This window comes from Megasphaera micronuciformis F0359 (assembly GCF_000165735.1).
Classification (GTDB): Bacteria; Bacillota; Negativicutes; order Veillonellales; family Megasphaeraceae; genus Megasphaera; species Megasphaera micronuciformis.
Genome location: NZ_GL538212.1, coordinates 27234 through 81335, shown reverse-complemented (window position 1 = coordinate 81335; position 54102 = coordinate 27234). Strand labels below are relative to the sequence as shown.

Here is a 54102-nt window from a genome sequence, read left to right as displayed (position 1 = left end):
ATTCACCTTCTCTTGTCAACCTCTTTTTATCTAAAAAAAGAAAAGCTCAAAAAAAGTATTTTCACGGTCATTGACGGGTCTCCCCAATCGGCTTCTAAAGCATATCATTCTGCTGTACCTATGTCAACGTTTCTCTTATACCTTAGTATCATTATTTGACATTGTGCTATGAGCTAATTTTATATTCTACCGTAAGTAGTAGACCTTATACATATTATATACGATACATCGAAAATCTCTAATATGAGCAAAGAGGGAAGCCCGCAGGCTTCCCTCTTTACATTCTATATAAATTCCGTTAACGGAATCTTATTTACCGAAATAACGTGCCAATAATCCGTCAAATGCACGGCCATGACGAGCTTCGTCTTTAGCCATTTCATGAACTGTATCATGAATAGCATCGAGATTTAATTGCTTAGCCAACGTAGCCAATTCTTTCTTACCTGCGCAAGCGCCTTGTTCTGCGGCAGCACGCATTTCCAGATTCTTTTTCGTATCGTCTGTCAAAACTTCACCGAGAAGTTCTGCAAACTTTGCAGCATGTTCAGCTTCTTCGAATGCATAGCGCTTGTAAGCTTCTGCAATTTCGGGATAGCCCTGGCGATCGGCAACACGGCTCATAGCCAAGTACATACCTACTTCGGAGCATTCGCCATTAAAGTTCATGCGAAGGCCTTCAACGATTCTTTCGTCAACACCCTTGGCTACACCTACACGATGTTCATCGGCATATTCTTTAGCGCCTTCCGTCATTTCGGAAAACTTTGATGCCGGAGCACCGCACTGGGGACACTTTTCAGGAGCTGCCTGACCTTCAAATACATATCCGCAAATTCCGCAAACAAACTTTTTCATATTTCATTCCTCCATCAATTGTTTTTGAAAATAATTTTTATTTACTATTAATAGATAATAGTTATTTGTTATGTTTAGAGTATAGCAAACTGTAAATGAGAATGCAAGGGGTAAAATTATTCTTTTTGCAAATATTTTAATTTTATTTAGGGCATAAAAAGAAGGGCCCCCGAGGGCCCTTCTTAAAGAATCGTCTATTTCACGACTGCAGTTGTAATAATTTTTGTAAATTCATCGGCTTTCAAACTGGCTCCGCCTACAAGGCCTCCGTCAATATCAAGCGATGAGGTAAGTTCTCCGACATTACCGCTTTTGACACTACCGCCGTAAAGAATTGAAATCTTGTCAGCCGTCTTTATGTCATATAAAGCTTCCAGCTTCCGACGAATAAGAGCACACACTTCCTGAGCCTGTTCAACCGTCGCCGTTTTCCCCGTACCGATTGCCCAAATAGGTTCGTAGGCGATGACAATATTCTCTACTTCCTCCTTGCTTATACCGGCAAGTCCCGCTTCTATTTGCCCTTCAATAAACCTCTGCATTTCTCCCTGCTCACGCTGTTGCAGGGTTTCTCCACAACACATAATGGGAATCAAGTCGTGAGCCAAGGCCGCCTTGACCTTCAAATTCACCGTTTCATCCGTTTCATTAAAGTATGTACGCCGTTCGGAGTGACCGATAATTACGTATTCCACGCCGATATCGACCAACATGGACGGTGATACTTCTCCCGTGTAGGCCCCCGACTCTTCAAAATGCATATTTTGTGCTGCAATATGAACAGCCGTTCCCTGAGTCAATTGAACAGCTGTTTCCAAATAAGGAAATACAGGTGCGACAACGACTTCTGGCTTTACGCCCAATGCCACATCGGCAACCAGTTCAGTCAATACGGACTTCACTTGTTCCCCTGTATGATTCATTTTCCAATTCCCTGCTATGATCGTTTTTCTCATACTTATACTCCTGCCAGAATTCCTTATTCGCTTAATGATGCAATACCGGGCAATATCTTACCTTCCAAATATTCAAGGGAAGCGCCGCCGCCTGTCGAAATGTGCGTAATCTTATCAGCCAACCCGGCTTTGTTGACAGCTGCTACAGAATCACCGCCGCCTACAACCGAAACGGCTTTCGAATCGGCAACGGCTTGTGCCACCGCTTCCGTCCCCTTGGCAAAGTGTTCCATTTCAAACACACCCATAGGTCCGTTCCAAACGATGAGTTTCATGGGTTCAAGCTTATGAGCAAACAATTCCCGACTTTTTGTTCCTATATCCAAAATCATCCAATCAGCAGGAACGTCGGCTACATCAACTTCCTTATACAGTGCTTGGGCAGCAAATTCAGCCGCCACAACTACGTCGACGGGCAACAACAACTCCGTATTCTGTTTTTTAGCTTCTTCCATTAAGGTTGATGCCAGTTCAATTTTATCTGCTTCTACCAAGGATTTCCCGATACCGTACCCTTGTGCAGCCAAGAAAGTATTGGCCATACCGCCGCCGATAATCATTAAATCCACCTTAGGTAAAAGACTGGAAATAACTTCAATCTTATCCGATACCTTAGCACCGCCGATAATAGCGGCAAAAGGATGTTCCGGATGTTCTACGGCACCACCGATAAAGCGGATTTCTTTTTCCAAAAGCAATCCTGCCGCCATAGGTAAAAATTCCGTAATACCGGCTACGGATGCATGTGCACGGTGGGAGCATCCGAAAGCATCGTTAATACCTACATCGGCTAACTGAGCCAACGCCTTGGAAAAGGCCGGATCGTTCTTTTCTTCTTCTTTATGATAGCGCAGGTTTTCCAAGAGAAGGACTTCGCCGGGTTTAAGGCTCTTTGCCATTTTTTCCGTTTCCGGGCCGACACAGTCCGGAGCCATTTGCACAGTGCGACCCAACAGTTCACTCAAACGTGCAGCTACGGGACGAAGAGAAAATTCGGGCTTCGCTTCTCCCTTAGGTCTACCGAGATGGCTCGCCAAGATAACGGCACTATTGTGATCCAACAAATATTGAATTGTCGGCAAGGTTTTTACAATCCGCGTATCGTCCGTAATCTGCTGTTTATCATCAAGCGGGACATTAAAGTCGGCACGTACAAATACCTTTTTTCCGTCAAGAGACACATCTTTAATTGTTTTTTTCATAAATTCCTCCTGCAATACGGGCAAGACGACTTCTTAAAACGGCTTTTGTCCTGCCAAGAAGCGAACCATGTCGACTATGCGTCTTGCATAACCCCATTCATTGTCATACCAGGCTACGATTTTAACCATTCCGCCATCCATAGTAAGCGTCAACGGAGTGTCGATAATGGCCGTATGTTCATTACCGCGGTAATCGACCGAAACAAGTTCGTCTTCATTGGTCGTAATAATTCCTTTATAAGCGCCTTCAGCTGCCTTCTTCAGCGTAGCATTTACGTCTTCTGCCGTTACGCCTTTTTCTTTTAACTCCAATACGATATCAATAATCGATACATCGGGAGTCGGTACGCGTACGGCATGGCAACTGAGCTTACCGGCTACTTGGGGCAATACTTTGCCGATAGCTTCGGCCGCGCCGGTCGTCGTCGGAATAATCGACATACCGGCTGCTCTTGCTCGGCGCAAATCGCGATGAGAAACATCCAAAATTTTCTGATCCACCGTATAGGAATGTACGGATGTAGTCATACCGCGTTCTACCCCATATGCTTCATCAAGGCATTTAAAGATAGCTGCCAAACAATTTGTCGTGCACGATGCGCCGGAAATAACATGATGTTTTTCCGGATCATATTCATCCGTATTGACGCCCATAACAAGAGTCTTATCGTCAATCGTTGACGGCGCTGTAATAATAATTTTTTTTACACTTCCGCCCAGGGGCAGTTTATCCTGTGCCGACGGCGAAACGCGACCGGCATATTTTCCCGACGCTTCAATAAGAATATCCACTCCCAAGCCGTTCCAGTCTACATTTTTAATATCTTTTTCCTGAAACAGAGGGTATTTCACTCCGTCCATAATAATATGGTCCGAGTCATAAGAAATATCATTCGGCATAGTGCCGAACATGCTGTCATATTTTAATAAGTGCGCCATTTGCTTAGGCGTGCCTATATCATTTAAAGCGACAATTTTAATATCGTCGCCGAATCGCTGTGCAATTTTGAATATTTGTCTACCGATTCGACCGAATCCGTTAATACCGATGTTTACCATTGTATACACCCTTTCATTTGTTAAATCAAGGTCATGATTTTTTCGGCCGCTCCCTCGTCAATGACTAAGGTTCCCTTTCGGCAAGCCCGCATAACGGAGACAATTGCCTCTCCCTTTACGGTGCCGCCGGCAACGGCTATAACATGTGAGTGCATTTGCACATCCTTCAAAGATATGCCTACATTATCGGAAACATGGACGATTTCTCCGTGAAGATTACAGTAACACCCCAAGGCCTCGCCTACAGCCCCGTGGCCGGTCAGATATTCGGTCAGCCTTTTATCGACGCCGCGCCGTTTAGCCATAATGTCAGCACGACCGATACCGAAGAGCAGGATATCCGCTCTCTTCGCCAGATCGACAGTTCGTCTCGTATCCTTATCACTGTCAAGAAGCAGGCGAATGGCGGCGGCATTCAATCCGTCGGGTACATGCATCATTTGCGATGTTGTTCCCGTCGTCCAGGCAATCTGCGAGGCTATATAGTTAGCCTGACGTTTCACATGATTCCCCAGACCCCCTCGTGCCGGCACGATAACCGCATCTGTCGATACTTCCGGCAACCTTTCGGCCAACTCTGCCAACGTTGAGCCGCCGCTGACTGCGACGATTTCCGAATTTCCCAATAAAGAGGCAAGAATTTCGGCACCCTTACGTCCCAACTCTTCCTTGGCCGTCTTATCCCGATCACTGTTTCCGGGCACGATATACACGTGCTCCAATTGTAATTCCTTACGAATTTGTTTCTGCATATCGTCCAAGTTATTCAAATGGACGAAACAGTCCAGAAGTTCCGGCATCAGTCGTTGGCCTTCCGCTTCCAACTCAATACCGGCTGTTGTAAATCGGACTATTCCGTTGCGTCTCAACACATCCACATGTGCTCGTACAACTCGTTCGGAAAGGCCTGAAAGAGTGGCGAGACTTCGCCTTCCTACAGGCTGCGCATCGGAAATATGGCGTAATAACAAATACCGTTCTCTTACTATCCCCATTACATCGGGTGCTATTTTTTGAAAAACGTCGAGAAGACCGACTTTCATCTTCTTCCTCCTGTGTTTATCGCCATACCCGCATGCGACTTTCCTTATAAGCCTTTCGAGCCGATATATGCGGCTAAATCGTTTACTCTCAAGGAATAGCCCCATTCATTGTCATACCAGGCGACTACTTTAATCATATTGCCGTCAACCACCTGCGTATCCAACCCGTCCACAATGGAACTGTGTGTATCGCTGATATAATCGGACGACACGGTAGCATCTTCCGAATAAGCCAATATTCCCTGTAAGGGGCCTTCAGCCCATTTTTTAAGTGCTCCGTTTACTTCTTCTACGGTTACGTTCTTTTCCAAAACGGCAACCAGGTCCGTCATGGAAACATTCGGCGTCGGTACACGCAGAGCCATGCCCGTAAACTTTCCTTTCAGTTCGGGCAAAACAAGGGCTACGGCCTGAGCTGCGCCGGTAGACGTAGGAATAATGGATTGTGTCGCACACCGGGCACGACGTAAATCCTTATGTACCGAATCAACCAAGTGCTGATCATTCGTATACGAATGAACGGTCGTCATCATACCGCGAACAATACCGAATTCGGTTGAAAGAACCTTGGCTACGGGAGCCAGGCAGTTCGTTGTACAAGATCCGTTCGAAACAATATGGTGCTTGTCCGGGTCGTACGTCTCTTCATTAACTCCCATAACAATAGTAGCATCCGCATCCTTACCGGGTGCTGTTATAACAACCTTCTTGGCACCGCCCGCCAAATGTTTGGACGCCGATTTATGATCCTTAAACTTGCCCGTCGATTCAACAACAATATCGACTCCCGCTTCTTTCCACGCAATATTGGCCGGATCCGTTTCATTCATAACCGGAATAGGCCGACCATCCACAACCAGAGCCTGTTTTTGCGTATCGTACGATACGTCGTGATTCCACGTGCCGTGTACGGTGTCAAACTTTAACAAGTCGGCCATAATAGGACCGACCGAACGGTTATTAATAGCCACAATCTCTACATCAGGTTGCGACAATGCCGTTCTGAATGTGCATCTGCCGATTCTTCCGAACCCGCTGATACCGATTTTTACTGTCATTCCGCGTCCTCCTTACTCCTATTTCCAATTGGCTTTTATAAAAGCCGGTGTATCTTAGTATTTACATTATAAATATATACTAAATACGATTTAATGTAAACTATATGCAGAGTTTTTTCCCTGAAGGTCGCGGGTATCGTGCTGCACCATTTAAATTTAGTGTATACTATTTATTTCAATCATCAATCAAATTGTGACCCGTCATCTGAGCCGGCTGTTTCATTCCTGCCATATACAGCAAGGTAGGTGCTACATCAGCCAAGATCCCGTCATGTAAATGAGCCTCTTTATGTTCTTGGCTGACAAGAATACAAGGTACATGATTGGTAGTATGCGCCGTATAGGCAGAACCCGAAGTCGGATCCGCCATTTTTTCGGCATTGCCGTGGTCGGCAATGATTAATGCCTGCCCGCCGTGTTCTAAAAGCAAATCCGTAATCTTTCCGACACAGGTATCAACAGTTTCGACAGCCTTAACAGCGGCCTTCATATCACCCGTATGACCGACCATATCGGCATTGGCAAAATTCAGAATAACCATATCATAAATACCCTTGTTCAGCTCTTTTATGACCGCATCCGTCACTTCGTAGGCACTCATTTCCGGTTTCAAGTCGTAAGTAGCAACTTTAGGGGATGCAATAAGAATCCGATCTTCCCCGTCATTTTTCGCTTCTTCGCCACCGTTAAAGAAATAGGTTACATGAGCATACTTTTCCGTCTCGGCAATGCGCAACTGTTTTTTACCCGCTTGAGCAAGCACTTCCCCCAAAGTGCTATCCAAGTGTTCTTTACCGTATATAACATGAACAGGCAATGAATCTTCATACGTTGTCATAGTCGCAAAATACAGATTATGCAGTAAGGGCCGTTTGAATCCTTCAAAAGACGGGCTGACAAAGGCTTCCGTCAATTGACGTGCCCGGTCGGGGCGGAAATTGAAGAAAATCAGAGAATCGCCGTCACGAACAGGCACCTTTTTTAATACCGTCGGTACGACAAACTCGTCGGACACGTCACGGGCATACGAATTATCCAGGCATTCCTGCCAATCTTTTGCCGTTTCGCCGTCCCCGTCCGCTACAGCTCTGTAGGCTTTTTCTACACGGTCCCATCGTTTATCTCGATCCATAGCATAGTAACGGCCGCTGATCGTAGCGATTTCACCCGTACCGATACGCCGGCATTCTTCATCCAGTTCCGCTAAATACTCGCCGGCACTGCGCGGCAGTACATCTCGGCCGTCGAGAAAGGCATGAATGTACACTTCTTTAAGGCCGTACGAGGCCGCCATTTCAAGAAGGCCGTACAAATGCTTTTCACTACTGTGAACACCACCGGGTGACACAAGCCCCATAAGATGCAGTGCATGTCCGCCGGCCGCATTCTTCATAGACTCAATTAAAGCAGGCTTATCAAAGAAAGCCCCCGTTTCTATATCCTTTGTAATTTTCGTAAGAGATTGATAGACAATGCGACCGGCACCGATATTCAGGTGGCCTACTTCCGAATTGCCGATTTGTCCGTGAGGCAGCCCTACGGCTTCGGCGGAAGCTTCCAAATACGAGTGCGGATATATTTGCATCAATTTCGGCAAAACCTTAAGATTCGCTTGAGCTACTGCATTGTATTCTTTCTTTTCGCTCAACCCGAACCCGTCCATAATAATCAACATGACCGTATTCTTCTTTGCCATTATCATTCTCCTTTACATCATACCGAAGGCCGTAAACAAAACAGGCAGGAGATTCCTCTCCCGCCTGTCGGTAACTTATTGCCTCTTCGTTTCGGCCACCCGCACAAGCGGATTATTTTTTGCTGTTGTAGTCATTCATTACGGCAATCAAATCGCAAACTTTGTTGGAATAGCCGATTTCATTGTCATACCAGGATACAACTTTAACGAACGTATCCGTCAAGGCGATACCTGCATCGGCATCAAACACGGATGTCAACGTGCAACCGAGGAAATCGGACGATACGACCGCATCTTCCGTGTAACCGAGGATTCCCTTCAATTCTCCTTCGCTCGCCTTCTTCATTGCAGCACAGATTTCTTCGTACGTTGCCGGTTTTTCCAAGTTAACCGTAAGATCGACAACCGATACATCCAAGGTCGGCACACGCATAGCCATCCCGGTCAACTTACCGTTCAATTCGGGAATAACCTTACCTACGGCTTTAGCTGCACCCGTAGACGAAGGGATAATATTTCCCGATGCGGCACGACCGCCGCGCCAGTCCTTGGCAGACGGTCCATCAACGGTTTTCTGTGTAGCCGTTGTCGAATGAACGGTTGTCATCAAACCGTCTTTAATGCCGAAAGCGTCGTTCAACACTTTCGCAACCGGTGCCAAGCAGTTGGTCGTGCAAGATGCATTGGACACAATCTGCTGTCCCTTATAGGTATCCGTATTGACACCGCAAACAAACATATCAGCCTGGCGTCCGTCTTCACCCTTCTTGGAGGGGGCTGAAAGAACTACATATTTAGCGCCTGCCTGCAAATGTTTTTCAGCAGCGTCCATAGTCAAGAAACGTCCTGTAGATTCAACCACATATTCGGCACCCACTTCATTCCATTTTAAGTTGGCAGGATCCGTTTCCGCCGTTACGCGAATTTCCTTACCGTTTACAATGAGTACGTTGCGTTTTGCGTCAGCCTCGACAGTGCCTTCAAACTGACCGTGCATCGTATCATATTTTAACATATATGCCATATAATCTACAGGCAACAAATCATTGATGCCCACGATTTCAATATCATCACGATTCTGTGCCGCGCGAAAAACAAAACGACCGATACGGCCGAAACCGTTAATACCGACTTTAATCATAGTTGAAACACTCCTTATTTGAATAGAAACCGTTACACACTAACATTCAATTTCAACTTACGAGTGTATTATGACACATCGGGACATAACTTACAATGACATGGACGTATTAAGTCCCGATTTATTTTTTCTATAACTCCGGGTTATTCCGGAATCACAGTATTTATATGTTTATCGTCTATAGTCACTAAGACCAGGCCGCCCTTTCGAGAATAGCCCGTATCCCAAAGTTCTTTGAGAGAAAACCAACGAAAGGTGCCGTAACTGACCACCTTGACCATCGTTTCTTGAGCAAATTCTTCATACCCCGCCAACCAGAACCAATGCCAAACGAAGTTCTTTAAATCGGGACTTTTATGGCGCAGGTTCAAATACGGTACGAGCATGCCCATATCAATTTGTGCCGTAACGGCATGCTTAAACAACTCATACGAGCAGTCACCGTGCAGACCGTCAAGATCTACAGAATCTATGCCTCGGTCTTGCAAATATCGACCGTACCCGTCTATCCAGATTTCTACTGTATCTATTCCGGTCGCTCGCGGGCTCAAGTATGGTTTCATAAGCTTAGAAAAGGCCACATACTCCTTTTCAGTAACCGGTCGCTGTGCATCAAAAGGGTATAATTCGCCAAGACCGTAAAAGCGTGCCAAATAAATACTTACATCACAGGCGACAACAGCTCCGCAACCGCCCTGTTTCATACGAATATCTTTAAAGTGTTCCTGATTGTAGCCGTACTCGCAGTCTACTTTAAACAACGGCAATTCTTTCACCCTTGTCCCCCCTATCCGACTCCGGTAGTATATAAAAGCCGGCTGTATGTCAGCCGGCTTTTACGGAATCCTTGTCCGTCTTAAAAAACACGTTCTTTTTCCGTCTTTTGAACCAGAGATTTCACAATCCGTCCGAAATCCTCGTGCGTAGATTCCGTAGCACTGACAGAGTATATAAAAGCACCGCTTCTCCAATAAGCGGCATAAGCACTAGAATCACTTTCAGTTACAAAGACGATCGTGTGATTGACTACGTCTACCTGCCAGGGGGTCCCGTAGTACCCGCTGAGAGTCGGTCCGTCCACAGTGCTTCGCAAAGCGGTCCTGACGAGAATTCGATTGTTATTCTTTACATTCTTCTCTATATAAGAAACTTGAGCCGCTGACTGGATGGCAGAGCTATGCGTTAAAGCGAACTGTTCATTTTCATCCAACGTTAAGGGCCTGAATCCGACCGCTTCGGCTACAGCCGACACGCTTTTATAGTCCTTAATCGGATTAGGCATACCGACTGCACCGATAGCAACCTGTTCAGGTGCACTTGTAAGAATGACCGCTTCTTCCGCCGTTGCCATGCCCGTCATCATCATGAACGTCAAAAAAGTTGCCAGTAATTTTATCTTCATGGTTTTCCTATTTCAATAAGTCATCAAATACTTTTTTAATATAAAACTTCGTTTCTCCGTATGATTCCCCGGGATGTGCTTCATATACTTTCTTATCACCTACAAAAAAATTGGGCACATATTCATAGACATGGCCTGCCACGATATCGGGATTTTCCGTTTCTTCATACCACGTAAGGGGAATATCCTTATAGGCCGGATTTTCCTCAATCAGTTCTCCTATGGCTTTCTTTGCATTCGCACAATAGGGACATTCGTGTAAATAAAAAGCTGTAATTTTTTCCATGGATATCACTCCCGTTCATTTACTATATCATACCTTATAAAAAGGTAACTTTATTATACCATACCTTTTGGGTAGAATAAAGAATCATAAAATCCACTACATCCGTCCATTTTTAAAATCTCTAAAAACGGCATGGATATGCCCTTTACTACGGTTTAATTTTTTCGGAAAATACAACTAAATTTAAGGGGATTTTCAGCTATTTTTTACTGGTATTCTAAAAAGAAAAATGCTAAAATGAATTGATTTTTATTACGGGTTTTTACCCAATTTATAATGGAAGAAGGACTGATAATGAAAACTAACCGTCGTAAAATGTCTTGGGTGCAGCTCACCTTTATTACTGCAGCCAATATGCTGGGAGCCGGCATCATCATGTTACCCTCTCAGCTCGCCGAGGTCGGCACGATCTCGATTTTCTCTTGGATTATTACGTCTCTCGGTTCTCTGGCTCTGGCCATGACCTTTTCCCGATGCGGTATGTTTACTACTAAAACGGGCGGTATGGGCGGTTATGCCGAGTACGGTTACGGACGAATAGGACATTTTATGACGAATTACGCCTATTCAGTTTCTATAGTTATTGCCAACGTGGCGATTTCCATTTCCGCAGTCGGATACGGAGCCGGCTTTCTGGGCATGGATTTTTCACCGGTGCAAACTTGTTTATATACTATCGCCTTGCTGTGGATAGCCGCCAGCCTTAATATCAAGGGCAGTCGTTATTCAAGCAGGCTGACAACCTTTACGATTTGGTGCTCCATTCTGCCGATTCTGACGATTTCCGTCATCGGCTGGTATTGGTTCAATCCCACAACATGGATCGATGCTTGGTGTCCCAATCCCATTAGTTGGAGCGATGCCGTCGGCAATTCCATAGCCTTGACTTTATGGTCTTTCCTCGGTTTGGAATCGGCATCGGTAAATGCGGACGCCGTTGAAAATCCGCGGACTTCCGTTCCTAAGGCAACCTTCCTCAGTACGGCTTTCGTTGCCGTCATCTACATTGCCTCGACCAATGTTATTGCCGGCATTGTTCCCAACGCTGAATTGTTGACATCCGATGCTCCCTTCGGCATGGCCTTTGCCAGAATGTTCGGGTCCACAACAGGACGTATCGTCATGGGACTTATGGCCTTCGCCTGCGCAGGCTCACTTTTGTCCTGGCAGTTCACCTTGGCCCGTGTTTTTAAGACCAGTGCTGAAAGAGGTCTCTTTCCCAAGGTGTTTGCCAAGGTTACTCAAGCAGATGTACCCTTGCACGGTATGTTTTTGATTCTGGTTATGCAAACACTCCTGTCTCTTATGACCATCAGCCCGTCCTTATCGGCTCAGTTCGCCCGACTCGCCAATTGGGCGGTAGTGACGAATGTCATTCCGTATATCTTCTGTGCATTATCCTTAAAGCCGCTTTTGAAAGCTGAAGGAATTACCAATACGGAATGCAATAAAAATATGTCGTCCTTTCTTGCCGGAGTCTCCTTAATTTATTGTCTCTACGCACTCACTACCATTACGTTTGCCACCTTCCTGGGCGGGGCTTTCGTTCTCTTCATCGGCTGGCTTACGTATATGATCCGTTTCAATATTTTAAAAACAAATTTTATCATAAATCAGGAAGCGAAGTGAACGCTAAAAAGCGTTGCCCTTAAAGGCAACGCTTTTTTTTACGCAGTTTTATTCGTATAAACGGGATGAATAAGTCGAATATTCCTATCGTACAGGCTATAGAAATAACAATAAAAAGTGCATACGTAAGTGCAGGAAGAATAAAAACCCAAACATTATTACGCATCGTCAAATGGGTAAGTTCAAAGGCATATAAACCGGTAGCCCCATTTACAAATGCCTGTACAAAGAAAAACAGACAAACTGCAAAAATGACTCGTACTAACCCTAACATTCTAAGGGATAAGGTCGGAGACGTTTCTTTCTTAGGATAAAAATAAAAAGCAAAGGTGCCGATAATAAAAGTAAAGTACACAACCGTATTAATAAAAAAGAAAAGTCCGATTAAACCGAGTGCAAAGGTTTCCTGTGCTTGAACCCCGTCGAGCTTTACTACGGGAAAGAAGAAGAGCGCGCTCATACCTGCCGGTATTGGCAAGGCATAAAACAAAGGATCGATAAAGTCGGAAAAACTCCGTTTTCGCACCTTATCATGCCATAGAAAAAAGATACGACCCATAACAACTTGCCCCATGAGCACCGCTATCATCCACAACGTATACACGCCGACTCTGGAGGGATAGGTTTGCCAAAATCCTGTGCTTCTTAGCGCTCCTAAAAAGGCCGTTCCGAAAAGGAGTGCCACAACTGTCGCATAAATCAGTAACCCTGTAGGCGGGTACACGGACTTCCCGAAAAGGCGCATATCTCTACGCCGCAGCCAAGGCGGAACAGTAAGGATTAATACACCAAGCAGTAACGGCGACAGACTCGTAAAGAAAATCCGATCGGACACGAAGGTGCCGAACGGTAAGGGCAAAATCCACAATGCGGACCAGGCAACGGCGGCTACGAGACCTTTAAGGGTTTCCCGCATAAACCGACTCTCCTTTCCGCATTTTACGACCCGTCAGTATGCAAGCAATGGTTAAGGTAAGAACCAAATCGGCATACATGAGAATTATAAAGACCAGGTCTCGACCGGCGGCAGGCCATTGCCAAAAAGGTGCCAGACATTGCATCAGATTGCCGTGTTCTACTACAGCATACACGGCAACAGCGACAATAATCCGCGCCGCCACGATACCTATACGGCGAATGCGCACATTTTTATCGCCGAAAGCAGCTCCCGCCATCCCTACATAGGCCAAGGGAATAACCGTCGATAAAAAACCGTAGGAAACTGCAGCCACAACGGCACTGGACCCACTATGAATCGTATAGGCGCCGATGGGTATAAGAATGGTAAAAAAGCTCATATACAAAGCCTGCTTACACACATCTTTCCATAAGGACATACCAAAACCTCCGTATTATACTTCATTATTTTTCAAGTATATCAAAAAAATACATCTCATCATAGGCTTCCCCTTTTACCTAAAGATCGCTTATATTATAATAACGGGTATGTACGGAGGTCAGAATGAAACGAAAATACTTTTTCTTTGATATTGACGGAACCTTGGGCTTAAAACTGACAAAGCAGTTACCGGCCGATACGGCTTATTGCCTGAAACGACTGGTACAAAAAGGACACTTTATCGCCATAGCGACAGGTCGAGCCCAATATGATGCGGCCCACGTCGCCAAAGCATACGGCATTCACTCATTTGTCGCCGACGGCGGTAACAGTCTTACACTGGACGGAAAAATCCTTAAGCTTGAGCCATTACCACTCACAGCCGCCAAGGCCGTTTTGCGAGAATTTGAAAAGCAAGGTATTCCTTGGGCGGCTGCTACGGAAAACGAACCGATTATGCGTTCCAAATACGATAGCTTTGACATCTCCGGGTATACTCATTTTGAACAACATTACGGTACGGATGACACTATTGATTCCATTCAAGCCGTTTATAAGATTTTTTTCGATTGCCCTGCAGTTATGCCGAACTTACACGGCCTCCCCGTCATTCCTTATTTAGGAAACCGTCTTTTAATAGAACCGACTCACAAAGAAAAAGGGATTTTCGAACTCATGAAAATAATGGGGGAGTCTCCGGAAAATGTTGTAGTTTTCGGTGACGGCATGAACGACATTTCCATGTTTACAAAGCCGTTTTTTTGCATTGCCATGGGTAATGCAAAAAAAGAACTCAAAGCCCGTGCAGACTACATAACAGACCGCAATGATGCGGGCGGAATCGTAAAAGCGTGCAGTAAATTCGGCTGGATTTAGTATTATTACATATGCTACATAAGGAGCTTTATTATGAATAAAACCTTTGCTTCTCTGGGCATTAACGCCTCTCTTGTGGAAGCTTTGACAAATCAACATATTACGGAACCTACGGCTGTTCAGGAACAGGCCGTACCGGCTGCCCTTAAAGGGCATAATCTCCTCGTCCAGGCACAAACCGGTACAGGTAAAACCTTGGCTTTTCTTCTACCGATTTTCCAAGGTATAAAAAAAGACGTGTCTATGACACAAGCCTTGATTATGGCACCGACACGCGAGTTATCAGAACAGCTTGCCACCGTCGCCGACTCTTTTACGCCTGTTACGGGCTTGGACATTCTCAATCTTATCGGCGGCAAAACCATTGAAAACCAATTGCAGAAATTGCACCGTCGGCCTCAAGTCATTATCGGTACACCCGGTAGACTCTTAGACCATTGCCGCCGCAACTCTCTCGACTTGAGCGGTGTTCACTATGTCGTCGTCGATGAAGCGGACCAAATGCTGCAGTCCGGCTTTTTATCGGAGGTGGACGAACTTATCGGCATGACTCCGAAAAAAAGGCAACTCCTCTTTTTTTCCGCTACCATCCCCGATAAAGTACGCAGCCTTGCCAAAAAGCATATGGATCGGCCCCTAAGCCTTACTGTCCGTGAAGGCGAAACGGTTACGCTGGAAAATATAGAACAGCGAATTTACATGATGAGCGAAGATCGCAAATTTGAAAAACTCTGTGATATGCTCACCGAATTTAACCCCTACCTGGCCGTTGTCTTCTGTAATACGAAAGACCGAACTAAGAAACTGGCGAGCGATCTTATCGCCCGCGGTTTTAACGTCGCTGAACTGCAAGGCGATATGTCTCAAGGGCGCCGTAATCAGGTGATGCGTGATTTTGCCAAGGCCAAGACACAAATTCTCGTCGCTTCGGATATTGCCGCCCGAGGTATTGATATTGAAGGGATTTCCCACGTTTTCAGTTACGATGTCCCCGGTGATACGGACTACTATATTCACCGTATCGGGCGTACGGGACGTGCCGGATCTTCAGGACTATCCGTCATGTTCGCTACAGGTGCCGATGAAGACAAAATCCGGCGCATTGAACACACTATACAAGCAACGATCACGAAATACACGGCTAACGGTAAGATTAAGACAGTAGGAGCCAATAAGGTTCCTAAGAAAAAGCGGGTCTACAAAGACACCCGCCCGGCCAGCACCTACCAGGCTACTAAAAAGAAAGTACATAAAACAAAGCACAAGGGTGCCGATCACCGACGTCGCAAATAGGAAACAGTAACAACAGATGAATCTACGTATACTATAAGGAGACAGACATGAACAAATACGAAATAGAAACCGTCGAATTAAAAGCGCCTAGTCTGAATCGCAATGATTTAGCTTATGCTATGAAATATCGCTATGCATGCAAAAAATTTGACTCAGCTAAAAAGATTTCCGACGACGATTGGAATGCGATTCTTGAGTCCGGCCGATTAGCACCGACATCTCTCGGTTTTGAAGCCTTCCGGTTATTAATAGTACAAAACCCGGATATCCGCGAAAAGATGAAACAATACGGCTGGGGAATTTTAGCAGGTCTCGAAGCCAGTCACGTAGTCGTATTCCTGGCTCGCAAAAAGTCGGACCTCGAATTTGATTCCCCCTACATCCGCCATATTCAAGAAGAGGTAAAACAATTACCGCCTGAAGTAGATGCTGCATATCGCCAAAAATATGCTCAATTCACTACTGAAGATTATAAAACTTTTGAATCCGAACGGGCTGCCTTCGACTGGTCTTCCAAGCAGGCCTACATCGTCATGTCCAATATGATGACTATGGCGGCTTATGAAGGACTTGATTCTTGCCCCATGGAAGGCTTTAATCAAGATAAGATGACCGCCTTTTTAGGTGATGAACTCGGTCTGTTCGATACGAACCGCTTCGGAATTGCCGTTATGGCAGCCTTCGGTTATCGCGACGAAAAACCGCACCGCAACAAAACACGCCGCACTTTGGATGAAATCGTTCAGATTGTTGAATAAAAACCGTGAGGCTGTACGGAATGAAAATACATTCCGTACAGCCTCTTTTGTATGTGTCTAGGCACTAAAAACCGTCGTTCCGTCAATAATTGTCTTTTTTACTTGTAAAGTATTTTCATCAAGAAGGACTATATCCGCCGCCTTACCGACTTCAAGGGACCCCAACTGATGATCCAAGCCGAGGCTTACGGCTACATTCAAGCTTGCCGCCGCCACAGCTTCCGGCAAGGACGCACCCGTATTATGCATGAATCGACGTACACCGTCAGCCATGGTAAGAACACTGCCTGCTAAAGTTCCGTCTGCCAATTCCGCACGATTCTCGTGAACGAAAACCTTCTGTCCGCCCAATTCCGACTCACCGTTTTCTGTCAAGCAAGCTCTGATGGAATCGGTAATCAAGATGATACCGTTCCTCCCCTTTGCTATATACGCCAACCTTTGTGCTGCCGGATGCAGGTGTACATCATCACAAATAAGTTCGCACACGGCCCGTTCATCCGTCAAGGCCGCACCTACCACACCCGGCTTGCGGTGATGTAGAGGTGATTGAGCATTATATAAGTGAGTCACATGATAATGATCAAGACCTGCCAAACGCTCTGCCAGCTTTTCATACGTAGCGGCACTATGCCCGACAGAAACTATGATTCCCGCCTTTTTACACGCTTCTAAAAAAGAGTTGTCGGGTAAAGTCTCCGGCGCCAGAGTAACGATGCGTACCGTATCTATAAAGGGTTCGATTAACGAAAAATCGGCCTTAACAATATGGATGCTCTTTTGAGCCCCCTTATAGACATCATTGATGAACGGCCCCTCCATATGGGCACCCAGGACTTTTGCCCCGATACACCGCTCCTTCATATAACGGCGAATACGAGTCAATGCACGCGTAATACTTGGCAGATCATAAGTCATAGTCGTCGGCAGAAAGGCCGTAACACCCGTTTCGGGCAAGCGTTTTGCCATGACGGCTAATGCTTGAGGATCGTCATCCATGACATCGACGCCTCCCAGGCCGTGAATATGTTCATTAATAAAACCCGGCACCGCAATATAGCCGTTTCCGTCCGTTATAACACGACATTTTCCTGCTTGAAAGTTGTCAGTGCTCACGATTTGCTGAATTCCGCTCTCATCATAGACAAGAACATGACCGGTAAGAACCGTCTCTTTCGTCACTATGCGGCTGTTTATTATAGCTTTCATGAACTGCCTCCTGCCATCGAAATGCGTAATCCGCCCTTATAGATCGTATGTGTTTTATTGTACACTTCGCCTGACTGTATGTCTATGAATAGGCCTTTCCCCAAAGAGTTGTCACATGAAGGCTGAATAAAAAGCGGCTCCTTTCGGAGCCGCTTTTTATTCAGCAAATTAGATTTCATCCAAATGATCGATAATATCTTTACAAGCAATACATCCCGGGCAATCACAAAATTCCGCACCTTGCGCCTTAATTTCTTCGGCATGTTTCAACATGGCATGAGCCGCTTCTTTACCGAACAATTCCGCTGCCGTAGAAGAACCCATAAAATCAATAGTTTCGTCAATAAGAGCAATATTTTCCTTCACAACAGTCGGCAACTCTTTCGTCAATCCGGCTTGCTTATCCGTTCCTTCAGCCGCTAACCATTCATTGGCGAAGGCCTTTACCGTTTCATTACTTGATGCCGCATCTGCCAAGGCCTGTACTTTTGCTTTCAATTCTTCGTGTGTCATAGTAACCTCCTGAATTTACGTCGCTTGCTTACTGAAACTGCATCGACTCATATTTATTACACACTCATTATAGTAGCTTACGCTTACACTGAATAGTAGAATTATTTCCGATAGGTACTATCAAATATGATAGATTTAGCTCGTTTACTACTTCCTATTTTTTCAAAAATATTTGTACATATAAAAAAGATACTATTAATGAGTTGACTCCTTTATGCGGTGTGCTATATTGATAAATAAGCATGTATTACCTACCGTTTATTTACAAAAAACGTTTAAAAGGAGATTTCTATGTCAGACACACTCACCAACATACATGACCTCGTAGGACGCTGCCCCTTTGCAACAAGCCAAAAGGTCTTAGCCGGCAAGTGGGCACTCTTAATCTTGCACGAACTGGCAGAAGGTCCTGTTCGCTTTCGAGAACTTGAACGTCGTTTGAACCCCTTTACTCAAGCCACTCTGACACGAGCACTCCGACAAATGGAACATGACGGTCTTATCTCCCGCAAGGTCTATGCCACAGTCCCGCCGAAGGTAGAATACAGCCTATCGGAAATGGGAGCCGAGTTTCGCACAGTCCTAACCGCTTTAGAATCTTGGGGACTGAAATACATTGAATTCATGAAAGCGTCAGGCCGTATCTGATTCAACACAAAAAGAGTCCTAGCAACAACTGGCTCTCAATCCGTTGCTAGGACTCTTTATCTGTTTATTCTATTTGCGATCGTAAAGTCCCGCTTTTTTCATCATGCTGTCCAAGAAGTTCTTTACTTCGTCACTTGCATTTACCATGGGTAGCCGGAATACGCAATTAGACGTAATCTTCAGCATTTGGCAACACTCTTTGACAGGTATCGGATTAACAGTCGTAAAGATTCCCGTCATGACATCAAGGTATTTTTGATTGATAGATGCAGCCGCTTCCATGTCTCCGTTCTTGCAGCACTGTACGATGGCATTCATTTCTTTGCCGATAATATGTGATGCCACACTGATAACCCCCGTACCGCCGACAGCCGTAATAGGCAATGTCAATGCGTCTTCACCGCTATATACGCGGAAGTCGTCTTTAGTGTCGCGAGCAATCTTCGTAGCCGCCACCAAGTCACCGCTGGCTTCTTTTATGCCTACAATATTGGGGAAGTCCGCAGCCAGTCGCACTACCGTTTCAGGCAAGATTTTACCACCCGTCCGCCCCGGTACATTATAAATAATAACAGGTAATGATACGGCCTTTGCCACTGCCGCAAAGTGTGCGTAACACCCGTCCTGATTCGGCTTATTGTAATAGGGTACTATTACGAGCAGACAGTCAACGCCGGTTTTCTCAGCTTTTTTGGCAAATTCAACAGTAGCCGCCGTATTGTTAGAACCTACATTCGCCATAATCATAGTACGATCGCCGTATTCATCGGCGGCAAACCGGAAAAGACGCAATCTTTCTTCTTCCGTCAGTGTAGCACCTTCACCGGTCGTACCGGCAACGAGTAACCCGTCCGAACCGTTTTCAAGCAAATATCTTGCCAATGAATCAAACTCGTCAAAGTCAATATTCCCGTTTTCATAAAAGGGCGTGACCATAGCCGTAATAACGTTTCCGAACTTCAACATAACCCGTACTCCTCCTTATATATCGTGTTTTATCATATATTCCGCAATTTGCAACGCATTTAAAGCGGCCCCTTTGCGGATTTGATCCCCCGATACCCAAAGATTGACGGCTTTGGGATTAAATAAATCCTTACGGATGCGACCTACATACACATCATACTTTTCCGAAGTATACAAGGGCATGGGATATTCCATTTTAGCCGGATTATCCTGAACCTGTGCCCCCGGAAAAGCATCGATAGCACGACGAATTTCTTCAACGGTCAGTTCTTTTTCCGTTTCCACATAAACCGATTCGGCATGACTGCGGAATACGGGCACGCGAACCGTTGTCGGTGTAACGGCAATAGTATCGTCATGGAAGATTTTATGTGTCTCATTGACCATCTTCATTTCTTCCTTAGAGTAATCGTTGTCCATAAAAACATCAATTTGCGGCAATAGATTAAAAGCAATGGGATAGTGTTTATCCAAGCTCTTTGTAGGCAAGATTTCCGCTACCGGTTCTTTTCCCGCCATAACATCTTCCACTTGTTTACGCAGTTCATCAATGCCTTCCTTACCGGCGCCGGATACAGCCTGGTATGTGCTGACCACAATTTTAGTAATTTTAGACAAGTCGTAAATAGGCTTTAAGGCCATTAGCATAATAATGGTCGAACAGTTCGGATTGGCAATAATCCCCTTATGCTTACGAATGTCTTCAGGATTCACTTCGGGAACAACCAACGGTACATCGGGATCCATGCGAAAGGCACTGGAGTTATCAATGACAACACACCCTCGTTTTACCGCTTCGGGGGCTAATTCTTTACTGATGGACCCGCCGGCAAACAAGCCGATGTCAACGCCTTCAAACGATTCGGGTTTCGCTTCTTCTACCGTATACTCCTTACCGTTAACCGTCAGCTTCTTACCTTCCGAACGTTTGGATGCCAACAACTTCAAGGAACTGTACGGGAAGTTGCGTTCTTCTATTAATCTGATAAATTCCTGTCCTACAGCACCGGTAGCCCCCAAAATGGCTACAGACAGATTCTTCGTACTCATATGTAAAGCCTCCTGTACAGTTTTATAAATAGTGTTCCAAGCCGAAGGTCACACCCTTGCGGGAATCCACCTTCTTTACGGCTAAGACAACGCCGGGCATAAAGGATTTTCTGTCCAACGAGTCGTGACGGACCGTAAGGATTTCCCCGTAGCCGCCGAAAAGTACTTCCTGATGCGCCACATACCCGGGCAGCCGAACGCTATGTACGGGTATGCCCTCCACCGTAGCGCCTCTGGCTCCGGCAAGACTTTCGTGCGTTTTATCCGGAGCCGGTTCTGCACCTGCTTCACGACGGGCACGGGCTATTTTTTCAGCCGTCATCTTGGCCGTACCGGACGGAGCGTCTAATTTATTATTATGATGTAACTCGATGATTTCTACATCAGGCAAGTATTTAGCAATTTCCGCACTATACTTCATCATCAGTACGGCTCCGACAGAAAAGTTTGGTGCAATAAATACGGCTACGTCCGCTTTTTTTGCCGCTTCATCCAATTCATTACGCTGTTGTGCCGTCAAACCTGTCGTACCGACAACAATATTCGTCCCGTTTTCAATACAAGTCTTTACATTTCCGTAAATAGCCGCCGGTGTCGTAAAATCGACGACTACGTCGGGTTTTGCCATTTTTAACGCTTCATTCAAACTCCCGTACAAGGGTAACCCCAAAGAAGAAATACCGATGACTTCTCCCGCATCTTTACCCACATTCATAAGACTTGTGCCGCCTACGAATTCCAATTCATTATCTGCCAAAACGGCCTTAACCGTTTCGCTTCCCATGCGACCGTCTGCGCCGCTTACCAATACTCGAATCATGCCTTTTCCTCCGTATAAATCGGAATATTATGTATCTATTTATGATAAACTTCTCAAGAACGCTCGTCAAGAAATCTGCCCATGTATACAAAAAGCGTGCCTAGGCACGCCCTTTGACCTTGCGAATAATTTCCTCAGCTGCTTGCATACCGGCCTCACTGGTATCGTCTCCGGAAAATATGCGGGCAATGTCTTTAACATGGGCTTCTTTATCTAAATTGCGGACCTGAGTAACCGTCCGCCCCTCTTTTTCTTCTTTATACAAAAAGTAGTGACTGTCCGCAATGGCTGCCGTCTGCGGCAGGTGAGTAATACAAAAAACCTGACCCATCCGTCCCAATCGTCCCATTTGAGCCGCTACTTGCAACCCTGTTTCCCCGCTGATGCCTACATCTATTTCGTCAAAAACTACGGTCCTGTCCGTATATTTTTCTCGGAAAATAGATTTTAATGCCAAGGCGATTCTGGATACTTCGCCGCCGGATGCCACTTCTGCCAAGGGTTGTTCCGTCTCGCCCCGATTAGCTGAAAACCACAGCTCCACCGATGCGGCTCCGGAAAGACTTATAGCCTCCATAGGCTCGATGCGAAAAGAGATGCGGCTATTTTCAAGTCCCAACCGATGTAAAATATCTTCCGTCTTTTCTTTAAACAAGTCTGCCGCTTCCAAGCGTGCCTGAAATAAATCATCGCCTTCTTGCCGTAATTGCTTTTCGCAGCTGGAGATTTGTTTATTTAAGTCAGCCAGAGCGTTTTCCGAATCGCTCAGTTTCTCCCTATCCGCCTTGGCTTTTTCGGCAAAGGCCAATATATCTTCTACGGAAAATCCGTATTTACGTTTTAACTTTTCAATCGTCGCCAAGCGAGACTGCATTCGGTCTAATGCCGGGCCGTCAAAACTCATGCCGTCTGCATAAGAAGATATTTCGTCTCGCAACTCTTCCAACTCGTAAGAAAGCGCCTCCGCCTTAGCTGCCATGACCTCAAAACGCGGGTCATACGATGCGTTTTTCAGCAAACTGCGGCGAATTTCCGCAATACCGTCCGTCATTCCCTGACGACGTTCACTACCGTCCATAGCGGCCATGGCGGTTTGTAGTCCTTCCGTAATGTGTTCGGCATGAGAAGCCGTGCGAATATCGGCTTCCAGCTTTTCGTCCTCTCCTTTGGTTAACTTGGCTTCTTCAATTTCCTGTATTTGAAAATCTAAAATACCGAGAAGACGCATCTTTTCACTCTCGTCATGTTCCAAATCGTCTCTCTCGCGACACAGGTTTTTCCACGTTTTATACGTCTTGTCATAGGCAGTCCGACAACGGCACGTACCTTCCGTAAAGCTGTCGAGAAGGCGCACATGATAAGCCGTGTCGAAAATAAGGCGACTGTCATATTGACCGTGAATATCGACAAGGTATAGGCCCAATTTGCGAACTGTAGCCAGAGGAACCAGAGTTCCGTTAACCAGCACGGAACCGCGCCCGTTCCGATAAAAACGACGGGATATGATGATTTCCCCGTCTGAAGTATCAATATGTTGCTCTTCTAAAAAGGCTACCAATCCTTCGTTTCCCGAGGGCAAAAAAAACGCGCCTTCAACGAGGAACGCTTCCGCCCCTGACCGGACGAAAGACGCTGATGCGCGTTTTCCTGCGAGCATACCGATGGCATCGAGAAGGATGGATTTGCCCGCACCGGTTTCACCGGTAAAAACAGTGACTCCATCGGTAAAGCTCAAGTATATATCTTCAATTAGTGCAAAATTCTCAATGTGCAATGATTGCAACATGTGTATTATTCCTTCATTAATGAAATGATCAGTTTGACAAGTTTCGGAACGCTGTCGGGGTTATTCGTAATAATTAAAACCGTGTCGTCACCGGCTACAGTGCCGATAACACGCTCCCATTTTGCATGGTCTACTGCCGAAGCAACCATGCTGGCCGAACCGGGAACGGTGTGAATGACGATTTGATTCAAACACGAGTCGACGCGCACGATAGAATCCTGAAATAACCGGGCCATACGACTCTTGGACATGAGCATGTTTTGTTCGGGTGACAAAGCATATCGATAATGTCCGTCACTGGTAGGAACCTTAATCAGCATCAACTCTTTAATGTCCCTGGAAACCGTGGCCTGAGTGACTTCAATCCCCTCTTCCTGCAAAGCCTTGGCCAATTCTTCCTGCGTCTCAATCGGCCGAGATTGAACAATTTCTTTAATCTTAGTGTAACGGAATCTTTTCATGGCTATCCTCTCTTTTGAATAACAAACAGTACCGGCGGCTCATGCACTTGATTGGCAGGCTGCCAGTACGACACGTCGAACCGTTTCTGAGACACATGGCTCAAAAACGAAGCGAGCTCATCCTTCTCTTTTTTCCCGTCCGGGGTTCCCGGATATGCTACTATCATAATTATCCCATTGACAGAAATTTTATGCAAGCCTAAATCCACGGCTTTTAATGTAATTGCAGTATCCGTATGTATAGCGCGGTTTCCTCCGGGCAGATAGCCTAAATTGAATACTATAAAATCAGGAGTTTTATCAATTTTACTTAATAAATTTTCATGAGACCCTAATTTCAATTGTATATGTTCGTGAAACAATCCGTTTGTTTCCAAGCGAGACTGTGTGGATGCCAAGGCTGAAGCTTGAATATCAAATCCGTAGAGAAAGGCTTGTTCATCCATGTGTTTAGCTAAAAATAAAGTATCATATCCGTTACCGCAAGTCATATCAACGAGAACTCGAGCCCGTTTTACAAAAGGAAGTGCTAAGGTATGGCACAAGGCAACGGCATTATGAAACGGATATTCTTCCAATTATTCGGCACCTCTCATCTTTTTGAACAAGTTGGCATAAAAATATCCGCCGTCAAAGCGAATAAAATCCAAATGAGCTGTCGATTTACGAATATGTAGAATCATATTGCAGGCGAACTCATAATCCGTCATGCCGTCTACGGAAATGCGGACAACATTGCGACTGTACCTTACGGAAAAACTGAGTCTGTCCTCGTCGCTGAGAACAAGGGGTATTTTCAATAATAAGTGCGGACAAATAGGCGTTACCATCATGCCTTTTACATGGGGCGGCACAATGGGCCCCCCTGCGGAAAAGGTATACCCCGTACTGCCTGTAGGCGTAGAAACGACAATACCGTCACCGGGATATTGTTGAACGAAGTAACCGTTAATACTCATATCCACGCGTACCAGCTTGCCTACATTTCCGTGACCGATAACGATATCGTTCAACGCGTCGGGCAGCCGCTGAATCATGCCGTCTGCATATTCCAATTCACCGGCCAGCATAATTCGTTCTTCTTTAAAGTACCGCCCTGCCAGAATATCTGTGAAGCGAGCGGGCAAGTCGGCAGCTTCCACTTCATATAAAAAGCCGAGAGACCCCAGGTTAATCCCGCACACGGAAATTCCCCGCGAAGCGAAATGACGAGCCGATTTTAAAATGGTACCGTCACCGCCGAGAACAAAGGCCAACTCGATACGATCATATATCTTTTCGCCGGAAAGTAAATGTTCTTTCTCTATACCGGTATATACTGCATGACCCGACTCTTCCTCATCATAAAGAACATAGTACTCACAACCGTTTTCTTTGCACAATGACACAATATTTTGCACCAGAGAAATACTGCTTTCTTTCATTAAATTCGGAAAAATACCGATTCTCATTGTTTCACCTACATTTCATGAGAACGAGCCACAACAATACCGATTTCTTCATCCGTCACGTCATTGTGTACCGGTTCATCCTTGCGACTGTATAACAAATATTCTACATTGCCGTCCGCTCCCTTGATAGGCGAATAGGTCAGTTCAAGAGGTGAAAGACCGGCTTGGGCTATGCCGGCAACGACACGACATACCGTTTCGCGGTGTACATTCATATCTCTTACGATACCGCCCTTGCCGACCGCTTCACGACCGGCTTCAAATTGCGGCTTTATGAGAGTGACAATCTGCCCGCCCGGTTTCAATAGAGGTACGACGGCGTCCATTATTTTTAAGAGGGAAATAAAGGATACGTCAACGGAAATAAAATCGACAGGCCCGCCTATATCTTCAGACGTAACGCCTCGAATATTGGTTCTTTCCATATTGACGACTCGCTCATCGGTCCTTAATTTCCAAGCCAGTTGTCCGTAGCCCACATCTATGGCAACTACCTTAACGGCACCGTTTTGTAAAGCACAGTCTGTAAATCCGCCCGTAGAGGCGCCGATGTCTATCATAGTCTTACCCTTCAAGTCAAGGGGAAACGTCTGCAAGGCCTTTTCCAGCTTCAACCCGCCCCGCCCCACATACGGTAAAGGATTTCCCTTTACCGTAATTTCTTCATGAATTTCAATTTTCGTTCCCGCTTTATCTACTCGCCGGTCCTTGACGAAAACAAGTCCCGCCATGACTGCGGCCTTGGCTTTTTCCCGGCTTTCGAAAAAACCTCGTTCCGTCAATAATACGTCAAGCCGTTCCTTTTCCTTCATACCTTCCCCTTATTGAACTCGTTGCTCTAAATAGATAACGAGTTGTCTTAAAAACTCCGCATTTTCATCGAATTCCTGCAAAGCCGCCAACGCCCGAGCCGTCGTTTGCTTCGCTTCTTCCCTTGCCCCCTCTACACCGAGAAGGGATACATATGTAGTCTTATGATTTTTTTCATCGCTGCCTACAGGCTTTCCCATTTCCTTTTCACTGCCTACGACATCCAAAATATCGTCCGTAATCTGAAAAGCCAACCCGAGCTGATCTCCATATGTCGTAAGAGCCTTCATCGTTTCATTCCTCACGCCGGCCAATAAAGCCGCCATTTGTACAATGGCCGTAAAAATAACGCCCGTCTTACTGCGATGCATAAGTTCCATAGCCGCTCTTGTCGGCACGCCGCCTTCAGACTGAAGATCAAAGTATTGGCCGCCCACCATACCGGCCGGGCCTGCCGCATGTGCAAAAATTCGAATAGCCTGTAAGATTTTATGGGCAGGGGCAGCCGACTGTGCCGCCATGAGTTCAAAGGCATAGGTCAATAACCCGTCTCCGGCCAAAACAGCAGTGCCGTCTCCGTACACCTTATGATTCGTCGGCTTGCCGCGACGAAAATCATCGTTATCCATAGCCGGCAGGTCATCGTGAATAAGAGAATAGGAGTGAACACATTCCAAGGCGCAAGCCAAGTCTAAAAAAGCATCCGGATCCGTCCCCGCCGCTTCCAAAACAGCCAGAAACAAAACGGGCCGTATTCTCTTACCGCCTGCATTAAGGCTGTAATTCATGGCCTCATAAAGGCCGGAGAACTCGGGCGTACTCGTCTGCAACAGTTCGGCTAAACGGGTATCGATTCGTTTCTTACGACTTTCCAATGAGGTGCGAAAACTCATAGCCCCAACGTCCCTTCTTCATAAGCCCCTGTCGTATCTTCAGCTTGGGTTGCTTGTTCTCCCCGTACTTCCGCCAAGGCTTGAGCTCGTTGACGAGCGTATTCAAGTGCACTTTCACAGGTGCCGGACAATTTCACGGCTTTTTCAAAAATATCCAGAGATTCTTGTAAGGTCAACCCGGGATTATCAAGAGAGTCTACCAGTCTTTCCAGCTCTTCAAAATCCTTCTCAAAGTTTTTTAATTTGTCCGTTTTTTTCACCACGTCCAATCACCTCTTTCACTTCCGCCACAATAATACCGTCGACAAGTTGTACTTCTAAAGGTTTCTTGCGATTTACGGCCGTAATTCCCACTATGACCTCACCGTTTTGCAACAACTGCCCATAACCTTTGCGTAAAAAAGCGGTCGGGTTCATACCTTCAGCCCGTGATTTTATCTTATCCAACGCATGCTGTTTTTGCAGTAATAAATACTCCGTCTTTTGTCTTGCACTTTCTACCAAACGATTTAAATTGTCTTTTTTGACAGATACGAATTCATTATATTGATGTAGGCGAATTCGTGTCGCCGTTCGTTCCCACTGTGAAAATCGTCGTTCAATACAGTCGTCCATAAGTCGCCCGGCCGTTTCCGTTAAAGCGGCTATTTGCAATTGTATATCCGTAAATGAAGGAAATGCCAGTTCCGCTGCATGAGTGGGTGTCGCCGCTCGCACATCGGCTGCATAATCGACAAGGGTCGTATCCGTTTCATGTCCGACAGCCGTAATAATAGGCACTTGCGTATTGTACACGGCTCGAACGACGGCCGGATCATTAAAGCACCACAAGTCTTCCATGGAACCGCCGCCGCGGGCCAGAATCAAAACATCCAAATCACGGTTCTTCCCCGCCTCTTCAAGGGCCTTAACCAATTTAGGTGCAGCTCCGTCTCCTTGAACAGGCACGGGATATAAAACGACCTCTATATATTCGTTACGTTCTGCACGAATTTTTTGTATATCGTGAAGAACTGCGCCCGTAGCCGATGTCAATACACCCACCTTCCAGGGAAAGCGAGGCAATTCTTTCTTGTTATCCTTGTCAAAATATCCTTGAGCATACAGCTCGGCCTTATTTTTCTCATACTGTTGTTGCAGATTCCCTACGCCTTGAGAAAAAAGCCTCTCAATAATAAAAGAAAAGGTACCTCCTTTTTCGTACACGTTGACTTCTCCCGTCACGACAACGCGATCGCCTTCTTTTACAGTGCTCATCATCGTGCCGGCACGATTACGAAAAAGGACAGCTCTGATAGAAGCCTTATCGTCATGAATGTTCATGTACCAATGTCCGGTAGATGCCCGTTTCAAGCCGATAATATTGCCTTCCATAGCCACATTTTTCAAACGAAAATCATGTTCCAAGTCTTCTTTTATTCTACCTACAACGGTCGACACACTGTCATAGTTCATCATATACCCGCCTTATGGTACTCCCGTAAAGCCTTAAAGGCCGCCCCGCTTGCATTATCGGCACTGAATCCCTGCGGTGCCGGTATAAATTCAATTCGTCGTCTATGCATAGCCGCTTCGACGGAAGTCCGTAAAAAGTTGTTTTCCATTACACCGCCTACAGCAACAACCGTCTTATACTCGTTTCCTGCCAATGCGGTATCCAGTAATTCTAAAATGCCGTTCAAAACCGTATGCATAGTTTGTGCACAAATGACCTCACAACTCGTCTCCCCGGCCGTAATAAGACGCTGCATCTGTGATTCCCGCCCTGAAAAGCTGATGCTGCCGTTCCGATGCCAGACCGGAAACCCGTTGACCTCTCCCAACGCCGCCTGAGACTGCCTATCTACGTATTTCCCCGCCGGAAACGGCAGTCCCAAGGCAACACCGATACGGTCGATAAACTGTCCCGCACTGATATCCGTCGTGCCGCCTATACGAGTAATTACGGTACTGTCACCATCAGTCTCAACCCTTAATATATCTGTCGTGCCGCCGGAAAGATGAAGGGCACAGTACGGCTCTTTGGGTTCCTTTCCTACGGCTCTCCAGGCGGCCAAAAGGTGATTTTCCTGATGACTCAGCCTATATAACGGGACGTTAAGCATAGCCGCCAATGAGCGAGCGCAACCGAGTCCGCTTAAAAAAGCGGGCATATACGAATCGTCACGCCGCCGCGGCTTATCCGTTACGGCGACGGCGCATACCGTATTGCCCGCCACATAAGATGCGATTTTTTCCGTTAACTCCGGTAAATTTCGCACATGTTGATATACCATTTCCGACTGCGAGAGTCCCCGTTCTCCTTCGGGTACGGTCAAGACGCGACGTTCATCGGCAAGAACAGCCGCCTGTTCATTCAACAGGCACAATGAAGTTGTATAACAGCTGGTATCAATTCCCAGATATACCTTCATTATTCGTGTGTCCTCGCGTAGGCACCCAAAATACCGTTTACGAATTTGGAGGAGTCCGCCCCGCCGAACTGTTTAGCCAAGAGCACTGCTTCATTTATAATAATGGCTGATGCCAATTTTTCCTTAGGGTATACGAACTCACAAAAAGCCATTTTCATAATCGTTTTATCGGCCTTGTTCATTTGCCTCAAATCCCAACCTTTGGCATATGTACGAATAAGATCATTCAGTTCTTCGCCATGCTCGGAAACGGTGGACACAAGATATTCACAATAAGAGTTCGTGTCGTTTTCGCTGTTATCTTCAGTCGCTTCACTAAGAACCTCGTCCTCGCTTTCAAAGGGCACGGCATGTGCATCCAAACAATCAGCCGTGACCGTCTCTACTGTTGCGGCACTCTCTATCGGTTCTTTTTCATCCTCCGCATAACCGAGGATTTCCGTTTCACTGTATTGAATATCATTTGTATCGTGAAATTCTCGGGAAAAAAGAATTTCCAATGCTCTCCGGCGTGCTGTATGTCTGCTCACGCTATCCTCTCCTTGCCTTACACCGTCCGGTGTGCAATCATATCTTCTATAGTTACATCGACAGTTACCTTATCGGGGCCGATCATATCTTTTACAGCCTGCGCCGTATGATGCTGAACGGCCAGAGCCAACTCACGCATTTGTGCCTTCGGCAACGCTGTCAGACGTATGGCCACAGCCAATTCATCTTCCTTAGGGTGTACACTTACATGTATCTTGCGGTTCGCAGCCACACCCGTCGTACCGGCCACGGCCGTACGAACAATTTTTTCCATTGCCGATTGAGAAACCGTATATACCTTCTCTTCATTTGTTTCCATTCCATCAACCTTCTTCTGTTGCCGGTCGGTCATATAAAATATCCTGAACGATAATGTGAACAGCCGACACTTCATAGCCGCATCGGGATTCGACAGCCCCTTTTACAACCTGTTGAACCTCAATGGCTACATCCGGAATGCGAATACCGTACCGAACAACCAATCGCACCGTCAATTCAACCGTAGTCCCGTCCGTTTTAATATCTATGCCGCGAGGCGAAGAAGAACGGCCGAATTTTTCCGCAAAGGAAGCGGCCGGTCCGGCAACACCTTTTACAGCCAAGGCAGCTTCAACCGCTATACCGGCAATAACCTTGTCGGCAATGTGAACAGCTCCCAATTCGTTATATTCCGTCGTCATCATAAAAGATACTCCATGAACAAAAAGCGATGAGAGGCTCATCGCTTTTTATCGTTTCTTTACTTATGCACGCCCCGTGTACTGACCGGTTCTCGTGTCGATTGTCAACAATTCGCCTTCGTTAATGAAAAGAGGCACCTTAACGACATATCCCGTTTCCAACGTAGCCGGCTTGCTACCGCCCGTAGCCGTATCGCCGCGAACGCCCGGATCCGTTTCAACAACACGAAGTTCAACGGTTGCGGGTAAGTCGATCCCGATTACCTTGCCTTTGAACATCATGACGGATACATTCATTTCTTCTTTGAGGAAGTTTACTGCCGAGCCGAGTGCATCTTTATTGAGCTCAATCTGTTCATACGATTCGTTGTCCATAAATACGTACATTCCGTCCGATTCATAGAGGTATTGCATCTGACGGCGATCAACACGACCTTCCTGTACTTTTTCGCCTGCATTCCATGTGCGTTCTACAACAGCACCGGTTTCGAGGTTTTTAATTTTAGCACGTACAAAAGCGGCCCCTTTGCCGGGCTTTACATGCTGAAATTCCACAACCTGCCAAACCTGACCGTCAATTTCAATGGTAACGCCCGGTCTGAAATCATTACTTGTAATCATACACAATCTCCTCCTAAAACAACTCCGTTAATTCTTTCGATGTTGTCGTCAATATTTCACAGCCCTCTGCTGTTACGACAAGGGAGTCTTCAATGCGCACTCCGTACTTGCCTTCTATGTACAGTCCCGGTTCTACCGTGACTATCATATTCTCTTTCAATACTCCCTGAGACCGAGGCGACAGAACGGGTTGCTCATGAATTTCCAATCCCGTCCCGTGCCCCAAGGCATGGGTAAAGTATTTATCTACACCGTGCTTTGCAAAAAACCGCCGTACAGCCGCATCCGTTTCACAACAGGAAGCACCGCTTTTTACGGCATCCACACCTATGAGCTGAGCTTGCAAAACAAGGTCATAAAAACGTTTTTGTTCCTCCGAAGCCTTACCGCAAACAACGGTTCGCGTCATATCGGAATGGTATCCGTTACAAACGGCACCGAAATCAAAGGTAATAAAATCACCGTTTTCAACGGGCTTATCCGTCGCCGTGCCGTGCGGCATGGACGAACGTTTCCCCGAGGCCACAATAGTATCAAACGATTTTTCTTTCGAACCGGCCAAGAGCATCTTGCTTTCCAACAAAGCCGCTAATTGTCGTTCCGTAACACCCGGACGAATGTGAGGCAAAAGTTCCGCAAATGCCTTGTCGGCAATACGCGATGCCCGTCGTGTCGCTTCGATTTCATACGTTTCTTTTACGGCTCTTAGTTCCTGTAAGGACACGGCTTCAAAGTACAATTCGTCTTCCTGAGCCATACTTTCAAAGAAAGAATGCGTCATGAAATCCCGTTCATACCCGACAGCTCCCGCTCCGTCTTCTATTAACACGGAAACAGCGGAGAAAGCCAAGCGACCGCCATGATTCATAACGGTAATCTTCTCAGTACATTCGTCGACAGCCTGTTCAATATACCGCGAATCGGTCCATAAAATAACTCGTGACGGCGTCAGGACCAAGGCCCCTTCCCCGCCGGTAAAGCCGCTGAAGTATTTGAGATTCTCAGGTTGTAACATAATGACGGAATCCAAAGTATGATTCTGAAGAAAACGGCGTAAAGCCGCTATTCTTTCCATTGTCATAATATCACCTTATTTCTGTTCGACTAACGACAATAATACCATATAAACAAGGCTTTGACCAGCTATTTGCACGTTAAGAAGGACGTTTTTACAATTTTACAAATCCTCTGTTGAAAGAAGCGGCAGGGCAATTTCCTCTTTGGTCAGCTTTCTGTATTCTCCGGCCTGCAAATTCTTGTCCAAAGCCAAACCGCCGATACGACTGCGGTGCAAGGACGTCACGGTAAGCCCGACGACACTGCACATCCGCTTTACTTGATGGAACTTTCCCTCACAAACGGTAATTTGCAGTCGACCTTCAGCTGTTTTTTCAGCCCGTGCGGGTAAACATTCCACCCCGTCTTCCAAAACAATTCCGGCAGCAAAGCGTTCTCCCACGTCAGCGGGAATAACTCCTTCAACCTGAGCCTCATAGACTTTCGGTACGTGCTTTTTAGGCGAAATCACCTTGTGGGCCCATGTACCGTCATTACTCAGTAAGAGAAGTCCTGTCGTATCTATGTCCAAGCGACCTACAGGAGCTACCCGAGAGGCGGCATAACGGGACGGCAAAATATCCAAAACGGTCCGCACTCGGCTATCCTGAGTTGCCGAAACGACGCCGGCCGGCTTATGCAGCATCAAATACGAAACCGCTTCATATTCCACCTTCTCACCGGCTACGATTACAGTAGCTCCTTCATCCACCTTTACGGAACTGTCCCGAACGATTTCTCCGTTTACCGTTACATCCCCGCTCTTGCACAAACTCTTAATTTCTTTTCTCGTACCGTACCCCGAATGGCCGAGCAATTTATCCAAACGAATCATGGGTTTCTCCTTATAGTCCGATCATGGTCGACCACTGCTTTTGGACTTCCGCCATCTGTTCCAAATGGCGCGTCGAATTCATAACCGTCATGACATTTCGTTCGCCGTAATACTCAATGACGTTGACAGCCGTATTAAACTGTTGGAAACACCAAATCCGAGTCAACCGCAATCCCAACAAACCAAAAAGAAGGCACCGAATCGTCGCTCCGTGAGAAGCTATAAATACGGTATCCCCGTCTTTATGTTCGCCTAAAATTTCCTGTACCTTCTTTAAAGAGCGCATCTCCACTTCTTCGAAAGATTCACCGCCGGGAGCCTTCATCTTTCCTTCCGACGCATAAAAATCTTCAATCATTCCGGGCCAGCCGGATGTAATCTCATCGTAGCGATGTCCTTCCCACTCACCGAAGTTGACTTCCTGCAACTCTTTATATGTCCTCACTTCCATGTGATGAGGGGCCGCTACAATTTTTGCCGTTTCTTCGGCTCGCATAAGGTCACTGCTGTAAAAGCCGTCAAAATGAACGTCCTTCAAGTACTCACTCAAGCACTGTGCCTGAAGTCGTCCTTTATCATTTAAAGGAATATCCGTAGATCCCTGATACCATTGTTCTACATTCCCCTTTGTCTCTCCGTGTCGAACGAGGTAAAGCTTTATCATAAAAATCCTCCCTAATTCTCTATTATTAAATAAACGCGGTCATTGCAAAAAAGTTGTTCATCTGAATAATCAAGGTCGCCACAAGCAATAAAACCGTTTCAGTCACTTCAATAACCGCCCCGTACGTATCGCCCGTCAGCCCGCCTAAACGAGCCGTTACCTTTCGGTGTGCTCCGTAAGCGACAAGAATTGCTCCGGCCAGTATATAAAGATAAACGATGCCGACTGCCAAAAGGGGCAATAAGGATACGACAAAGGCCTTGAGCAACGCGTGACGCGGAGCATAGTCCTGAAAAGCTCTCCCCAAGCCTCGTTCACGTGCATAGGGAAAGCGCAAAATGCCCAAGACGGCTCCGAAGCGAGCCGCTGCAGGTATGCCTATCAAGAAAGGCCAGGCAGGCGTCAATTCGCCGACACAGGCCACCTTAAGTAAGATAACAAAGACAAAAGCAGCTACCCCGTTAGCTCCGACACAACTGTCATTCATAATTTCAAGACTTAGCTTTCGATCCCGACCCGAATAAATACCGTCGGCCGCATCCATCAGACCGTCGGAATGTAGACCGCCGGTCAGAAAATACCAACAGGCTACGGTTAGGACGGCTGACAAAAAGGGAGAAAAAAGAATCCCCGTCAAGCCTCGGGCCAAGGCCGTTAAGAGTCCGATAAGAAGGCCGACAACGGGAAACCACACTACGGCCCGTCCGAAGTCGACATCAGACCAGGTCAGTCGCGAAGCCACTTGTATGCGCGTTAAAAATTGTAAGGCAATCAAAAAAGACCTCATATCTCTTCCTCCGCCCTAACGGATATTTTCTTAAGATCTACCGTAAGGCCGGCCACGGACAGGTATACCCTGTCCGCTTCGGCGGCTAAGACCGAGTTCATGCTCCCCAATACATCGCGAAAGGCACGCGACACGGCATTATCCGGAACGATGCCGGAGCCTACTTCATCGGTTACAATAATAACCGTTGCCCCGTTCGTTTTTACGGCCTTTGCCAATGAATGCATTTCCTGTAAGGCCGCATTTTCCGTATCTTGCGATTCGTCATGGCGGTGGGCGTAAAGAAAAGAGGCCGCATAAGTCGTTAATGAATCGATGAGAACCGTTTCATACTTGCAAGCCGCCTGTGCCGTTACATTCGGCAGGTCGCAAGCGGCTTCTACTGTCTGCCATCCTTTCGGACGTCGCTTCTGATGACGGGCGACACGAGCCTTCATTTCTTCATCATCCGCCACAGCCGTAGCTATATACACCGTTTTTTTCGACCGTTGCCGTGCCAAGTTTTCGGCAAATTCACTTTTACCGCTTCGCGAGCCGCCGGTTACGACTATCAATGTACCCATACATCCTCCTTATCGTACGCCCCATTATATCACAGAGTCCTTTAATAACTGAAAAACTGCCGCATAAGCGGCAGTTCTTAATTTTTACGATTTGCTTATTTCACTCTTAATCAAGTGGACTTCCGGAATAATAAGTTGTTCTGTTCCGACTTTTATCAAGCTCGTTTGGCCGGGCAAACAAAAGACGGGGCACTGACGAATGACGCCGGCCGCACTTCTATATGCAAGAGCCTCTGTCCCGCAAGCCCGCCGGTATGCCAGAAAAGTCAACATCCCGTTAAATTCGGGAATAACCTTATCGAATTTAGGTTCCAACGTTTCCAGGGTCACGTCTCTTAAGGCCAGCCCCGTACCGCCGCTGGTTACAATAGCATCTACACTGCATACCCATTCATGAATATGCTTTAAAATCGCTTCTCCGTCGTCCTTTACAATGGCATAATCCACGACCTGATGCCCCGCCTTGGTCAATAAAGACTGAATAAGCAAGCCGTTCGTATCATCCGAATAGGTCCGGCTGTTGCTGACCGTAAGTATGGCAAAGCGTAAAGGACGGTTGTCTTTTTCTTTCCGACTCATATTTGTCGCCTCCCGTAATGAGGATCCGATTCTCGTTCAATTTATCACATTATATTTATATTATACGATACTTTTGAACAATAAGGTACTCTATTTAAGAATACAAGACAGGACCGTAACAAGTTTGATATAATAAAGCTGACCTGCATTCGATTCGGTCATAAACGAAGTTTTTTCGGAAAGGAAACCCATTATGGACTCGTTATTACAATCGAGCGGCACGATTATTGCCGTAATTTTCGCTGTTGCCGTCATTTACTCGTTGTATACGACCATACGCAAGAAAGACAAGGCTGAAAAAGCGGAGAAAGCCTTGGAGGGACGTAAACATACGCATGCCGTAAATTTACATTCCCATGATGTAAAGCCGCATAACGGCTACTTACGCTACGACGTACAGACTACGGGGTACACCCATCGTTACCCGAATCGCTTTGTTGCCGTAGCCCTTGATTTGGCCGCTAAACAACCTTATTCCATATACAAGCTGGCTTTTGCGGAGTTCGAAAACGGCGAACCCGTCGATCGTCATTACTTCTATATTCAGCCGCCTGAAAACGACCTGTCAAAAGTCACGGACAAGGCCGTCAACTGGCAAGTATTAACCAAAGCCGATACATTCGGGGAATATTGGAAGTCGGGCATGAAGGATATTTTTGAGCATTCCGTCCTCGTCGCTCATAACGCACCGTTTGTTATCGGCTGCATTCTTCACGCCTTGGAAGTATACGATATTAAAGCCGAAAAATTGCGCTACATCGACGCCTTGGAAACGGCTAAGGAATTATACAACTTTGACGATAACTCTCTCGTCGGAATTTGTAGTGAATCGGGTTTTGAAGCCGAACCTGACGACGAACTGAGCAAGGCCGTCGGATTGGGTAAGTTTTTTGCACTCTCTCACAGCGATTATCCTACAGCCCTGCCTCGTATTTATGCGTACGGTACGGCACCGACAGATGAGGAAATCATGGCAGCCGCCATTGCCGAAGTAGAACGAGAAGCGGATACGCCGGAAGCCATGTTCTCTCCCCTTGCCGTAAATGAAAGCTTATTAAAAACCATGGTGGATAAAGGCTACCTCGAAGACGGCGAACGCCCGGGTACCTATTATGCTACCGATAAAGGTCTCGACTTTACAGACGATATAGACGGCCTATAAATATTAAACGAAAAGCATTACCTCACAGACTCACTTCATGTGCTTCTGTAAAGGTAATGCTTTTTTCGTTCCGTCTCCCGACGGCTTTTATAAAACTTTTTATCGACCCGTAGCGGCAATTCGTTCATTCAACCACTGAACGACGTCGCCCATCATATTGGTCGTCACGAAGTGCCCCAACCCGTCATAAATAACAGATTGAACATCTGCTCCTGCCGTTTTTAACTTACAAGCGTACAGAGCCTGTGCCGCCTTATCGACTACATCGTCAGCTCCGCCGTTTAATAGAAGAACCGATTTATTACTCAATACCTCCACGCGGTTATAAGGATCCGCCGCATCTATATGCGGCAGCAGAGTTTGCCATTCAGAAGTCCGGTCAATCTTCCAAGCGGCTCTAAATCGACGATCCGATTCATTCCACCACCCCGACCCGTTCAAGGCTGCGGCCCCGCATACCTTCTCTTGTGCCGCAACAACTCCGAGAGCCGTAATACCGCCCATGGAATGTCCGGCTACAAAAATTTTTTGCTCGGGCCAGTGAGCCTCACCATAAGCAATGAGAGCTCCGGCTTCTTGTGTCGACTGCAAAACTGCCTGCCAAAATAACGGGTAAGCCTGCTTATCATCGTAATCTATAAGGCCTCTTTGTCCATGATTCAGTGCATCGGGAACGATGACGGCATATCCGTATGAGGCCATGATTCTCGCCCGCAAGGACTGTAACTCCTTACACGACGACCAGCCGTGATAAAAAATCACGACCCCTCGAACGTCTTCTGTAGGTACTACGACCAGACAAGGAATTGAGTCGATATACAACGCCTTCTCCTCAATCATCGACGCATCCCCCTGCGGCAAGCCACGGGAGTCTGCCAAATTTCCGACCAGATAAGGCCTGCCTGCAAGCGATTGCGTGGCATCCGTGCCGGCTGTGCCGCCCGTTGTACCTGCGTAACACCAACCTCTTCTTCAACTGTCGGTTCATCCGCTTCGGCCAGAGCCGCTTGAAAAACCGGGTTCGGCCCTACCTCAGGCCGATCTTTTTCACGAATACTTTCCGACGACATGCGCTCGGGCAGTTCAAGAGTAACTTTCGTCTTACCGCCACCGGTTACGACTTCATAAGGTTCTTTTTCTTTTTCATACGGACCTTCCCAGTATCTTCTGTCGTAGCTGTCCGTTTTGACCGTTTCCGTCGGATACGGATAACCGTCGTCATTGGCATCATCGTCCCTATAGGTATCCTCTCCGGGATAAGGAAAGGGCTGTTGATTCTGCCTTTGTCTTTTCGCCCTGCGAACCGACTTCGACAGCTGCTTATAAATAAAGTAAAGAATAAGCAGGAAAAAAATCCAACTCATAGGCTCACCTACTTTTCATGCCCCGTCGAAGGATGCGAACCGTTTCCTTCCGTCGTCACGTCGGGAACACCCGTTCCGGCGACGGCATTACGCATATTCGTATCGGCTAAAATATTGCGCATGGAGTAATAGTCCATAACGCCCAAGTTGCCTTCACGCAAAGCCTGCGCCGTTGCCAAAGGAACTTCCGCCTGGGCTTCTACGACCTTAGCCTGCATTTCCTGAGTATAAGCGTGCATTTCCTGTTCCTTTGCCACAGCCATGGCCCGACGTTCTTCCGCCTTAGCCTGAGCAATTCTCTTATCCGCTTCGGCTTGGTCCGTCTGTAGACGAGCCCCGATGTTACGTCCTACATCAACATCGGCAATATCGATGGAAAGGATTTCAAAAGCCGTACCGGCATCTAACCCCTTATTCAGAACGGTTTTAGAAATCTTATCGGGATTCTCCAAAACTTCAGAATGATCTTCGGCCGAACCGACACTGGTAACAATGCCTTCGCCGACACGAGCAATAACCGTCGCTTCACCGGCACCGCCGACAAGACGATCAATGTTGGCTCGAACCGTTACACGAGCACGCACCTTAAGTTCAATCCCGTTTTGAGCTACTGCCGAAATGAACGGCGTTTCAATAACCTTCGGGTTAACACTCATCTGTACGGCTTCCAATACGTCACGACCGGCTAAATCGATAGCTGCGGCACGTTCAAACGTAAGGGACATAGTTGCTCGCTGTGCAGCAATCAGTGCATCGACAACGCGGTCTACGTCACCGCCTGCAAGGTAATGAGCTTCCAACTGGTTGGCGTTCACGTCCAGTCCCGCCTTGTTGGCCTTGACCAAAGGTAAGACGATTTTCGAAGGAATAACGCGTCTGAGACGCATCCCGACGAGATTAAAAATTCCTACGTTCACTCCCGCCGCTCGTGCGGAAATCCACAAGCCGATAGGCACAAAATGTAAGAATAAAGAAACGATGAAAATAACGACAATAATGACTCCCAAGGGGAGTGCAAATACAATACCCGACATAGAAAAACCTCCTCACTGTTATGTGTCAGATTCAATGGTTTCCACAACGACCCGCATGCCTTCCGCTTCAATGACACGTACAGGCACATCTTTATCAATATAGTCACCGCGAGAAACGGCATCTACCCGTTTCTTGTCAATGCGTACCGTCCCGGCAGGCCGTAAAGGGGTGAGTGTCGTACCGTTCTTGCCGATGTAATCACTCTTATCGGTCTGCGATTCATATCCGCTTTCACGCGTCGACCGGTTCTTAAGAGTCACCTTGGCCAAAAGTCTACTCTGCGGCAACCGCGAACCGGCAAAGGCCAAAAATACGACGGTGCAGACAACGGCTCCGGCCAATTCAAAGAGGGCCGTCATATCGGAGCCGAGAATGAAAAAGAGACTTGCAAAAATCATGACGGTTCCCAAGAAACCGAAGATACCCACAGTCGGCGTAATCAACTCGATACCGACAAAGACGGCTCCCAAGACCAGTAAGGCTGCAAGTTTCAACGAATCGGCCAAGGTGCCGTCACCGCTACTAAGAAGAAGAGCGCCGCTGATTACAGCCAGACCGAACCCCGCACCGATACCGCCGGTTTTGATTTCAACAGCAAATGCACTGAGTAGTAATGCCACGAGAAGCACTCGTGCCAACTCATTTTGTAAGATGCCGAAGAACATATCCTTTAAAGATAAGCGGTTGTCTTGTACACTCGCATTATCCAAGCTGTACAGATGCAAGACTCCGTCAATACTGTCAGCCGTACCGTCCGACAAATTGACAGCTTTCGCCTGAATATCCGACAAGGTCAACAACTGCCCCGGCTCGGCATAGTTAGAATACCCCAGGCTCTTATCTGTCATAGCTTCAATAAGGCGAGGATTCTTTCCCGTTGTCGTAGCGACTTGACCGAATTTACCTTTCAATTCTTCCGTATCCTTTGCCGACTCCGTGTCGGAGGCCCCGATACTGCCGCCGGGGGCCATGACGATATGCCGACATGACAATGCTACCAAAGCCGCTACCGAACGGGCCCGAGGCGAAACATAAGCAATGGTCGGTACTGCCGAGCCGGTTAATAAGTCGCTGATTTTAACGGCCTGCTCGCGGCTGCCGCCGGAAGAATCTAAACTCACAATCAGAGCTGCATCGCCTTGTGCTTCCGCATCAGCCAGACTGCGTTTAACCAAAGACGTATTGGCTGCATTGATATCCCCGTCCACATAAACGACCCGCACCGTCTCGGCATAAACGGGTACACGAACTCCTGCAACACTCACTAAGCATACGAATAACAAAACCATTATGATGCGTAGTCTATACTTCATAAAACACCTCCTGTAACGGCGGTTCATATACAAAGTAAGGGAGCTGTACAATGACGACTCCCTTACTTAATTATACATGACGGTACTGATTTTTGTCGATAAGTTTTTATTCTTACGTATTCATTTCATCCAAGGATAACAGGAAGGCCGGGGCATACTCCTTCATGAACGTATCCACTTCGGGCATATGTAAAGCATGCAGCTTTTCTTCCAATCCCGTATAAGCCTCATCGAATTCCGAATTACCGGCATGCTTTTCCTGTAAACACTTTAAATAGGCGCTTAGCGTATCCGCCGCTTTGACAAGAGGCCAAACGGGATCCTCTTCACCGTCCAGAATGAGCGGTTCATAGGCCGACTGTAAATCATCAGGCAAGGAATCAATAATGCGCTTACCTGCCAGACGTTCGATTTGGCCGTATGTCTCCCTCATGAGAGGGGTGAAGTATTTGACCGGCGTAGGCATATCTCCCGTGAAGATCTCCGTCACGTCATGATACATAGCCAAGACGGCAGCCCGTTCGGGGTTGACATCGCCGCCGAAACGACGATTTCTCAAAACGGCCAGGTGATAAGCGATCATAGCCGTCTGCAAGGTGTGTTCCTGAATATTTTCTTCCTGTGTATTGCGCATAAGCCCCCAGCGACGAATATATTTCATGCGGCTGAGCATGGCAAAAAAGTGGCTCATAGCAAACTCCTTAACGGTATAATCCCATAGCTTTCGTAACGGCTTCGTACGTCTTGCTTGCCTTTTCACGTGCCTTTTCGGCACCCTTCGTAAGGATGACATCAAGTTCCGGCGTGTCAATGAGTTCGGCATAACGCTTTTGAATCGGTTCAAGGACGGAAATAGTCGCTTCAGCTACGTCCTTCTTGAATGTACCGTAGCCCTGTCCGGCATAAGCCTTTTCAATTTCTTCGTGGCTTTTGTCCGTAAGAGCTGCAAAGATATCCATCAAGTTGGAAATACCGGGCTTTGCTTCTCTGTCGTAACGAACGGCATTGTCGCTGTCCGTCTGAGCACGCTTAATTTTCTTTTCAATATCCTTCGGCGTATCGAGAAGGTAGACGGTAGCCGTCTGATTGTCGTCGGACTTACTCATCTTCTTCGTCGGTTCCTGTAAGCTCATGACACGAGTTCCGTCTTGTCCCAAGAGGATTTCGGGAATGGTAAATACGTCTTCACCGTAAACGCGATTAAACCGCTGTGCCAAGTCACGCGTAATTTCCAGATGCTGCTTCTGGTCATCACCGACAGGAACAAGATTCGTCTGGTACAACAAAATATCGGCGGCCATCAAGGGCGGATAGGTCAAAAGACCTGCCGGTACGGAGTCGCCGCGCTTAGAAGCCTTGTCCTTGTACTGAGTCATGCGTTCCAATTCACCCACATAGGACATGGTCGTCATAATCCAACCGAGCTGTACATGTTCGGGAACTTCCGACTGAACGAAGAGAACCGCTTTTTCCGGATCCAAACCAGCTGCCAAATAGATGGCTGCCAATTGACGTGTCCGTTCATGAAGCGTCTTCGGGTCTTGAGGGACCGTAATAGCATGCTGATTGACGACGCAGTAATAGCATTCGTTTTCATCTTGTACCTTCGTGAAATTACGCAGTGCGCCTAAATAGTTTCCCAGCGTCAAATTGCCGCTGGGCTGAATTCCTGAAAAAATAACGGACATAATGTGCCTCCTGATTATTGACATAAAAAAAGCCTTTCATCCCCTCACTAGGGACGAAAGGACGTGTTCCGCGGTACCACCCGATTTGGCATAAAGCCCGACTCATTCCTCTTAACGGCAGGTACCGGCGACGCCTACTGGCTTCGGATCGCATCTCCCGGGCCCATTCACTATAACCGCCGCCGTCGGACTTTCACCGTCTCCGACTCGCTAAGCACAGCTGCATCATACCTACTTACACCCGTTCATCGACATTATTCTATACGTATAGAAGTGTATCTTCTTTGACCGCCACTGTCAAGGACAGAAGCCGCTTCATTGACAATGATGCCGCAGAATCATACAATGACCTTATCCTATGACTTTATCTAAACTCTTCGGGAGGCACCTATTGAAATACCTATCACGCAGAGATTTTCTGAAAGCTACAGGCATTGCCGTTGCGGCAGCCGCTGCCGGCGTATACGAGTTCGTACCCGGTACGAAGGCTATCGTAGACCAAGCCGTCCGTGTTACAAAGGCCACGGCGGCTCACTATAAACTGACCGACTCGGTCGATGCCTACAACATACGTCAAATCATTACGGCCAACAGCCGTACGTCCCGTACGGTCATGTGGCAATCTCAATATGAAGAAAAAGGGACAGTCGTCGAATACCGTTTAAAAGACGCTGAAGACACGTGGACCGTCGACGGTACCGACACGGTCTTAAACGATGACGGCAATACATCCTATGTTCACGGTGCCTACCTGGCCGATTTGACACCCGGCACGAACTACGAGTACCGCGTAGGCTACGGCGACCGCCGCAGCCAGTGGTACCCTTTACGGACCGCTGACGGGGCCGACTTTAAAGCCTTAATCTTTCCCGACTCTCAGTCTGCCGACTACGGAGTCTGGCGAGATACGGCCATGCCGGCGTGGAAGCGCAATAAGGACGCACAATTTTTCATCAATATAGGCGATTTAGTCGACAACGGCCAGGCCTCGTACCAGTGGAATGCCTGGTTTGATGCCTGCAAAGACATGATTCGCCAAATTCCCGTGGCCCCCTTGGACGGCAACCACGAAACCTATGACTTGGACTGGAATATGCACATGCCCGTGTCATACACGACCCTCTTCGACTTGCCGAAAAACGGTCTGTCCAAATACCCGAACCAGTTCTACTCCTTCGACTACGGCGATATTCACTTCACCGTCATGGATACACAGTTTACGGAACTGAAAGACTTCGAGCCCACCCTTTTGGACGAAGAAACGACTTGGCTCATTAACGACTTGAAACAAACGACGAAAAAATGGAAAATCGTCCTCATGCATAAAGACGTACTTCGCTACGCCTTTAACCCCGATACGAGACCTGAATCGCGTGACGAAGGCATATCTGACGAAGGCCGCGTCTTTATGCCCATCTTCGACGTCTACAACGTAGACGCCGTCCTGACAGGTCACTTACACACCTACCGTAACCGCGGCCATATCAAAAACTTTACACGAGACGAATCGGGCCCGCTTTACCTTCTTACAGGAGTCGCCGGCGACGTACGCTACCCGAGCCTGTGGAAACAACACACCTTGGACCTCTACGTACCGCCTCAGCCCGAAACGGACAACTACATGACAATGGAAGCCACTGCCGACACCATCCGCTTCCAATGCTTCTTACCTGACGGCACCCTACTCGATACGGCTGAGATTCGGAAGTAGGACGTGGGGGAAGTTGGTAGGAGATGAAGAAAGGACGCATGCTATGCATGCGTCCTTTTTTGAAGGGGGAGATAACCTGAAACCTCTACATCTTCTGCTACATCGAAAAGGTCTGTAAACTTTCAACAATACAATCATTCAATCCGTCATAAGTCCAAGCCATATTCTTTTTATAAATGTCCTTATAAACCTTACGTAAAATCCTTAAAATTCCTGCCGAATTCAGAGGTTCCAGCAACTGCTTCTTTGTCTCTTCTTCTAATCGAGTCTCCGTCATGTTGCAAATATTATGAGCTATCGGGTTTCGTGCCGTTTCTTCTACAGTTCTCAATTTACTAAAAGCCGTTGTTATTTCATTATGTAGGGCATCAGATTTTAGAGTTGTCGCCTTATAATACTCGCAGAGCGCCATAATGGTCTGAAAGTACAAGGGACCATCCTTCATGTCACCGGAATATTTTTTATCTAAATAGTCCTGCAATTCGGGGTTATATTTTCGTGCTTTATTACAATCCCATATAAATACACGTTCACCATTTCTATCCAATTCCCTACCACATTGCAGCAAATCAAAGCCCTTTATACATTCTAAATATTTAAAGCCTAACCCCATTAAGACGGGCGACAGCTTAACAATAAATTCGGATAACTGTCCCTTGCGTTGACGCAGTTCCATTACCTGGAAGTACTCAGAAAAATCACCGGGACTCTGCATGAGTATGTTCCCTTCATAGTCAGAAATAATTTTATTGGCCTCGCGCCAATTTAACATAGTCCGGCACACACCGTGCCGCAATAACCTTTCAGTCGTATCTGAAAACAGTCTTCGATTTTGTTCCACAAGCTGAAGGGCTCCTCCATATTCATAATTACGAACCAAAGATTCTATTTGAAATCTCAGCACATGCCTTCTAATCATTAATAGGGGCGGCTCGGTACAACGATTAGGGCTACTCGGATCATCATCTTCATTACACTCCAACATTTGGACATATTCTTCTTTTTCACAATGAACGGCCACCTTGTCCCTATCAACATGCGGATTCGAGACCTGTACCGCTGTACACGAAGGATAATCAACAGATAAGAAAGACATAATCGTCTGCATCTGCGAAGTTCCCGAAGTGATATTCAAAATCCATTTAACGTCCGGAAATTGCTCAAACAACTCATCGAATTTCTCTTGCAAATAAAGTAACTTTTCATAATTTTGAGGTTCCGTTATTCCGCTTTTAATAAATTCAATCTCACACTGCGGAGCCACTTTCTTCACGCCTAGAGAGTAGCAATGCCACTGCTCCTCTTTTTCTTCCATATCCGCCGTCAGGAATATGAACACCTTATCGATTTTATAATGCCTTAAGATATGTAGCATACCTCCATCGTGGTAGTCACGAACAGGATCTGTATTGCCAACCGGTGTAAATAAATACTGCATAATCCCTTACTCCTTATATAAGAATTCGCATGAGCACCCGCCCATGCCCAAGGCGGTCTTTATACCGATGCCGGTGAATGACGCCCACATTAACAACAACATGACAATCCTTCTTGTCATTTCATTTCCTCGAAAGTTCAACTGTATCATACCCTCATATCCATTGATACGAGACCCTTCTAATGAAAAAAGAGCGGATCGCAATTCATACTTACCGATTCTACATGCATTCCCTAAGACGGCTTCCAGGCCTTCTTGTTCTAAACAGAGTTCTTTCGAAAAAGCATTCCACTTATTATCAAGACCGTAGAAAATACGGTTAAGGTCAGGAAAGACGTCATAAGCACCGTCATGTTTACAAGTTGTGGGCGTATGTAACATCAACCTACAGCCATACGGTAAGTGCTCCGTTGTAAATGCCTGGGCTGCCAATGTATCAAAAGTAGTCTCGGCAAGGAGCGTGGGGTCACTCAAGTACAAGTCGCACTCATGTTTTTTTATATACAATTTGCGAAGCTCCAATATCTCCGATAAGGCATCAAATAAAGCATCATCAACGACACCAATGTGCCAAATAAACACCTTGCGTTTCTTGTGGAAAAACAGGTATTGATGAAAGGGACGCACAGTCATTTCATGCAATACATTTCCCCACTCTTCCCCCAACTTCTCCATAAGGGCTCCATGAATGACAGAACCCATGGACGGGTGAAGGCGAATCCCCGTCGATGTCGATACCTCATACTCCAGCAAACGTAGCATTTTTATACCTCTTTTACTCGACAAAGTCCCATTAACTGGTATTCTCTCCCTTGATCAGTCAATTTAACGGTACGCGGCGATATATCTTTATCCTTACTTTTATGTTGCGGCTTCGAGTCTTTATTTGTAAATACTAAATCTAAATACTTGGCGACAGCAGCACGCCCGATTTCTTCGTCCGGTGCCAAGTCATATATAACCGTTTTATACTGAAAGCCCGTACCGCCACCAAGGAATAAATCTGCCTGTTTCGCTTCATTAAAGGCTTGAGCAGCAAAAAACTGCCTGCCGAACGCACGAGTAAAAGCATGTTCCTGAAATTTCAAGTTTCTCATCACATATTCACGAGTCACCGAAAAAATATCGTCAATACTTCCAATCCCGATTACTTTCAACATCTCTAAATCAGCCGTGACGGAAAAGCGCAACCGAGTCCCGGCTGGAATACATTCACGAAATAGGGGCAACCTGCAAGGATTCATGCCCTCTGTCTTAGCCAAAGAACCGTCGAGTTTTTGTACAATAACCGTATTGCACACGGGTTCTACACAAGCTGCGTCACTTACTATCAAGCCGCGCAAGACATCATTAACGGAACCGCCGCAAGCTCTCCCATGTTCATCCTGCAAGCCTAATCTCTGGAATACAAGGCCTTCCAGTTTGCTTTGCACCTTCCCCAAACATTTTAAATCGCTTCGACCTCTTGCATTAAATATAGTACTTTCAATCTCTTTCCAACTTGTTGTATACTTCTCCTTGTTTTTAAGAATAATACTGCTAAGAAGCCCTGTCCGCAAAGCGCCTTTTATGGAACTACCGGGAATATACACAGATCCGAAGGCATCCGTAACATTTCTGGCAATATCATTCACTGAGCGTCGATCTATTAAAGGATTGTTGGTATGAACATGTCCGATTGTACCGGCAAGATTACGAATTTCATCAGGCCTAATCCCTTTTTGTGTAAGCCAGTCCCATAAGAGTTGTCCGCAAAAAGGATCTTTGCTTTTTAACTGTTCCGCCGTACGTCTAATATGTCGCAAGAATTCATCGGTAAGCCTTTTTCTATATAAAAATTGTAGCCAGCGTGCTTGATCAAGAAAATATACTTGACGAGCTTTTTCATCAAAAATATATTCTACTGCCGTCAACTTATCACCACTCCCGATATGAACGGGTGATAAGCATTCTATCTCAAAATTCCTTGTCTCTCTGTGTTGCTCCCTCATGCATTCACCCCCAGATATAAGGCTTTCCCGTTTCGATAAACGTCATGCCCCGTATCGGTTCTCATGGCAGCCACTTTACCGGCCGGCTGATTTCTAAAACACGATCCGGATGCAATTCCATATATATCATGTCGCTTATGCACATACCCGAAACCTAAAGACGATACAAATCCGCTTCTTTTTTTCAAGGAATAAAATCCCTTTTTAATATCATCAATATCTCCTATATCGGGTATAAGGAGAGACATGTTCATATGCCATTGCGCAGTTTTATCATCCATACGTCGTTTTAACTCTATGGCATCATCATACGGCGGCTCTTCATCCAATATAAACGGGTCGTCATGAAAACGGAATTTTCCATAACCGCTGCTTCTTTTGCCACCAATACCGCTAAGTCCCAACTGTTCCAAAAGGTCCAAGCTACGCTGCACTATGCGCTCTTCCCCTTGAATGATTCCATAAAGACCCGTATTTTTTGCAAATACAAAGGTGCCTACGTAATACGGCAATGGCTTATCGCCTCGACAACTAACCTGCTCCGTCAACCAACTCGCACCGAAATCGTCGTCTTCTGTAAAAGCCCGGTTCGACTTTAATGACTGTATATACTCGTCTACCTTAGATACTCGAATAAATTCCAACTTCTTATTAGTTTTTTTTGCAACCGATGCTTTACAAGCTTCCGTATAGGACCGAATTTCATCACTTTCATTGCGTTCAATAGATAAAACTGGCTTGGGAATATACAATCGGCAATCGCCGTCTACTTTGGCAAAAGGAAACAAATCAGAGAGTATTAATTTGCCCGAATCTGCAGCCCCGACTAAATCTAAAATTTTGTTACTATCACCGTTTTCAGCCAACTCACAGCATAAACTGCTGAACAACCGGTCCGACTCATATGTATATACAACCGATTCAAGCCCGTCGCCCGCCTCAATAGTTCCGAAATGGACGGGTGTATCGAATTTTAATTGGTACAGATATGATACCATCATTATCTACATCCCTTTAACCAATTCTCACATTCATTGCAATCAACGGCCTCGCCGTTCTTAACAAACTTATCCTGAACCGCAAGATCTTCAAAAGCAATCTTGCCATATCCACGAGAGCCGTGACCGCCTAAATAGTCATTTTCCAATAATTGCAATGCCGTACCGAGTGCCTGTATGTCTTCTTTAAGCTCACCTTCCCTTTCAATATTATATACAAGCTTAAAGCCAAATTCCGCCCCGGACGGAACTCTTTCGATTTGGCGAGGAGTGGCCACAGCCGTTAATCGGCTAATCGTATTTTCAAACTTAACCTCTCCGATGTAGGTATCTAAATCAAGAGAGCTGAATTTTTCAACACTTTCATCTGTCATTCTCAAATCATAAAACTGTAATCTCGACGGTCTGGCCGTATCTTTACCGGCACTTCCGAAAAGTCGCTTAATCAATTCGGAATCATCATTTATTTTGTTCAAAACATATCCCGTCGCTTCTGCCTTAGCAAGCAAGGTGCGCAACTTTCCTTTCAAAGAACTGCCGGGAATAACCGGCTCCTTTGTCAACGGATCGCGAACAAAGAGCCTGTCTACAGCTCCAATGGGGGCAAAATCCTGTGCCGCTCCTATGTGGAGGCCGGTCACTAACTTTACTTTTCCCGTTATCATCAATTTCCCGCGTAATACGCCTTGTTCACTCATAATCTCTACCTCCATAATATTTATGGTATGCTACCAAAGCCTCTACATATCTGGCAAAGTTCATATACTTATTAAGATCTTTCCCGATACTACTTATCTCTGCCAACAATCCCGCCTTCTTTTCAAAGTCTTTGACCGAAGACTTGCGTCCCGATTGGTAAGCCAGCTTTATTTTTAAATACTTAACTTCTGCTGCCAAATCAGTAGATAACTCAAGTACTTGTTCCCCTTGTCGAAGATGCTCCACTTTATAACGTTCTATCTTATCCGTTAAAGAGTTAACTGCCGTTAAAAATTTACGAATCTGACTAACCGTAATCATCTTTACAGAACGGTTATTCCTATATCGGCCGCCACTGCCGTCACTTTCATTTTTCAACTCTTTCATCACTTTTTCGGCTCTTTCTACTACGTCTATTTCTTCCTTTTTCATTTTTTCTTCCATTATACTCACCCCATTTTATGCTCTTAATGAATATATCAATAATTGAATGGCCGTTATCAATTCACTGCGATCACTTCCGTTCAAACTCCATTTATAAATATTATCCCGCACTTCATTATAGGCGGTCATTCTCTTGCGATCCTTAGGCTCCATTCGCCCCAAGGTATAAGCAATACGGGCAATATTAATACGCTTTGTCTCACAATCAGCCATTAATTGCATAATTCGATATAACCCCCCCTTACCGATAAACAATTTATTCTCTTCCGGCTTTTTCTCATCAAAATAAAAGCAGCTCTGAAGAAGTCTCAGCTTCTGACCGCAAACCTTTTCCGTAAAATCATCCCATTTATAAGCAATAGGACTACTATACGGGCCGTCATCTGCAGACGCTCCGAACAAGGTAATACTGTTCTTCCCTGTATTCTTCTTTGAGTAGCTTTCCAACTCCCCGGCAATCCTCGCCATCTGCGAGATAGGAAAGGCACTCTTGAATAGACCGATGCCTGCCGAAAACGTCAGTTTATCATTTGTAAAGCGCCGGAAGGCTCGCCGAATATCAACAGCCAATTCGATTAAGTCATCCCAGGCGCCGACAATGAACATGTCGTCACCACCTGAATAAACGATATGGACATCTCTTTTTTTATCCTTCTCTCGACTAAACAAGCTAAATTGGCTGTATTCTTTTTCATTAATACCGTTAACATTTCCTTCGCAAAGTTCATTAATATATCGTTTAAAAAACACGGATAGCTGGTGCGATAATACAGCCGTCCTCGTTACAGTTGCGAACTCTCGAGAAATACCGGCAACAAAGGCAGCACCCAGATTATCCACATCAGCTCGCAGGACACCGATACGTTCAATCCCGGCTTTCTCTTTTCCGCCACCACTTAGTTCGGCGAGTTCGGAAAATTCCAAACAACCGCTTCCATCATCTTTTCTTACACTGTAATCACCGACCCAAAGGCGGGTCGCCATCTTTTCACCTGTCCAAACCTTATTTTTTACATACGCACGAACAAGGTCATCACGTTGTTCTGCTTCTGCCGGCGTCACTGCCTCCAAGTACCGCCCCTCACCGAAGCCGGGAAGTCCTATTCCCCCTTCCGCTGTACTAGTAATAATAAAGACATCCTTATTTAAAATGTCTTGTCCCAACTGTGCTAAGGCATTACAAGTATCGCAAGCTAAGGTACCGTCATCACCTAACACATACGGTCGCAACAAATCGGGATTAGCCGACGTATGGCAAACATTACACTCACGCATCCCATCCCCTACAGAGTTTAACTCGCTGCCCCAATCAAACATATCCTCCAATTGCTCTTTTGAATAGCGCTGTAATTTCCATTCTGACAGGATTTTACCGACGCGACGGTAGACATTCCCTATTCCCGTTCCCTTGGACATAATCTCATTGGCGGAAAATTCGCTCCAACCGAAGGCAATATACAAGCGATTTCCGAAGTGCTTCAAGAACCATGCATTCAGCAAGTTTTCAAACTGTTGAAGTTGACTTACAACCTCTTTCGTATTAGGCATTAGCAAGTAGAAATGCCCGCCACCTGTATATAAAAGATTCGCCCGACTAAGTCCGGTCATGGTCAACAACTCATCAACTACATGTTCTGTCAATATTTCCAAATAGAAGGAACGTCCGCGCAGGTTCTTTAACGCACCCTTAGAAGGAATGGTATAAATAAATTTTTGAATACCCGATATATCACCGGAAACCAGTAAATACATGGCTTTCTCGCGACAATCTTCATTTTTCCCTCCGAAGCAATAGGATTTGTAATCTTCTATGCCTTCGGCTTTAAACCAGCGATACATAGCTGCTGCAAAGGCTGCCGTAAGTTTTACATGTTCATACAAGGATATATCTGCCGGTTGATTGGTCGCCGTACTGGACGGAATATATGAAAGAGTTGCCTCCAATACTTGGAGCATTTCATTTACTTCCATATCATCAGGCTTGCGTCTTTCGAAGTTTCTCTTCAGGTCTTCAATAATCTCCTTATACATAGAGGCGGGAGCTTGAATATCTGTTTTGGGCTGAGGGTACAACATATCTTTATCCTTCATTAACCCACGTAAATAGTAAGCTGTATTCTCGCTACTCTCATTAGCCCCGAACACGTTAAACACAGATTCCAAACTGGCTCGTCTATCGAAGCCGCTACTTCCACTATCCTGCATTTCACGCCGATCCGTCCCTGCCGCTATGTTATCAGCTTCATATACAATATAAGCTAAATCATCATCTTTTGTAAGGCGTTTAGCCATATCAGCATGATGATATTTAACAGCTCTCAACACCAAACTATCGTCATTCTCATAATAGGGCTTTAAAAATGCTACGCCGGCCTCCGAGTGTGTCCCTTGTCCAAGCCCGGAGCGTTGGTAAACTTTTCCTATATCATGCAATAAGGCCGCCTTTTGTAACCTTGCTTCCAATTGATCCATCTACTTCATCTCCATATATTACAAAATAATGACATCTTCAGCCTTACAACAACCGATTCCCCAAGTTTTAATAGCTGTATTGTGTTTTAAAGAGTAAATCCTCAGAGAGTCGCATGTTATATCTATAATACTGCCGGCCTCAGCTTCTAACTTAACTAGTTTCTTTTTGGAAATATACACTTCAAATGCAGATTTCTGAACCCGAATGCCATATTTTTCTAGGCACTTCACCATCTGAGACCGTCGCTTATTATCCACAATGTCATAAATGACTAAAATAACATATTTACGTTCGTCATGATTCTCTCGAAAGTATGTCATAAGCTTACCTCAATCTCATGGGCTGATAACATGACTCATCATCTTCCATAATAGCCAAAGAATACATTTCCGCCCTATTAACCAATGATTGCCGAAACGATTGCTTTTCATCCGAATATTTATTCGACGTACGCAACCGCTTCTCATAAGCCTGCAAAAAAGTATATCGACCTTCTCTATTTAAATACACGCCGTCTTCCGTACGCTCAAAGTGTTCCGCTTTTAATTGATGCCTGTTAAAAAGACTCATGGCCAAGCTGTCAATAATAACAGGCCTCCATTCCTCCATTAAGTCGGACGCCAAAGCCGGATGACGATGCTTCAACGCATGAAGACAGCCGAAATAAGGGTGCAACCCCACATTAGATAATGCGGTATACAGCTCGTACAGCAATAGCGTATACCCAAAACCGATAACGGCATTGAAGGGGTCCTGTGGCGGTCGTTTTGTCCGTCCGTTAAAGCGAAACTCCGGTTCTATCAGTTCACTTAGAGCGTCAAAATATATTCGAGCCGCTAAACCTTCATTGCCCATCAATTCTGATCGATTCGGCACCTGCATGATCTTATGCTTTATTCGCGAAAGCTGTTCTATCTTTTGTCGTACAGAATCACTTTCTAATTCTCGGTTATAGCGTCTCAGCAAGACTTGTTGATTATGAATCTTTGCCTCAATCATCGATTTTCCCATAGATAGGTATAAGGAACCGCCGGTTAAGACAACTTGCTTAGCTTGCTTTACGGCATTACAATGACGAGTTGACTCTAGCCGACCGAAAAAGTATCCGCCCTTCGACAACCACGTAACCGGAATCTCCTTTTGCAACAATCGTTCTATCACTGTCGCAGATAATTGTACCCGCCCAATAAGGGTGAGACTTTCTAAGCCTTCTTCAGGTATTTCGAACAAAACTTCCGAATTACGGCTGAGGATAAAATGACCTCCACGCTTAGATATCTTTGCCCCATCTTCCGTTATATATACATGACTCATAGAAAATGCTCCTTTATTAATGCCGTTAAATTTATTTTTCATGATTGTCATATATATCAAATATGATTTTATTATATCATGTCTGTGATTTTTCTGTAAAAATCACTCTCAAGTATTGAGTATCTCTGACTTTCTAAGATTCAACTTGAACATACCCTCATCTATCAAAAGACGACTTAACGAAAATTTATCGTTAAGTCGTCTTTTTTACTAGGGTTATACACGATGCTTCTTCATCCCCTTTCGATGTAAAAGCAATAAATTCAGTGAGAGATTAGGTAAGAACTTAAGTCAATACGTTTTCGTCCCCTTACGGGGTAACGGTAATTAAATCGAACAGAAGGATGATGCAATATTAACGGAATCAATGTTTCCGTCCCCTTACGGGGTAACAGTAATTAAATCAAGGCGGTACGGTTATGTATACAATTAAAGAGTGGTTGTTTCCGTCCCCTTACGGGGTAACGGTAATTAAATCAAACTCAAAGAACATTCTATGTGACAACGTATGATAAGTATGTTTCCGTCCCCTTACGGGG

Annotated in this window: 59 protein-coding genes and 1 other annotated feature; of the genes, 7 read left to right on the top strand and 52 right to left on the bottom strand. The window is 46.0% G+C overall.

Annotation, left to right across the window (positions count from 1 at the left end; genetic code table 11):
• Positions 1 to 309: 309 nt before the first annotated feature.
• The 11 genes from HMPREF9429_RS08790 to HMPREF9429_RS08740 form a co-directional block, all read right to left on the bottom strand.
• Positions 310 to 858 (bottom strand): NADH peroxidase, encoded by a 549-nt coding sequence (locus HMPREF9429_RS08790; protein ID WP_006943235.1) that lies wholly within the window; start codon positions 856 to 858, stop codon positions 310 to 312.
• A 194-nt stretch (positions 859 to 1052) separates the two neighbouring features.
• Positions 1053 to 1814 (bottom strand): triose-phosphate isomerase, encoded by a 762-nt coding sequence (tpiA, locus tag HMPREF9429_RS08785; RefSeq protein WP_006943234.1) that lies wholly within the window; start codon positions 1812 to 1814, stop codon positions 1053 to 1055.
• A gap of 23 nt (positions 1815 to 1837) precedes the next feature.
• A complete protein-coding gene (locus HMPREF9429_RS08780) occupies positions 1838 to 3016 on the bottom strand; it encodes a phosphoglycerate kinase (RefSeq protein ID WP_006943233.1) in 1179 nt (392 codons plus the stop codon).
• 33 nt (positions 3017 to 3049) lie between these two features.
• Positions 3050 to 4075 (bottom strand): type I glyceraldehyde-3-phosphate dehydrogenase, encoded by a 1026-nt coding sequence (gene gap, locus HMPREF9429_RS08775; protein ID WP_006943232.1) that lies wholly within the window; start codon positions 4073 to 4075, stop codon positions 3050 to 3052.
• A 20-nt stretch (positions 4076 to 4095) separates the two neighbouring features.
• Complete coding sequence (locus tag HMPREF9429_RS08770) at positions 4096 to 5118, bottom strand: sugar-binding transcriptional regulator (protein WP_006943231.1); 1023 nt, start codon at positions 5116 to 5118, stop codon at positions 4096 to 4098.
• Between the two features lie 44 nt (positions 5119 to 5162).
• Positions 5163 to 6176, bottom strand: a complete 1014-nt coding sequence (gene gap / locus HMPREF9429_RS08765; RefSeq protein ID WP_006943230.1) for a type I glyceraldehyde-3-phosphate dehydrogenase — start codon at positions 6174 to 6176, stop codon at positions 5163 to 5165.
• A gap of 175 nt (positions 6177 to 6351) precedes the next feature.
• Positions 6352 to 7872: a 2,3-bisphosphoglycerate-independent phosphoglycerate mutase gene (gene gpmI / locus HMPREF9429_RS08760; RefSeq protein ID WP_083801184.1), complete on the bottom strand. Its 1521-nt coding sequence runs from the start codon at positions 7870 to 7872 to the stop codon at positions 6352 to 6354.
• A 112-nt stretch (positions 7873 to 7984) separates the two neighbouring features.
• On the bottom strand, positions 7985 to 9013 hold the full coding sequence (gene gap, locus HMPREF9429_RS08755; RefSeq protein WP_006943228.1) for a type I glyceraldehyde-3-phosphate dehydrogenase: 1029 nt from the start codon (positions 9011 to 9013) through the stop codon (positions 7985 to 7987).
• A gap of 143 nt (positions 9014 to 9156) precedes the next feature.
• A complete protein-coding gene (locus tag HMPREF9429_RS08750; protein ID WP_006943227.1) occupies positions 9157 to 9789 on the bottom strand; it encodes a hypothetical protein in 633 nt (210 codons plus the stop codon).
• A gap of 80 nt (positions 9790 to 9869) precedes the next feature.
• Positions 9870 to 10415, bottom strand: coding sequence for a hypothetical protein (locus HMPREF9429_RS08745; protein WP_006943226.1), 546 nt, complete (start codon positions 10413 to 10415; stop codon positions 9870 to 9872).
• 7 nt (positions 10416 to 10422) lie between these two features.
• Positions 10423 to 10701 (bottom strand): hypothetical protein, encoded by a 279-nt coding sequence (locus HMPREF9429_RS08740; RefSeq protein ID WP_006943225.1) that lies wholly within the window; start codon positions 10699 to 10701, stop codon positions 10423 to 10425.
• Positions 10702 to 10995: 294 nt separating this feature from the next.
• Between HMPREF9429_RS08740 and potE the strand changes: the two genes are divergently transcribed.
• Positions 10996 to 12330, top strand: coding sequence for a putrescine-ornithine antiporter (gene potE / locus HMPREF9429_RS08735; RefSeq protein ID WP_040774565.1), 1335 nt, complete (start codon positions 10996 to 10998; stop codon positions 12328 to 12330).
• A 19-nt stretch (positions 12331 to 12349) separates the two neighbouring features.
• Here potE and HMPREF9429_RS08730 read toward each other — a convergent pair whose 3' ends face one another.
• Both HMPREF9429_RS08730 and HMPREF9429_RS08725 read right to left on the bottom strand, forming a co-directional pair.
• Positions 12350 to 13246 (bottom strand): hypothetical protein, encoded by an 897-nt coding sequence (locus HMPREF9429_RS08730; RefSeq protein ID WP_006943223.1) that lies wholly within the window; start codon positions 13244 to 13246, stop codon positions 12350 to 12352.
• Complete coding sequence (locus HMPREF9429_RS08725; RefSeq protein WP_006943222.1) at positions 13230 to 13667, bottom strand: hypothetical protein; 438 nt, start codon at positions 13665 to 13667, stop codon at positions 13230 to 13232. Before HMPREF9429_RS08725 ends, HMPREF9429_RS08730 begins: the two co-directional genes overlap by 17 nt.
• A 125-nt stretch (positions 13668 to 13792) precedes the next feature.
• On the opposite strand from HMPREF9429_RS08725, the gene HMPREF9429_RS08720 reads away from it, so the two are divergent.
• From HMPREF9429_RS08720 to HMPREF9429_RS08710, 3 genes are read left to right on the top strand one after another with little or no spacing between them, the layout of a single operon-like run.
• A complete protein-coding gene (locus HMPREF9429_RS08720; protein WP_006943221.1) occupies positions 13793 to 14545 on the top strand; it encodes an HAD family hydrolase in 753 nt (250 codons plus the stop codon).
• A gap of 33 nt (positions 14546 to 14578) precedes the next feature.
• A complete protein-coding gene (locus HMPREF9429_RS08715; RefSeq protein WP_006943220.1) occupies positions 14579 to 15838 on the top strand; it encodes a DEAD/DEAH box helicase in 1260 nt (419 codons plus the stop codon).
• 47 nt (positions 15839 to 15885) lie between these two features.
• On the top strand, positions 15886 to 16596 hold the full coding sequence (locus tag HMPREF9429_RS08710; protein ID WP_006943219.1) for an NAD(P)H-dependent oxidoreductase: 711 nt from the start codon (positions 15886 to 15888) through the stop codon (positions 16594 to 16596).
• Positions 16597 to 16653: 57 nt separating this feature from the next.
• Here the strand turns inward: HMPREF9429_RS08710 and nagA are convergent, their stop codons facing one another.
• A complete protein-coding gene (nagA, locus tag HMPREF9429_RS08705; protein WP_006943218.1) occupies positions 16654 to 17805 on the bottom strand; it encodes an N-acetylglucosamine-6-phosphate deacetylase in 1152 nt (383 codons plus the stop codon).
• A gap of 168 nt (positions 17806 to 17973) precedes the next feature.
• The gene (locus HMPREF9429_RS08700; RefSeq protein ID WP_006943216.1) at positions 17974 to 18318 is read right to left on the bottom strand and encodes a hypothetical protein; all 345 of its coding nucleotides are present in this window, start codon (positions 18316 to 18318) and stop codon (positions 17974 to 17976) included.
• A gap of 291 nt (positions 18319 to 18609) precedes the next feature.
• Between HMPREF9429_RS08700 and HMPREF9429_RS08695 the strand changes: the two genes are divergently transcribed.
• Entirely contained in the window at positions 18610 to 18966 is a 357-nt protein-coding gene (locus tag HMPREF9429_RS08695; protein WP_006943215.1) for a winged helix-turn-helix transcriptional regulator, read from the top strand.
• 69 nt (positions 18967 to 19035) lie between these two features.
• Here the strand turns inward: HMPREF9429_RS08695 and dapA are convergent, their stop codons facing one another.
• The 22 genes from dapA to HMPREF9429_RS08585 form a co-directional block, all read right to left on the bottom strand.
• Positions 19036 to 19932, bottom strand: a complete 897-nt coding sequence (gene dapA / locus HMPREF9429_RS08690) for a 4-hydroxy-tetrahydrodipicolinate synthase (RefSeq protein WP_006943214.1) — start codon at positions 19930 to 19932, stop codon at positions 19036 to 19038.
• Between the two features lie 15 nt (positions 19933 to 19947).
• Positions 19948 to 20982 (bottom strand): aspartate-semialdehyde dehydrogenase, encoded by a 1035-nt coding sequence (locus HMPREF9429_RS08685; protein WP_006943213.1) that lies wholly within the window; start codon positions 20980 to 20982, stop codon positions 19948 to 19950.
• A 22-nt stretch (positions 20983 to 21004) separates the two neighbouring features.
• Positions 21005 to 21802, bottom strand: a complete 798-nt coding sequence (gene dapB, locus HMPREF9429_RS08680; protein ID WP_006943212.1) for a 4-hydroxy-tetrahydrodipicolinate reductase — start codon at positions 21800 to 21802, stop codon at positions 21005 to 21007.
• 100 nt (positions 21803 to 21902) lie between these two features.
• Entirely contained in the window at positions 21903 to 23588 is a 1686-nt protein-coding gene (gene recN / locus HMPREF9429_RS08675; RefSeq protein WP_006943211.1) for a DNA repair protein RecN, read from the bottom strand.
• A 5-nt stretch (positions 23589 to 23593) separates the two neighbouring features.
• Entirely contained in the window at positions 23594 to 24049 is a 456-nt protein-coding gene (gene argR / locus HMPREF9429_RS08670; RefSeq protein WP_006943210.1) for an arginine repressor, read from the bottom strand.
• A 2-nt stretch (positions 24050 to 24051) separates the two neighbouring features.
• Positions 24052 to 24627, bottom strand: a complete 576-nt coding sequence (locus tag HMPREF9429_RS08665) for a tRNA (mnm(5)s(2)U34)-methyltransferase (protein WP_006943209.1) — start codon at positions 24625 to 24627, stop codon at positions 24052 to 24054.
• The gene (locus tag HMPREF9429_RS08660) at positions 24628 to 25500 is read right to left on the bottom strand and encodes an NAD(+)/NADH kinase (protein ID WP_006943208.1); all 873 of its coding nucleotides are present in this window, start codon (positions 25498 to 25500) and stop codon (positions 24628 to 24630) included.
• Between the two features lie 8 nt (positions 25501 to 25508).
• Positions 25509 to 26312: a TlyA family RNA methyltransferase gene (locus HMPREF9429_RS08655; protein WP_006943207.1), complete on the bottom strand. Its 804-nt coding sequence runs from the start codon at positions 26310 to 26312 to the stop codon at positions 25509 to 25511.
• A gap of 9 nt (positions 26313 to 26321) precedes the next feature.
• Positions 26322 to 27203: a polyprenyl synthetase family protein gene (locus HMPREF9429_RS08650; RefSeq protein ID WP_006943206.1), complete on the bottom strand. Its 882-nt coding sequence runs from the start codon at positions 27201 to 27203 to the stop codon at positions 26322 to 26324.
• Positions 27200 to 27463 carry an exodeoxyribonuclease VII small subunit gene (gene xseB, locus HMPREF9429_RS08645; protein WP_006943205.1) on the bottom strand — a complete coding sequence of 88 codons (264 nt, stop codon included), beginning with the start codon at positions 27461 to 27463 and terminating at the stop codon, positions 27200 to 27202. The genes HMPREF9429_RS08650 and xseB overlap by 4 nt, the downstream gene beginning before the upstream one ends.
• The gene (gene xseA, locus HMPREF9429_RS08640) at positions 27432 to 28661 is read right to left on the bottom strand and encodes an exodeoxyribonuclease VII large subunit (RefSeq protein ID WP_006943204.1); all 1230 of its coding nucleotides are present in this window, start codon (positions 28659 to 28661) and stop codon (positions 27432 to 27434) included. The genes xseB and xseA overlap by 32 nt, the downstream gene beginning before the upstream one ends.
• Positions 28658 to 29617, bottom strand: coding sequence for a tRNA (adenosine(37)-N6)-threonylcarbamoyltransferase complex transferase subunit TsaD (locus tag HMPREF9429_RS08635; protein WP_006943203.1), 960 nt, complete (start codon positions 29615 to 29617; stop codon positions 28658 to 28660). The genes xseA and HMPREF9429_RS08635 overlap by 4 nt, the downstream gene beginning before the upstream one ends.
• Positions 29617 to 30147, bottom strand: coding sequence for a transcription antitermination factor NusB (gene nusB / locus HMPREF9429_RS08630; protein ID WP_040774559.1), 531 nt, complete (start codon positions 30145 to 30147; stop codon positions 29617 to 29619). The genes HMPREF9429_RS08635 and nusB overlap by 1 nt, the downstream gene beginning before the upstream one ends.
• 17 nt (positions 30148 to 30164) lie before the next feature.
• Entirely contained in the window at positions 30165 to 30467 is a 303-nt protein-coding gene (locus tag HMPREF9429_RS08625) for an Asp23/Gls24 family envelope stress response protein (protein ID WP_156780746.1), read from the bottom strand.
• Between the two features lie 4 nt (positions 30468 to 30471).
• On the bottom strand, positions 30472 to 30831 hold the full coding sequence (locus HMPREF9429_RS08620) for an Asp23/Gls24 family envelope stress response protein (protein WP_006943200.1): 360 nt from the start codon (positions 30829 to 30831) through the stop codon (positions 30472 to 30474).
• A gap of 60 nt (positions 30832 to 30891) precedes the next feature.
• Positions 30892 to 31449, bottom strand: a complete 558-nt coding sequence (efp, locus tag HMPREF9429_RS08615) for an elongation factor P (RefSeq protein WP_006943199.1) — start codon at positions 31447 to 31449, stop codon at positions 30892 to 30894.
• A gap of 13 nt (positions 31450 to 31462) precedes the next feature.
• On the bottom strand, positions 31463 to 32530 hold the full coding sequence (locus HMPREF9429_RS08610) for a M24 family metallopeptidase (RefSeq protein WP_006943198.1): 1068 nt from the start codon (positions 32528 to 32530) through the stop codon (positions 31463 to 31465).
• A 96-nt stretch (positions 32531 to 32626) separates the two neighbouring features.
• Positions 32627 to 33340, bottom strand: a complete 714-nt coding sequence (locus HMPREF9429_RS08605) for a pseudouridine synthase (RefSeq protein ID WP_006943197.1) — start codon at positions 33338 to 33340, stop codon at positions 32627 to 32629.
• Between the two features lie 10 nt (positions 33341 to 33350).
• Entirely contained in the window at positions 33351 to 34004 is a 654-nt protein-coding gene (locus HMPREF9429_RS08600; protein ID WP_006943196.1) for a histidine phosphatase family protein, read from the bottom strand.
• A gap of 25 nt (positions 34005 to 34029) precedes the next feature.
• Positions 34030 to 34791, bottom strand: coding sequence for an adenosylcobinamide-GDP ribazoletransferase (cobS, locus tag HMPREF9429_RS08595; protein WP_006943195.1), 762 nt, complete (start codon positions 34789 to 34791; stop codon positions 34030 to 34032).
• Entirely contained in the window at positions 34788 to 35354 is a 567-nt protein-coding gene (cobU, locus tag HMPREF9429_RS08590) for a bifunctional adenosylcobinamide kinase/adenosylcobinamide-phosphate guanylyltransferase (protein WP_006943194.1), read from the bottom strand. The genes cobS and cobU overlap by 4 nt, the downstream gene beginning before the upstream one ends.
• Before the next feature lie 84 nt (positions 35355 to 35438).
• Entirely contained in the window at positions 35439 to 35933 is a 495-nt protein-coding gene (locus HMPREF9429_RS08585) for a MogA/MoaB family molybdenum cofactor biosynthesis protein (protein WP_006943193.1), read from the bottom strand.
• Positions 35934 to 36126: 193 nt separating this feature from the next.
• Here HMPREF9429_RS08585 and HMPREF9429_RS08580 point away from each other — a divergent pair, with 193 nt between their 5' ends.
• Entirely contained in the window at positions 36127 to 37095 is a 969-nt protein-coding gene (locus HMPREF9429_RS08580) for a 3'-5' exonuclease family protein (RefSeq protein ID WP_006943192.1), read from the top strand.
• A 99-nt stretch (positions 37096 to 37194) separates the two neighbouring features.
• On the opposite strand, the gene HMPREF9429_RS08575 is transcribed toward HMPREF9429_RS08580, so the two are convergent.
• The 6 genes from HMPREF9429_RS08575 to trpS all read right to left on the bottom strand — a co-directional run bounded on the left by HMPREF9429_RS08575 (position 37195) and on the right by trpS (position 42495).
• Positions 37195 to 37935 (bottom strand): alpha/beta fold hydrolase, encoded by a 741-nt coding sequence (locus tag HMPREF9429_RS08575; protein WP_006943191.1) that lies wholly within the window; start codon positions 37933 to 37935, stop codon positions 37195 to 37197.
• Positions 37932 to 38459, bottom strand: coding sequence for a hypothetical protein (locus tag HMPREF9429_RS08570; RefSeq protein ID WP_006943190.1), 528 nt, complete (start codon positions 38457 to 38459; stop codon positions 37932 to 37934). The genes HMPREF9429_RS08575 and HMPREF9429_RS08570 overlap by 4 nt, the downstream gene beginning before the upstream one ends.
• Positions 38460 to 38467: 8 nt before the next feature.
• Positions 38468 to 39493 carry a flotillin-like protein FloA gene (floA, locus tag HMPREF9429_RS08565; RefSeq protein WP_006943189.1) on the bottom strand — a complete coding sequence of 342 codons (1026 nt, stop codon included), beginning with the start codon at positions 39491 to 39493 and terminating at the stop codon, positions 38468 to 38470.
• Positions 39494 to 39511: 18 nt separating this feature from the next.
• Positions 39512 to 40807 (bottom strand): NfeD family protein, encoded by a 1296-nt coding sequence (locus HMPREF9429_RS08560; protein WP_006943188.1) that lies wholly within the window; start codon positions 40805 to 40807, stop codon positions 39512 to 39514.
• Positions 40808 to 40919: 112 nt separating this feature from the next.
• Positions 40920 to 41498, bottom strand: a complete 579-nt coding sequence (yfbR, locus tag HMPREF9429_RS08555) for a 5'-deoxynucleotidase (protein ID WP_006943187.1) — start codon at positions 41496 to 41498, stop codon at positions 40920 to 40922.
• 10 nt (positions 41499 to 41508) lie between these two features.
• Positions 41509 to 42495 (bottom strand): tryptophan--tRNA ligase, encoded by a 987-nt coding sequence (gene trpS, locus HMPREF9429_RS08550; protein ID WP_006943186.1) that lies wholly within the window; start codon positions 42493 to 42495, stop codon positions 41509 to 41511.
• Between the two features lie 46 nt (positions 42496 to 42541).
• Positions 42542 to 42753 (bottom strand) — a binding site (T-box leader).
• Positions 42754 to 42886: 133 nt separating this feature from the next.
• Between trpS and HMPREF9429_RS08545 the strand changes: the two genes are divergently transcribed.
• The gene (locus HMPREF9429_RS08545) at positions 42887 to 44206 is read left to right on the top strand and encodes a purple acid phosphatase family protein (RefSeq protein ID WP_198005708.1); all 1320 of its coding nucleotides are present in this window, start codon (positions 42887 to 42889) and stop codon (positions 44204 to 44206) included.
• A 97-nt stretch (positions 44207 to 44303) separates the two neighbouring features.
• Here the strand turns inward: HMPREF9429_RS08545 and csm6 are convergent, their stop codons facing one another.
• From csm6 to cas1, 9 genes are read right to left on the bottom strand one after another with little or no spacing between them, the layout of a single operon-like run.
• The gene (csm6, locus tag HMPREF9429_RS08540; RefSeq protein ID WP_006943184.1) at positions 44304 to 45644 is read right to left on the bottom strand and encodes a type III-A CRISPR-associated CARF protein Csm6; all 1341 of its coding nucleotides are present in this window, start codon (positions 45642 to 45644) and stop codon (positions 44304 to 44306) included.
• Between the two features lie 6 nt (positions 45645 to 45650).
• A complete protein-coding gene (gene cas6, locus HMPREF9429_RS08535) occupies positions 45651 to 46406 on the bottom strand; it encodes a CRISPR system precrRNA processing endoribonuclease RAMP protein Cas6 (protein WP_232216671.1) in 756 nt (251 codons plus the stop codon).
• Positions 46407 to 46408: 2 nt separating this feature from the next.
• Positions 46409 to 47635 carry a type III-A CRISPR-associated RAMP protein Csm5 gene (csm5, locus tag HMPREF9429_RS08530; RefSeq protein ID WP_006943182.1) on the bottom strand — a complete coding sequence of 409 codons (1227 nt, stop codon included), beginning with the start codon at positions 47633 to 47635 and terminating at the stop codon, positions 46409 to 46411.
• Complete coding sequence (gene csm4 / locus HMPREF9429_RS08525) at positions 47632 to 48636, bottom strand: type III-A CRISPR-associated RAMP protein Csm4 (protein ID WP_006943181.1); 1005 nt, start codon at positions 48634 to 48636, stop codon at positions 47632 to 47634. The genes csm5 and csm4 overlap by 4 nt, the downstream gene beginning before the upstream one ends.
• The gene (gene csm3, locus HMPREF9429_RS08520) at positions 48636 to 49331 is read right to left on the bottom strand and encodes a type III-A CRISPR-associated RAMP protein Csm3 (protein WP_040774555.1); all 696 of its coding nucleotides are present in this window, start codon (positions 49329 to 49331) and stop codon (positions 48636 to 48638) included. The genes csm4 and csm3 overlap by 1 nt, the downstream gene beginning before the upstream one ends.
• The gene (gene csm2 / locus HMPREF9429_RS08515; RefSeq protein WP_006943179.1) at positions 49324 to 49776 is read right to left on the bottom strand and encodes a type III-A CRISPR-associated protein Csm2; all 453 of its coding nucleotides are present in this window, start codon (positions 49774 to 49776) and stop codon (positions 49324 to 49326) included. Before csm2 ends, csm3 begins: the two co-directional genes overlap by 8 nt.
• Positions 49777 to 49791: 15 nt before the next feature.
• Positions 49792 to 52248: a type III-A CRISPR-associated protein Cas10/Csm1 gene (gene cas10 / locus HMPREF9429_RS08510; RefSeq protein WP_006943178.1), complete on the bottom strand. Its 2457-nt coding sequence runs from the start codon at positions 52246 to 52248 to the stop codon at positions 49792 to 49794.
• An 18-nt stretch (positions 52249 to 52266) separates the two neighbouring features.
• On the bottom strand, positions 52267 to 52569 hold the full coding sequence (gene cas2, locus HMPREF9429_RS08505; protein ID WP_006943177.1) for a CRISPR-associated endonuclease Cas2: 303 nt from the start codon (positions 52567 to 52569) through the stop codon (positions 52267 to 52269).
• Positions 52570 to 52573: 4 nt separating this feature from the next.
• Positions 52574 to 53563: a CRISPR-associated endonuclease Cas1 gene (cas1, locus tag HMPREF9429_RS08500; RefSeq protein ID WP_040774551.1), complete on the bottom strand. Its 990-nt coding sequence runs from the start codon at positions 53561 to 53563 to the stop codon at positions 52574 to 52576.
• Positions 53564 to 54102: the final 539 nt, after the last annotated feature.

Bases quoted from the DNA above. Each gene is read 5' to 3' on its own strand.
- HMPREF9429_RS08790 (WP_006943235.1), bottom strand. From the start codon at position 858: ATGAAAAAGTTTGTTTGCGGAATTTGCGGATATGTATTTGAAGGTCAG.
- tpiA (WP_006943234.1), bottom strand. From the start codon at position 1,814: ATGAGAAAAACGATCATAGCAGGGAATTGGAAAATGAATCATACAGGG.
- HMPREF9429_RS08780 (WP_006943233.1), bottom strand. From the start codon at position 3,016: ATGAAAAAAACAATTAAAGATGTGTCTCTTGACGGAAAAAAGGTATTT.
- gap (WP_006943232.1), bottom strand. From the start codon at position 4,075: ATGGTAAACATCGGTATTAACGGATTCGGTCGAATCGGTAGACAAATA.
- HMPREF9429_RS08770 (WP_006943231.1), bottom strand. From the start codon at position 5,118: ATGAAAGTCGGTCTTCTCGACGTTTTTCAAAAAATAGCACCCGATGTA.
- gap (WP_006943230.1), bottom strand. From the start codon at position 6,176: ATGACAGTAAAAATCGGTATCAGCGGGTTCGGAAGAATCGGCAGATGC.
- gpmI (WP_083801184.1), bottom strand. From the start codon at position 7,872: ATGGCAAAGAAGAATACGGTCATGTTGATTATTATGGACGGGTTCGGG.
- gap (WP_006943228.1), bottom strand. From the start codon at position 9,013: ATGATTAAAGTCGGTATTAACGGTTTCGGCCGTATCGGTCGTTTTGTT.
- HMPREF9429_RS08745 (WP_006943226.1), bottom strand. From the start codon at position 10,415: ATGAAGATAAAATTACTGGCAACTTTTTTGACGTTCATGATGATGACG.
- HMPREF9429_RS08740 (WP_006943225.1), bottom strand. From the start codon at position 10,701: ATGGAAAAAATTACAGCTTTTTATTTACACGAATGTCCCTATTGTGCG.
- potE (WP_040774565.1), top strand. From the start codon at position 10,996: ATGAAAACTAACCGTCGTAAAATGTCTTGGGTGCAGCTCACCTTTATT.
- HMPREF9429_RS08730 (WP_006943223.1), bottom strand. From the start codon at position 13,246: ATGCGGGAAACCCTTAAAGGTCTCGTAGCCGCCGTTGCCTGGTCCGCA.
- HMPREF9429_RS08725 (WP_006943222.1), bottom strand. From the start codon at position 13,667: ATGTCCTTATGGAAAGATGTGTGTAAGCAGGCTTTGTATATGAGCTTT.
- HMPREF9429_RS08720 (WP_006943221.1), top strand. From the start codon at position 13,793: ATGAAACGAAAATACTTTTTCTTTGATATTGACGGAACCTTGGGCTTA.
- HMPREF9429_RS08715 (WP_006943220.1), top strand. From the start codon at position 14,579: ATGAATAAAACCTTTGCTTCTCTGGGCATTAACGCCTCTCTTGTGGAA.
- HMPREF9429_RS08710 (WP_006943219.1), top strand. From the start codon at position 15,886: ATGAACAAATACGAAATAGAAACCGTCGAATTAAAAGCGCCTAGTCTG.
- nagA (WP_006943218.1), bottom strand. From the start codon at position 17,805: ATGAAAGCTATAATAAACAGCCGCATAGTGACGAAAGAGACGGTTCTT.
- HMPREF9429_RS08700 (WP_006943216.1), bottom strand. From the start codon at position 18,318: ATGACACACGAAGAATTGAAAGCAAAAGTACAGGCCTTGGCAGATGCG.
- HMPREF9429_RS08695 (WP_006943215.1), top strand. From the start codon at position 18,610: ATGTCAGACACACTCACCAACATACATGACCTCGTAGGACGCTGCCCC.
- dapA (WP_006943214.1), bottom strand. From the start codon at position 19,932: ATGTTGAAGTTCGGAAACGTTATTACGGCTATGGTCACGCCCTTTTAT.
- HMPREF9429_RS08685 (WP_006943213.1), bottom strand. From the start codon at position 20,982: ATGAGTACGAAGAATCTGTCTGTAGCCATTTTGGGGGCTACCGGTGCT.
- dapB (WP_006943212.1), bottom strand. From the start codon at position 21,802: ATGATTCGAGTATTGGTAAGCGGCGCAGACGGTCGCATGGGAAGCGAA.
- recN (WP_006943211.1), bottom strand. From the start codon at position 23,588: ATGTTGCAATCATTGCACATTGAGAATTTTGCACTAATTGAAGATATA.
- argR (WP_006943210.1), bottom strand. From the start codon at position 24,049: ATGAAAAGATTCCGTTACACTAAGATTAAAGAAATTGTTCAATCTCGG.
- HMPREF9429_RS08660 (WP_006943208.1), bottom strand. From the start codon at position 25,500: ATGAGAATCGGTATTTTTCCGAATTTAATGAAAGAAAGCAGTATTTCT.
- HMPREF9429_RS08655 (WP_006943207.1), bottom strand. From the start codon at position 26,312: ATGAAGGAAAAGGAACGGCTTGACGTATTATTGACGGAACGAGGTTTT.
- HMPREF9429_RS08650 (WP_006943206.1), bottom strand. From the start codon at position 27,203: ATGAGTTTTCGCACCTCATTGGAAAGTCGTAAGAAACGAATCGATACC.
- xseA (WP_006943204.1), bottom strand. From the start codon at position 28,661: ATGATGAACTATGACAGTGTGTCGACCGTTGTAGGTAGAATAAAAGAA.
- HMPREF9429_RS08635 (WP_006943203.1), bottom strand. From the start codon at position 29,617: ATGAAGGTATATCTGGGAATTGATACCAGCTGTTATACAACTTCATTG.
- HMPREF9429_RS08625 (WP_156780746.1), bottom strand. From the start codon at position 30,467: ATGGAAACAAATGAAGAGAAGGTATATACGGTTTCTCAATCGGCAATG.
- HMPREF9429_RS08620 (WP_006943200.1), bottom strand. From the start codon at position 30,831: ATGATGACGACGGAATATAACGAATTGGGAGCTGTTCACATTGCCGAC.
- efp (WP_006943199.1), bottom strand. From the start codon at position 31,449: ATGATTACAAGTAATGATTTCAGACCGGGCGTTACCATTGAAATTGAC.
- HMPREF9429_RS08610 (WP_006943198.1), bottom strand. From the start codon at position 32,530: ATGACAATGGAAAGAATAGCGGCTTTACGCCGTTTTCTTCAGAATCAT.
- HMPREF9429_RS08605 (WP_006943197.1), bottom strand. From the start codon at position 33,340: ATGATTCGTTTGGATAAATTGCTCGGCCATTCGGGGTACGGTACGAGA.
- HMPREF9429_RS08600 (WP_006943196.1), bottom strand. From the start codon at position 34,004: ATGATAAAGCTTTACCTCGTTCGACACGGAGAGACAAAGGGGAATGTA.
- cobS (WP_006943195.1), bottom strand. From the start codon at position 34,791: ATGAGGTCTTTTTTGATTGCCTTACAATTTTTAACGCGCATACAAGTG.
- cobU (WP_006943194.1), bottom strand. From the start codon at position 35,354: ATGGGTACATTGATAGTCGTAACCGGCGGCTCGCGAAGCGGTAAAAGT.
- HMPREF9429_RS08585 (WP_006943193.1), bottom strand. From the start codon at position 35,933: ATGAGTCGGAAAGAAAAAGACAACCGTCCTTTACGCTTTGCCATACTT.
- HMPREF9429_RS08580 (WP_006943192.1), top strand. From the start codon at position 36,127: ATGGACTCGTTATTACAATCGAGCGGCACGATTATTGCCGTAATTTTC.
- HMPREF9429_RS08575 (WP_006943191.1), bottom strand. From the start codon at position 37,935: ATGATTGAGGAGAAGGCGTTGTATATCGACTCAATTCCTTGTCTGGTC.
- HMPREF9429_RS08570 (WP_006943190.1), bottom strand. From the start codon at position 38,459: ATGAGTTGGATTTTTTTCCTGCTTATTCTTTACTTTATTTATAAGCAG.
- floA (WP_006943189.1), bottom strand. From the start codon at position 39,493: ATGTCGGGTATTGTATTTGCACTCCCCTTGGGAGTCATTATTGTCGTT.
- HMPREF9429_RS08560 (WP_006943188.1), bottom strand. From the start codon at position 40,807: ATGAAGTATAGACTACGCATCATAATGGTTTTGTTATTCGTATGCTTA.
- yfbR (WP_006943187.1), bottom strand. From the start codon at position 41,498: ATGAGCCACTTTTTTGCCATGCTCAGCCGCATGAAATATATTCGTCGC.
- trpS (WP_006943186.1), bottom strand. From the start codon at position 42,495: ATGTCCGTTATTTTTTCAGGAATTCAGCCCAGCGGCAATTTGACGCTG.
- csm6 (WP_006943184.1), bottom strand. From the start codon at position 45,644: ATGCAGTATTTATTTACACCGGTTGGCAATACAGATCCTGTTCGTGAC.
- cas6 (WP_232216671.1), bottom strand. From the start codon at position 46,406: ATGCTACGTTTGCTGGAGTATGAGGTATCGACATCGACGGGGATTCGC.
- csm5 (WP_006943182.1), bottom strand. From the start codon at position 47,635: ATGAGGGAGCAACACAGAGAGACAAGGAATTTTGAGATAGAATGCTTA.
- csm4 (WP_006943181.1), bottom strand. From the start codon at position 48,636: ATGATGGTATCATATCTGTACCAATTAAAATTCGATACACCCGTCCAT.
- csm3 (WP_040774555.1), bottom strand. From the start codon at position 49,331: ATGAGTGAACAAGGCGTATTACGCGGGAAATTGATGATAACGGGAAAA.
- csm2 (WP_006943179.1), bottom strand. From the start codon at position 49,776: ATGGAAGAAAAAATGAAAAAGGAAGAAATAGACGTAGTAGAAAGAGCC.
- cas10 (WP_006943178.1), bottom strand. From the start codon at position 52,248: ATGGATCAATTGGAAGCAAGGTTACAAAAGGCGGCCTTATTGCATGAT.
- cas2 (WP_006943177.1), bottom strand. From the start codon at position 52,569: ATGACATACTTTCGAGAGAATCATGACGAACGTAAATATGTTATTTTA.
- cas1 (WP_040774551.1), bottom strand. From the start codon at position 53,563: ATGAGTCATGTATATATAACGGAAGATGGGGCAAAGATATCTAAGCGT.